The sequence below is a fragment of the Armatimonadota bacterium genome, from assembly GCA_037138755.1.
Taxonomy (GTDB): domain Bacteria; phylum Armatimonadota; class Fimbriimonadia; order Fimbriimonadales; family Fimbriimonadaceae; genus Fimbriimonas.
Genome location: JBAXHT010000001.1, coordinates 113,806 through 171,231 on the forward strand (window position 1 = coordinate 113,806; position 57,426 = coordinate 171,231).

Sequence of the window (57,426 nt, forward strand, 5' to 3'; positions counted from 1 at the left end):
AATCGGCTGGATGATAAGCTCTGCTCGTAGGAACGCCTCGACAACCTCCGGATTCCATTCCTTGCCCGCGCTGCGCTCGATTTCTTCGAGGGCGATTTCGCGCATGATCGGGTCTTTCCAGGAGGCGCCGTGAAGCATGACGTCAAAGGCTTCGCAGAGTCCGATGATTTGGGCGGCGAGGGGGATTTCTTCGGCGACGAGGCCGTCGGGGTATCCTGCGCCGTTCCACCGTTCGTGGTGGTAGCGAATTCCGGGGATGGCGGGGGTGAGCCAGTCGTAGGATTCGACGAGGCGGACAGAGAATTCGGCGTGGCGGCGAATGACGTCGAGTTCGGCGTCGGTCAGGGATCCCACTTTGGACAGGACGGTCGCGTCGAGTTTTGTCTTGCCCACATCGTGAAGGAGGGCAGAATAGCGGAGCCGCAGCAGCTCGGCCTCCGAGAGCCCCAACTCGGCCCCCGTTCCCACCGAATAAACCGCAACGCGCTCGGCGTGTTCGCGCTCTCCGGGAGCGTTGAGGTCGAGCGCCACCAGGAGAGCCCGGATTGTTTCGTTACGCTGCCGCCGTTCTTCGTTCGAAATTTCCATTGCAATTACGTTTCTGGGACGTTTGCACCCCTTCCGCAACCGGAGAGATGTTGGTACAGTAAACCTTAATCAACATGCAAACACCTCCTCCTTTCAACCGTCCGCCAGAGGGCCAATACTATCAGCAACCGATGAAGCCGAAGAAGAATCCTTTGGTGATTGTGTTTGCGATATTGGGCGTTCTCACTCTTTGCTGCGGGGCCCCACTCGGAGGATTGTTCTACTTCGGTAAGAAGGTTGTTGATGCAGGAATGGGAGCCGGGGAATGCGCTATCAACGTGAAGATGATGTCGGCCGCTTTGAAAAACTACCAAGCCGCGAACGGTGGCAAATTGCCGAAAGCGGAGACCTGGCAGACCGATATCTCAAAGTACCTCATGCCGGACAAGGACTTGAACGACATGAAAGAATCTCCGATCAAATTCAACATCTGGACTCCCGGTGGTGAGTGGAGCTGTGGCAGCAAGACGAAAACTGGCTTCGCTTTCAACGAAGCTTTCTCGGGCAAAACTCTCCCAGAGGCAATCAAGATTTCCGCAACCGATCCGGCAATCTTTGAGATTAAGTCCGTTGGGTACAACCAACACACCAAGTACAAGGCCCTTCCGGAAAGCGAAAGCCCACAGATGTTGGAGGGTATCGCCGACTCCAACCGGGGCTGGTTCCTTGTTACTCCAGATGGCGCGATCAAAGGGATGAACAGCAAGAAGAAGGGTGGCGGTTCGGTTGACTTCAATTTTGATTCTTCATCGGATGAGAAGAAGCCGAGCAAAGAATCTGCGAACTCGGAGTAGTACACTAGCGTTAAGGCAATTATGGCAAACCTCTTTCTCGCGGCTTTTGGACTCCCGGCAGGTGCGGAGCTTTGGATCATCGGTGGTGTTGTTCTGCTTCTTTTCGGCGGAGCAAAGATTCCCCAGTTGATGCGCGGGCTTGGACGCGGAGTCGGAGAGCTTAAAGTCGGGCTTGAAGAAGGCAAAAAGGCTTTCAGCGAAGCCGGCGGCGAAGAGAAGAAAGACGACGATAAGAAAGGCGAGTGATGCTGGCTGCATTTGGATTGCCTCCAGGGCCCGTCGAGATGTTCTTTCTGGCGTTCCTTGTACTCAAGATCGGCTTGATCGTTGCTTTGGTTTCCTATCTGTTTCGCAAGTTTCCGTCGATAATGCGGGGTCTGGGTCGCGGCATCGAGCAGTTCCAACGCGGAGTTGACGAAGGGCCCGGAGGTAAGTAATGCCTGGATTACCTGGTGGTTCTGAGTGGATTTTGATTGGGCTGGTTGTCCTCCTCCTTTTCGGCGGCGAGAAACTTCCTTCTTTGATGCGCGGAATTGGAAAAGGCGTCGGCGAGCTCAAGGCCGGGCTTGAAGACGGTAAGCGGAAGTTGCAGGACGCGATGGAAGAAGCGGCGGATCAGAAGGGCGACACACACTAGAGTCGCAAGAACTTAGCTCTTTTCGCTTGGTCACTGAGGGAGACTTTCCAGCGGGAAGCCCACTTTGGGGTCTCAATCTCCTCGAAGGTTGCCTTTTCGAACACGTACAGCACGCTTTCGTCGGCCCGCAGAACCCCATTTTTAATAGTGAGAGTGCGCTCTTGGTGGTTGTCCTGGGCTCGGTCTGAACCCCGACCATTGCCGCCTAGCAGCTCCTTTGCGTTTATGATTTGGTAGGGGCAGTCCGGTTCGACGTAATCGCGCTTCGGTGCTCGTTCGCCTCCCCGGTACCACTCATAAGACAGAACGCTGATCGTTTGGTCTCCAAAACTAGCGTCTGCCCAACTGCAATGCGATGTACCCCACCAAGCTAGCGCGGTACAGAATGGCGGCTTCGCAACTGCAATGTAGGCAGATGGATAATCATTGAAATTCTCGCAATAGTAGGCGAAGAGATCGCCTACTGTGCTCATCGAGAGCACACTTGCTCTTCCTGCCACAAATTGCCCGGGAACCAAACGGTCCGATCGCAAATCAAGTAGAAAAAACCTGCTGAGCCGACCCGAAAAACCGATTGAAATGACGGCCCAATGCGATCCTCGCGAACTCGCAATCGAACAAGTCCAGTTCTCAGGAGGATTCCCGGTTCGCCGAGTTAACCTTCTGGACATTGGTTCATGTTACTCCCCTTGGTTAAGAGCATATAGGGGGGTGCAAAGTGCCCACTGTGCTACCAGGTAAACTGCCTTCGAAAAGTTGTGTGCTCGCCGATGATGCCGGGCGTTTGCAATGTAATTCGGAGAAATAGATTCACCTTATGAGTAACAAGCGCGTCTGGCTGTTTCGTGAGGGTAACGCAACTCTGCGTGACCTCCTCGGTGGTAAGGGTGCAAACCTTGCCGAAATGACCAATATCGGTCTTCCTGTCCCTCCTGGCTTCACGATTACCACTGAAGTTTGCACCGAATACTACGCCACAGGGCGACAGCTTCCGGCTGGCCTGATGGAAGAGATGACGACGGCTCTCGCCGACGTTGAGAAGGACCTCGGCAAGAAGTTTGGCGATGCTTCCAATCCGCTTCTTCTCTCGGTTCGATCCGGTGCTAAGTTCTCGATGCCGGGAATGATGGACACCGTTTTGAACCTTGGTCTTACCGACGAAATCGTCGATGCGCTCTGCAAAGTCTCCGATCCTCGATTTGTTTACGACAGCTACCGCCGCCTCATCATGATGTTGTCGGACGTTGCTTACTCCGATAAGTACGAGCACATTTCCAAGCACGACTTCGAGCACCTTTTTGCTGACCTGAAGAAGGAACTCGGCGTTAAGGAAGATCTTGAAGTCGATGCAGAGGGCCTCAAGAAGCTCTGCGAGCAGTATAAGGCTCACGTCCTCAAGGTCACCGGAAAGGAGTTCCCACAGGATCCGTTCGTTCAGATGAAAGAAGCCGTTGAGGCCGTCTTCCGCTCCTGGAACAACGACCGAGCAATCGTGTACCGACGGAAGGAGAAGATTCCGGACGAGATCGGAACTGCGGTCAACATCCAGGCAATGGTCTTCGGAAACCGAGGCGACGACTGCGGAACCGGCGTTGCGTTCACTCGAAACGCTTCGACTGGCGAGAACGTTGTTTTCGGCGAGTACTTGATGAACGCACAGGGCGAAGACGTCGTTGCCGGCGTTCGCACCCCGCTCGAGATCGCTGACCTCCAGAAGGCAAACCCTGCGATCTACCAAGAGTTTGATGACACTTGTAAGAAGCTCGAAGCTCACTACAAGGACATGCAGGACATCGAGTTCACCATCGAGCACGGCAAGCTGTTCATTCTCCAGTGCCGATCCGGTAAGCGAACTGGACCAGCCGCGATCAAGATCGCGGTTGACCAGGTCAACGAAGGACTTATCACCAAGGACCAGGCTCTTCTCCGAGTCGATCCTGAGCTGTTGAACCACTGCCTTCTTCCGGTCATCGCTCCGGGAACCAAGTATGCAACCATCGCCAAGGGTCTTCCCGCAGGTCCTGGTGCGGCGACTGGTATCGCTATCTTCGACTCCGAAAAGGCTGCTGAGCTCGGAAAGGGCGGACTTGGTCAGAACGTGATCTTGGTTCGCGCTGAGACCTCGCCCGACGATCTGAAGGGAATGCTCGCGGCACAAGGCGTTCTGACCGAAAAGGGTGGAATGACCTCGCACGCCGCGCTCGTTGCTCGTGGATTTGGTATCCCAACCGTTGCTGGCTGCTCCGAAATCTCGGTTAACGCCGGTAAGAAGGAGTTCGCCTACGCTGGCGGAACCATCAAGGAAGGCGATCTGATCTCCCTGAACGGAACCCTTGGTGAAGTCATCAACGGTAGCGTTCCCGTAGAGCCTCCGATGATGACCGGCGAGTTCGGCACCTTCCTTGGCTGGGCTGACTCCGAGCGAACCCTCGGTATTCGAACCAACGCTGACACCCCAGAAGACACCGAGCTTGCAATCAAGTTTGGTGCCGAAGGAATCGGTCTCTGCCGAACCGAGCACATGTTCTTCGAAGGCGAGCGACGCCCGGTCGTTCAGCGCATGATCCTTGCTGAGAACGATGCCGAGCGAAAGGCAGCTCTCGACGAGCTTTTGGTCTTCCAACGCGAAGACTTCAAGGGCATCTTCGAAGCCCTGAAGGGGATGCCGATGACGGTCCGCCTCATCGATCCTCCTCTCCACGAGTTCCTTCCTTCCTTGGCTTCGTTGATCGAGGAAGTTGCGGTTGCAAAGGCAAGCGGCAAGCCAGACACGGCGAAAGAAGAGCTTCTTCACACCGTTGAAGGAATGCACGAAATCAACCCGATGATGGGACTCCGAGGCTGCCGACTCAGCATCGTGTTCCCTCAGATCGTCGAGATGCAGACTCGAGCAATCCTCGAAGGCGCCGCTCTCGTGATCAAGGCGGGCGGAAAGGCTAAGCCTGAGATCATGATTCCTCTCGTCGGCCACGTGAACGAGCTTCGCTTCGTTCGTGAGCGACTTGAAGCAACCGCTAAGAAGGTTGTCGAAGAGCAAGGCGTCGAGATTCCTTACGAGTTCGGCACCATGATCGAAGTTCCTCGCGGTGCTCTCACCGCCGACGAGATCGCAGCTGAGGCTTCGTTCTTCTCGTTCGGAACTAACGACCTTACACAGATGACCTTCGGCTTCTCGCGAGACGACTCGGACAAGTTCCTCAAGCCATACGTGGCCCAGAAGATCCTCCCCGGCGATCCGTTCGAGTCCATCGACCAGACCGGCGTTGGTTTGTTGATGGAGATTGCGGTTGAGAAGGGCAGAAAGGTCCGGCCAGGCCTCAAGATGGGAATCTGTGGCGAGCACGGCGGCGAGCCCCGATCGATTGCGTTCTGCAACAAGATCGGCCTCGACTACGTCAGCTGCTCCCCGTTCCGAGTGCCTATCGCTCGCCTCGCGGCGGCACAGGCTGCGATCCTTGCCAGCAAAGGCGGCGCCGAGCGCGACAAGTAAGCGGGTTCAAATAGAGCTTATGGCCCCGCGCAGATTGCGCGGGGCCCTTTTTTACACCGACGAAGCACATTGGGTCAACCTTTAGTGCTTAGAACAGCTCCATGTTATGTGGTGCCTTCGCCACCAACATTATGTTTGCTCTCTACGTTGTCACCCTTCTAGCTCAACCAACCGAACTGACCGAGACGCTCAAAGCTGAAACTCTCAACGAGTTTGCTCGGGAGTTGGATCGCTCTTATGTCCACCGTGATGTTGCCAAGCGCATCGGAGCGGAGTTTGACAAGTGGAAACTCACACCCGATTACGAGCAAGTCAGCTCTGGAGAGGAGTTCGCAAATCGCATCAACGCAATCATGAGGGGGCAGGTGACCGACGGGCATCTCTCGATCCGGTATTCAGCTGAAAAGCTCCCGCCGAGGCAGGAGCGGATGAAGCCGAGCCAAGAGGAGATTGCCCAGGATCAGAAGATGATGCGCATGACAAACGCCGGCTTTACCAAAGTCGAGCGGCTGGGAGGCAACATCGGTTACGTCAAGATCAACCAGTTCTTCCAACTTGCCGACTCTAAGCGTCCCATACAGGCGTCGATGAAGTTCCTTTCCAATACAGACGCAATGATCATCGACCTCCGCGAGCATCGCGGCGGGCACAGTGAGACTGCTGACTTCTTCACCAGCATTTTCTTTGACCCGAAGGCACCGGTCAAGTTCTGGGACGTTTACGACCGACTGCAGGATAAAAAGTTTGCGGTTTGGTCGTCGAAGAACACGATGGGACTCCGCTACACGAAACCAATCTACGTTCTCATCAGCGGAGCAACCGGTTCAGCCGGCGAGAGTGTGGCTTATAACCTTCAAGCCTACAAGCGATCCACCACAATTGGATCGAAGAGCTACGGAATCGCGAATATGGGCAACTTCTTTCGGATCAACGATCACTTCATGAGCCTTATCCCCTTCGCCCAGGGCCGAAATCCAGTGACGGGCACGAACTGGGAGAAGGTTGGCGTGGTGCCAGAGATTAAGGCTTCGATCACGGAATCGCTGGTCGAGGCTCAAAAGCTCGCGCTAGAAAACCTGATGTCCGCCACCCAAGACCCGTCAGACAAGGCGGCCCTCAGCGGCGCTCTGGCTCGGCTCAAAGCTTAATCGGTTTTCCACCCGCATCAGCTGATCGCAGAATCGCATCCATGATCCTCACGTCGCGGAGGCCCATATCGCCGCCGGTCTTGAGGGTCATTTTCGGGTCACGAATGCACTGACTCAGATGGTCCATTTGGAGTGCCCATTGGTTGGACTCTTTCGGAATGATCGGCTGGCCGTTGAGGGTGAATTGGTGGTTTTCGTAGCCGGTGGCGGGTTCGGCGTCAATGCGTCCGGCGTTGCCGTAGATGCGGACGTTGTTGGCATTCCAGCTATAGCTGGTGGCGCCTTGGCCCGTAATTCCGTTGGGGAAGACGAGGGTGAAGTGGTTGGAGTCTTCGACTTCTTTGAAGAGCTTGTTGCTGCTCTTGTCGCGAGTTCCGGTGACTTCGATCGGGTCGGCTCCGGCGAACATGCACATCGCTTGAATGGCGTAGATTCCAATCTCGCTGATCGCGCCGAAACCGCCGATGGCGCGCTTGTGGTGCCACTGGCTCCAGTCGCCTAATGTGAAGCCGTGGTCGCTGCGGATGTAACGGATGGTGCCAAGTTTGCCTTCCTTGCAAAGCCTTTGGGCTTCCAGGTTGTGAGGCTCGAAGTGACAGCGGTAGCCAACGCCGAGTCGCTTGTTTCGCTTCTTGGCTTCCTCGACCATTTCAATGGCTTGCTTCAAATCGCCGGTCATCGGCTTCTCGCAGCTGACGTGCTTGCCCGCTCTGAGGGCTCGCATGACGAACTCGTGGTGGGTGCCGGGAGGGGTGATCACGTAGACGACGTCGATATCTGGGTCGTTGGCGATCTTTTCGAGGTTCTTGTAATCGTAAATCTTGTTCTCAGGAATGCCGTACTGTGCACCGTACATCTTCCCTTTCTCAGGCGAGCCAGTGATGAGGGACACCAGCCGACTGTGCTTACAATGCTTGAAGTTCGGCATGATATTTCGGGTGGCGTATCCGCCGAGACCAAGCACTGCCCAGCCGACGGGTTTGTCTTGTCCGAGGTTGCCGAGTGCGGCGGCTCCTAGAGCAGAACTAGAGGCTGCAAGAAGTTCGCGTCGAGAGAGGTCCATGAGTCGCAGTTTACGCTTGATCCAAGAGGAATTGATTGTAGAATTTGATTGTGTTAGGCTTCCTTTTTGGTGAGGATCGGGAACCCCAACCTTCGCCCTGGCTCCGAGAATGGCAAACAAGGGACGATGCCCCGATCATTCGGCTGGTCGATGCGATCTTAGCGCAGGCGGTGAACGAAAGGTCTTCTGGAATCAGATTCGTTGTAGATCCCAACCGCATCCATATTGATGTTCCAACAGAGGAGCAATGGCAGAAGCGTGTCGAAATCGAGTCATGGATGACTGAGAACAAGATTCCAAGATCGGACCAGGGAGACACTGACCCAGAGCTGTGGGTCGACTACGAAATCGATAACCAGTGGCGCGTCGCGATGATTGTTCCGGGGAACCTGACCGACCCAACAATTTGCAGACTACGAGTTAGACTCAATTATAAGCGATTCGCGTCTCTGGAGGAACCAGAGAATCTAATCTACGTCGACGGATCATTCCTACATATCGAAAGGTTTTCGCTGACTGATTCAGTCCGTGCTCTTATCCGAATCGAACCTGACCCTGACTAGCCCTCAACGTCCGGCAGCGGCGCAAACATCGCCATCAGTTGCTCATACTGGGCCTTCCCCATCGTGTGCGGTTTCGCCAGAACTCGGGCCGTGTAGTTACCGTGCATTTTGTCGCCTTCGGAGTACATCCAGTCTGAAATCTTTGACTCTGGAACCGTCACCAGTTCGCCAAATTTTACGTTTTTAACAATTCCAGGATCGTTCCCTAGTTTTCCTCTAACCGACTCGCCTTCGATGACGGGGTTCTCGAGCCAGAAGTGCTCAACCATTGCGCCATCTTCGATGGCAGCTTTGACCATATAGTCCTCGGGGTTCAGGGCCGAGGCTCGCTTGTCCCAGAAATACGGCAGGGTCTTTCGGGCGTTGGCGACGGCTTCGACCATTTCTGGGCTATCTGGATCAACTCGGGTCAACGTCTCCGGCATGGAGCGCATTCGAACGAAGTTCATGAATACAAGAAAGAAGACGACACCTAAGGCGATCCAAACAGCTAGCATGGGCGCATTCTACTCCCCAACTAGATTCTTGACAACCCATTCAATAACACCGGGGAACTGGACGTATGCCGCACAAGTCGCTATGATGAGGAAAACGCCATGGACATGATCAACCGCATCACCATCGGAATCCGGCTTCCGGAGTCAACAGTTCAGGAACTGGAACAAGCTCTCTTGCTCATCAAACGCAAGCCGGGGATTCTGGATGTTCGGTGGAGTCAGCCCGGAGAGTGGATCGTTCCGCTGATGCCGGTCGGTGAAGTCGGGGTTTCAACGGCGGCTGCGATTAAAGACAAGCTCGGTCCATTCGTCGCTAACATTAATCACTTCCAAGCCAACTTCGCCGGATTTTCCGGGGTGCCAAACCTGATTCAGCCCCGCTATGTGTCGCTGGTCTTTGACGAAACTTATAGCGGGGCTCTGATGCGTATCGCGACGGCCATTGAACAGCAAGTCGCACCGATTATTCCCCCTAAGGACATCAAGAACTTGCAAAACTACATCACGTTAGGGCGGCTCAAAACCGAAAGCGAGCAACTCCGGGTCGCCCTAGGTCGCGCACTCAAGATTCCGGAGCAGCCCGTTCTCAGCCCCCTGCCTGTGAGTTCAATTGATCTTCTGAGTGCGTTTGCCTCCACTAGCGGAATGAGTTACAAGGTGATTGAGTCGTTTCCGATGAAGTAATCTGCGACTTAACATGACCCTCGCCGCCTTTGCCCTCGCGCTCTCATACGTTCCGCAGTCCACCGACGAAATTGTCGCCAAGATCGTCAATGAGGCGAAATCGAACTCGCAGGCGATGAAGTCGCTCCAGGACTTGACATCTAAGTTCGGCCCGCGCCTGACGTCTTCCTCTAACCTCGATCAAGCCCAACGCTGGATGGCGAATCAATTCAAAAAGGCCGGTTGCACAAATGTGCATTTAGAACCTTGGGGTTCGATTCCGGTTGGGTTTGATCGTGGCCGAAACTCCTTTGGGCGGATGAACACCCCGGTTGCTCGTCAGTTTGAGTTCACTTCGCCAAGCTGGACCGAAGGCACGAAGGGAGCCATGAAGGGGCTGGCTATCGCCTGCCCGAAGGACAAAGCAGAGCTAGACGCGATGAAAGAAAAGTTGAAAGGAGCATGGGTGGTGATGGATCGTCAGCCACGGCGCTCACGTCCAGGGGCAGATGCGCCTTCGCCAGAGGTACAGGCGCAGATCGATTTGGATGCCGCAATTGATGGACTCGGAATCGCGGGGCGCGTCTATGCCTCGCGAAGCGAGCTTGTCATCACTTCCGGAAGTTTCCGAGATAAGACCTTCGAGAAGCACCCGATGGACCGAAGCGTGACGATTCGCAAGTCGGACATGGACGCTCTGAAGGCTTCGATGGCGGAAGGCAAAGCGGTTGAACTAGAGTTCAATTTGGACCAGAAGTTCCGCAAAGGGCCAGTTGTTCAAAACAACGTAATCGCCGAAATCAAAGGCACCGAGAAGCCGGACGAGGTGGTGATCATCAGCGGGCACATTGATAGCTGGGATGGACCGGGAGCAGTTGGAGCTTCGGATAATGGCACCGGTTCTTGCACCGCTCTGGAAGCAGCTAGGCTACTCCTGAAAGCAGGAGCCAAGCCTAAACGCACAATTCGATTCATCCTTTGGGGCGGCGAAGAGCAAGGGCTTTATGGCTCACGAAGCTACGTCATCCAGCACGAAAAAGAGCTGGACAAGATCAGCGCGGTATTCGTGGATGACGGCGGAAGCAACTACATCGGCGGCTATAACGGTCATCCCGACATGAAGCCAATCCTTCAACGAGGGATGGATCAGGTCGTCGCCGCATTCCCAGATTTGCCGATGCGTTACACCGAGCGGACGAACCCCAAGACTCAGATTGGTTCCGACCAGGACAGCTTCAACGCGGTCGGCGTGCCCGGGTTCTTCACCCTCGAAACCGGTTCCGAGAAGTACGGGTCTCAGGACTACAACTTCATCCACCACACCCAGCACGACACAATGAAGTACGTGATCCCCATGTACATGGTCCAGTCGTCGGTCGCCCACGCGGTCGTCGGCCTCCAGGTCGCCAACGCCGAGACAATGCTTCCTCGCTATCCAAAGTTCGAGTACAAGCTCAATCCAGACGGCGTTCCGGGGCTTGCTGCGCTTTTGATGAAGAAGTAAGCGCGGTTGACAACGTAGGATTCAGCATGCAAGACTAGAGGGGTCTTGATGCTGAGTCTTCACCATCACCACCATATCCATCATCATTGCGCCTAAGTTGCCGCAATGATGTTTTTTGGTTTGCCGTTCCGCGCGAGCCACTTCCCCTTCTCTTCTCACAATTTGAATATGAACCTTAAACTTGCCCTCCCAACTGGGCGCATTCAGCAAAACGTGTACAAGCTTCTTGAGGAAGCGGGAATCCGCATTTCGGGCGGGCCGCGCTCCTACCGACCGACTCTCAGCGCTGAAGGGTTTGATACCAAGATTCTGAAGACGCAGAATATCGTGGAGATGCTCGCGATTGGTCGCCGAGACATCGGCTTTGCCGGGCATGACTGGGTTCGCGAGAAACGGGCGGACGTGGTTCATCTGCTGGACACCGGCTTTGACAAAGTTCGAATTGTTGCCGCGGCGCCTTCCGGATTTCCGTCGGCGGAGGCGTATCAGGGCCGAACGCTGGTGATCGCGACCGAGTATGTTCAGCTTGCTCAAGATTGGATTGACCTCAAAGGGATGGACGCGAAGGTCATTCGGAGTTACGGAACGACTGAGGTCTTTCCACCAGAAGATGCGGATTGCATCGTCGATAACACCTCAACTGGCGAGACCCTCAAGGCCTCTGGTTTGCAAATCATCGATGAGCTGATGCAGTCTTCGACCGCGCTTTTTGCCAGCCAGCAAGCAATGGCAAACCCTGATCTGCGAGGAAGGATTGAGGATTTTGTGCTTTTGATTCGATCGGTTTTGGATGCTCGTGACCGGGTGATGGTTGAAGTCAACGTGAGCCGAGAGTCGCTGGAAGCAGTGGCGGCCTGCTTGCCGTCCATGCGTCAGCCGACGGTGGCTGCGCTTCACGGAGACGCAGGATTCGTCGTGAAATCGGCGGTCAAGCGAACCGATTTGGTGACGCTGATTCCGCTGATCAAGGCGAAAGGGGGCACCGATATCGTGGTTTCAGCGATATCGAACGTCATCCCATGAGCCGCGTCGTCGGGGTGATCGATACTCGCGTGGCGAACACCGCCAGCATCTTTGCTGGGTTGCGTCGGGCTGGGTTGGAGCCGGTTGCGGTCGGTTCGGCGGCCGATTTGGAGGGGCAAGAAGCTGTGGTTCTTCCCGGCGTTGGAGCATTTGCCGCTGGCATGTCTGCTCTCGACAGAATGTGTTTGGTGGAGCCACTGCAGGACTGGATCGCGGCGGATCGGCCGTTCTTGTCGGTTTGTTTGGGAATGCAGTTGCTGTTTGAATCGAGCGAAGAATCGCCAGGAGTTGCCGGTTTAGGAGTCGTGCCAGGTGCGGTCACCCGATTCCCGGATGGAGTCGTCATCCCTCACTTCGGCTGGAATCAGATTGCTTCGTCGTCCGATTTTTTTGCTGATGGAGACGTGTACTTTGCCAATTCCTTTCGCGCTACAGAGGCGCCGGAGGGGTGGGAAACGGCCACTTGTGATCATGGCGGATCGTTCCTCGCGGGAATTCGGAAGGGCCGAGTTGCGGCGGTCCAGTTCCACCCCGAAATCTCCGGAGCCGTCGGAGCTTCGCTTCTAGATAGGTGGGCTCAATGGTAACCAAACGGATCATCCCCTGCCTGGATTGCCGCGACGGTCGTGTCGTCAAGGGCATCAACTTTCAGGGCCTGAAGGATGCAGGTTCTCCTGTCGAGCTTTCCTTGCGCTACCAGGATGAAGGCGCGGACGAGATTGTCATTCTGGACGTTGGCGCGACAGTTGAAGGGCGGCAAAACCAGCTCGACACGATTCGCGCTGTGCGGGTTGATCTCGCGATTCCGCTGACGGTTGGCGGCGGGGTTCGCGAACTTCGGGATATCGAGGCCCTGCTTGATGCGGGTGCCGATAAGGTTTCGATCAACACCGCCGGAGTGGATCGCCCTGAGTTGATTCGTGAGGCTTCGGAGGCGTTCGGGGCACAGTGTACGGTGGTCGCAATTGACACCAAGTGGATCGGCGACAGATGGAGCGTGCTTACGAGAGCAGGACGAGATGTTCGAGATATCGACACCCTCGCGTGGTGTCGCGAAGTCGCAGCACTGGGGGCAGGAGAGATTCTGTTAACTAGTTTTGATAGGGATGGGACCAAGGAGGGCTACGATCTCAAGTTGCTTCGAGCCGCTAGCGAGGCGGTTTCCATTCCGATCATCGCAAGCGGCGGCGCACGGGTTGCAGACGATCTCTTCGACGCCTTCGAAGCCGGGGCTAACGCGGCCCTCGCCGCATCGATTTTCCACTACGACAACCTGCATATCTCCGATATTAAAGCCCATCTGGCGGGCAAAGGAATCACGATAAGACAATGATCATTCCAAGCATCGACCTTCAAAGCGGCAAGGCCGTACAGCTGATCGGCGGTAAAGAGTTCGCCGTTGACGGCGGGGACCCACGCGCTTGGGCACGGGAGTTTGGGATTGCCGGAGAGATTGGAGTGATCGACCTGGATGCCGCACTCGGAACGGGCAATAATCGCGATACAATTGTCGGGATTCTGAAAGATCACCGTTGCCGAGTCGGCGGCGGAATTCGCACTCTGGAGGACGCTTTGTTCTATTTGGATGCCGGTGCACTCCAGGTGATTATCGGCACTAAGGCGACCCCTCAGTTCTGCTCTCAATTGCCGCGAGCCCGCGTGATGGCAGCGCTGGATACGGTGCATGGCGAGGTCGTGGTGGATGGCTGGCAAACCAACACCAGGAAGCCAATCGAAGAGCGAATCGCCGAACTTCGTGACCACGTTGGCGGGTTCTTGGTCACATTTGTTGAGCGCGAAGGACGAATGGTGACGATGGATATGGACCGTTGCCGTGCTCTCAAAGAGCTTTGTGGAGAAGTGCCTTTGACAGTTGCAGGTGGGCTTTCGACGGTGGATGAGGTGGCTGAATTGGACGCGATGGGGATCGATGTTCAGGTCGGAATGGCGCTCTACACACGCAAGGTCGACTACATCGACTGCGTTCTTTCGCCCCTCAAACGAAGACTTCCGGATCAGCTTTGGCCAACTGTTGTAGCAGACGAACAGGGACGGGCTTTAGGTTTGGTTTGGAGCAGTGAAGAGTCTGTGCGGCTCGCCGCGAAAGAGCGGCGTGGAATTTACTATTCGCGCTCGCGCAAGGAGATTTGGAGAAAGGGCGAGACCAGCGGGGCGGTTCAGGAGCTACTGAGGATTGATTTGGATTGCGACCGGGACGCTCTAAAGTTCACCGTCAGGCAATCTGGAAGCGGGTTCTGCCACAAGCAGACTGACTCGTGCTGGGGTGATTTGGGCGGCCTCCCTGTCCTGGAGTCAACCCTTGAATCCCGAAAGATGGACGCTCCAGCAGGTTCCTACTCGGCTCGCCTGTTCACCGAAGAAGGATTACTTGAGAGTAAGTTGACCGAAGAAGCCAAGGAACTCGCCGAGGCGACCGACCGCGAGCATATTATCGCAGAAGCAGCTGACCTTCTTTACTTCGTGACCGCGAAACTAGCCCAAAACGGCATTTCACACGCCGAAGTCGAGCGAGAACTTGACCGACGAAGTAAGAAAATCACCCGACGGGGAGGCGACCGAAAGGCATGATTCCTATATACAACTACTCAGCACTAGGTGAAGCCGACCGCAAGCGGCTGATGCGCCGAAGTCAGGCCTCGCTGACTGATATCGCGCCGACGGTTCAGCAGTGGCTTGTGCGGATCGAAGAAGAAGGTGATGGGGCAGTGCTCGACTATATCCGAACCTTCGATCAGAAGGAAGGCAAACTTGGATGGCAAGAGTCAGGTAGTTTCCGCATGGAAATCTCCGCCGAGGATATCTCCAGAGCCTACGAATCGCTTGAGCCAAGCCTGGTTGAGGCCATCCGGAAGCAAGTTTTTCTATCGCGAAAGTTCCACACCGAGTACGCCTCAACACTTCTAGGCGAATGGGAGACAGTGCAGATCGAAGGCGTTCGGGCGGGCTACCGCCGCGTGCCCATCGCTCGGGCCGGGCTTTACGTTCCCGCTGGAAAGGCACCCCTGCCGACGGTTGCTCAGATACTCACAGTCGCAGCGAAAGCTGCCGGAGTTGGAATCGCTGTCGTTACCTTTCCGCCGTGCCCGTGGGAAAGTGAGGCGGCGATCATCGTCGCCGCAAACGAGGCGGGTGCGGATCGAATCTTTCGGGTGGGCGGCATCGCCGCCATAGGGGCTCTCGCCTTCGGAACCGAGAGCGTTCCGCAGGTCGACAAGATTGCAGGACCGGGAAACCTTTACGTTCAAGCCGCCAAACTGTTCGTTTCCGACCGAGTCGGGATCGACATGTTTGCTGGACCAAGTGAGGCGATGTTCATCGCTGACGAGACAGCGAATCCTGCGTTCATTGCCGCCGATGTTCTAGGTCAATGCGAGCATGGTCCAGACTCTGCAGGGGTGCTAGTTACAACATCCCACCATGTAGCGCTGGAAATCCGATCCCATATTGACCTTCAGCTTCAAGAAATGGACAGGCAAGCCTACGCCGAAAAGGCGCTTGATCGCTACTCGGCAATCCTTGTATTTGAAACGGAACAAGAACTGCTCAACTACGTTGACGAATACGCCCCCGAGCACCTCGAAATCCAAACCGGAAACCCCTCTGAAACTCTGTCAAAGCTCAGGAACGTCGGTTCGGTTTTCCTCGGCCAATTCTCTCCGGTCGCAGCGGGCGACTATGCCACGGGAACTAACCACACCCTTCCTACGGGCGGTGCAGCGCGATACGCCTCGGCGGTTAGCCCTGAGACGTTTATGCGGACGATCCAATTTCAGGAAGTCACCCGGACGGGATTGAAACAGCTCGAGCCAATTGTCTCAGAGATCGCCAACGCGGAGGGATTAACAGCCCACAGAGACTCAGTTCAAATCAGGTTCAAGTAAAGTAGTTCTATGCGAACATCGCTACTTATCGGGCTCGCCGCCGTCACCATGTGGAGTTGCGGAGGATCGGGTTCGTCCGCCGTCGCGCCAACTCTAGGCAAGCAACTCCTCGCCTCCGGACTCAACCAGCCGATGCAGTATCAAGCCGTTCCCGGCCAGCCGGGCCTGGCGTACGTTCTGGAGCGTGGCGGCGTGATCAGAGTTCTCAGCGCAGACGTCCTTCAAGCCGCGCCGTTGATGAACATCAGTACTCTGCTGAGTTCGGTCGGCGAAGGCGGTCTTTTCGGAATCGCGTTTGACCCGAATTTTGCGACCAACCGTTACATCTACCTCCACTTCTCAACAGGCACTGATGTCGACACCCAAATCACGCGATTTACCGTAAATCCAAGTTTCCTGACAGCCAACTTCTCAAGCGCATTTTCCATCCTAAGAGTCAGCCAAGCCCCTTACACAAACCACAAAGGTGGCTCGATCAACTTCGGGGGAGATGGACTACTGTACGTCGCACTCGGAGACGGCGGAAGTGGAAATGACCCTCTGAACCGGTCTCAGGACAAGACGACACTTCTCGGAAAGATGCTTCGGATTGACCCAACCAGCGACGCGTATCCGGTGGACGCCGATAACAATTATTCGATTCCCACAGGGAATCCATTTCTTGCGGATTCTGCTGTTCGGCCCGAGATCTGGGCGTTCGGCCTCCGGAATCCGTTCCGCTGGAACTACGACTCCACACTAGGCGGGTTCTTCATCGCCGACGTTGGACAGGATTCCTACGAGGAGGTCAACTTCGTCGCTCAGACAAATGGAGGTCGAAATTTCGGCTGGAGAGTTCGTGAGGGCAAACATTCCATCACAAACCCCGGTCCTACGTTTGGGACAGTTTTCACCGACCCCTTCATCGAATACCCCCGTTCCGCGGGCCGTTCGATCACGGGTGGCTTCCTCTATCGAGGAAACGACATCCCCAACTTCGGCGGAAACTATATCATGGGCGACTATGTCACCAACCGCATCTGGGGCGTCGTGCCCATCTTCGCGGGAGGCGAAGCAACGAGCATGGACTTCTCCGCCGCCAAGCAGCTTGACATCACCGGAGGCCTGAACGGTGTGGTCTCCATTGACGAAGACCACTTCCAAGAGCCGATCATCACGGAACTTAACGCGGGAACCGTCTCACGATTGATCCCGCTCGTGGTCAATTAGCCTCAAAGCCTGTTGACGAACTAGCGTGGTAACTTGTATTCAAGTGGCACAGAAGAAGTCAAAACCTATTTCGGCCCGATTTAAGCGGTACGTTGTTCCTGTACAAACGACTCTGCAGACGATGGGTGGGGTCGGAACTCCTGCGGAGGTAACCGCGAAGGTGATCGAAAGCCTCGGTATTACCGAGCAAGAGCAAGGCGAACGTTCTGGAACTGGGGTCGCAATCGTTCAAAACGACATCGCTTGGGCAAGAAATCTTTTGCGAGAGAATGGAATCATCAGCAATGAGCAACGGGGTCTTTGGAAACTAACAGCCCTGGGATACAGCACTGTAATCGACGAGCCTGTACTCGATGAATGGATACGCGAATCGAGAGCCAGCAAGGCCATTAACAAAAAATCTAAAGCAGCATCAAGTGCATCAGACGACGCTACAGATTTCGCAGAAGTAGAAGTAGAAGAGCCGGAGGAGATGCTCGATGAACGAGTTTTGGCAATACTCAAATCATTGTCCAGCACCGGATTCGAGCGTTTTTGTCAAGCCCTTTTGCACCAGTGCGGTCTGCGCAATATCGAACTAACAAAGCAATCGGGAGACGGCGGCGTCGACGGAATAGGGGAACTCGAGGTCGCCCATTTGGTGCGGTTCAAAGTGATCTTTCAATGCAAAAGATATGATACGAACCAGGTAACTTCTCCCGATATCCGCAACTTCAGAGGTGCAATGGATGGTCGAACAGATAAGGGCATCTTCCTAACGACCAGCACGTTCACTGCCGATGCCCGGAAAGAGGCGGTTAGAGATGGTGCGAAGCCTATCGAACTGGTCGACGGCCAAAGACTAGTCGAATTCCTCAAAGAGTTCAGACTGGGGCTCGTCCCGGTAACCGCCTATGAGATCGACCACGCCTTCTTCAGGAACTTTCAATAAGTCCTTAATTAGCCCCGAATAATCTCCAGTAGCTCTTCAGTCTTCGCAACCATCATCGTATGATCACCTCGCGTCTCGACGTTGAGGCGGATGACCGGCTCGGTGTTCGACCCGCGAAGGTTGAAGCGCCAGTCTGGATATTCGATGGAGAGGCCGTCGATTCGGGTGATAGTTCCGCCCGGTGCGTACTTTTCTTCCACTGCAGCCAGGATCGTCTGAACGTCCGACACCTTTGAGTTCACCTCGCCCGAGCAGGGATAGTTGGCAACCATCTCGGAAACCAGATCGCCGAGCGAACGACCTGTTGAAGAAACCAAGCGAGCAATCAGCAGGAACGGGATCATGCCGCTATCGCAGTACCAGTGATCCTTGAAGTAGTGGTGAGCGGACATTTCGCCACCATAAGTGGCATCCTCGGCTCGCATCTTCTCCTTGATGAAGGCGTGGCCGGACTTGCACATCACCGCACGTCCGCCGAGCTTCTCGACAATGTCGAGGGTATTCCAAGTGAGTCGCGGGTCGTAGACGATGGTCGCCGACGGGTCCTTCTGCAGAACCGCTTGGGCAAGCAGTCCGACGATGTAGTAGCCCTCGATGAAGTTGGCGTGCTCGTCGAAGAAGAAGCAGCGGTCGTAGTCGCCGTCCCAGGCAACGCCGAAGTCGTACGAACCAGCCTTCATATCGGCGATGGCACCAGCTCGGGCTTCCTCCAGAATCGGGTTTGGAACGCCGTTCGGGAAGTTGCCGTCGGGGGTGAATAGTCGGTTGGTTGACTCAAGCGGCAGGTGGGGTAGAAGCTGTTCGAGCGCGACTCCTGCAGCACCGTTTCCGACATCACAGAGAACCTTTAGCGGCTTCAGTGAGGAAGGCGAGACAATCTTGAGCAGGTGATCAATGAAGTCCTTGTAAACGTCCTGCTCGATTCGCTTTCCTTCTCCGGTGCGCTGCCAGTTTTGCTCATGGGCTCGACGCTCAATCTCGTTCAGTCCAGTATCGGAAGACACCGGGCGGCTCTCTTGGCGGACCATTTTGAGACCGTTGTACTCTGGCGGGTTGTGGCTGGCGGTGATCATGCAACCGCCATCGTAGCCATAGAACGCGGTGGCGAAGTAGACCATCTCGGTTCCGACCAAACCAAGGTGGACAACATCGACTCCAGCATCATTCAAGCCCCGCGCAAACGCATCATAAAGCTCAGGACCCGAAAGTCGGATATCGTAGCCGACGCACACGGTTTTAGGCTGAAGCTCGTCGGCAAACGCCCGTCCAACTCGGTACGCCACGTCAGGGTTCAGCTCAGTCGGAACGATGCCCCGGATGTCGTACGCCTTGAATGCTGGAAAGTATTTGCCCATGAGACCCTTAGTTCTTACCTCATGGTTGGCAAATTGTGCTGTCTCTTAACCATCATAGATGAATGCCAGCACAACTTCTAGGTGCCCACACCCCAATCAAAAACGGCCTCGGAGGGGCTCTGCGCGAAGGTCACCGCATTGGTTGTACGGCGGTGCAGGTGTTCACCAAGAGTCCGCAGCTTTGGAAGGCGAAGGAGATTTCGGTGGAGATGGTGGCGGATTTTAAGGCGGCTCAAGCGGAGACGGGGATCACGGAGGTTGTCGTGCACGACTCGTACCTGATTAACATGGCTTCGGCGGCAGAAGAAGGACGGGAGAAGTCGATTCAGGGGTTGACGGATGAACTGAATCGATGCGCCCGGTACGGGATTCGCTTTTGCAATTCGCACATGGGCGCGCACGTTGGGCAAGGGGTTGAGGAAGGTCTTCGGCTGTTGGTGGCAGGTGCCAAACGGGTTTTGGCGGATTCCGATCCCTCTGTCATGCTTCTGATGGAAACCACGGCGGGCTCAGGGTCCTCCTTGGGTTCTACATTTGAGGAGTTACAGGCGGTCTTGGACGGTCTTCACGGCGATGCGCGGGTTGGGGTTTGTGTGGATACTTGCCACATCTTCGCAGCTGGTTATGATTTGCGAACGGCAGAGACCTATGAGGCGACTTGGGTGAAGTTCGCGGATGTGATCGGTTTTGATCGGCTGAAAGCAGTCCACTGCAATGATTCACTAAAGCCGTTCGGCTCGCGAAAGGATCGCCACGCACAGCTCTCAGAAGGCGAAATCGGCGAAACGCCGTTTCGCATGATGGTCAACGACGAGCGTTTCCGCCGAATTCCGATCTTGTTAGAAACTCCGATCGAGAACGACGGGCACGAGCGGGATTTGGCGAAGCTGAAGAGCTATATCACCTGATGGAAAACAAGGGTCAAGTGACCGTCTTTCTTGCTCACGGATATTCAGGGAAACTGGTAGACGAAGCGAGACTTCCATGGGCTCAATCTGCCAAAATTGAACCTGAATTCCCTTGACCACCTCCGCACCAACCTATTACGATATCCTGGGTGTGGGGCCTGTTGCCGATTCCGAAACGATTCGTCGTGCGTATCGACGGCTTGCCCAGAAGCACCACCCGGACGTGAGCGACTCTCCAGACGCTCACGAAAACATGGCGCGGATCAACGAGGCGTTTGAGACCCTCACGGACAAGATACGGCGGGAAGAGTACGACGCGCTCCTTGCGGGTGGAAGCCAAGAACCCGAGCATGCTACGCCGCAGACGCCGGTCATGGTGCGCCTGATCAAGCGGCTCCACGGCCACAAAACGCCGGTCTACGCCTTGGCATTTGCGCCGGACAGCGGACAGCTGATGTCAGTCGGCTTCGACAACGAACTGATTTGGTGGGCGGAAGAAGGCGAGACCACGCGACAAACAAAACTAGAGAGCGGTGCAGTTTCGACTTTGCGCGCTTTCTCAGGCGGACGGGTCATGGCGGCGGGTTCTACCGAGAGCCACGTCAACGTGTGGCGGCTCGACGGCGAAGAAGTGAAGAACTGGAAGGGCGTTCAAGAAGAGTGGGTAAGTTGCGTAGCCATCTCGGGAGATGGCTCGTCGATTGCCGCCGGTTCGGTTCACGCTCAGCTTCGTGTGTGCGACTCCGCCACCGGGGCGGCGATGTACACCCTCCGAAGCGCGGATGCCAGCGTGACGGCAGTTGCCTTTAGTTCCGACGGTCGGCTACTTGCCGGAGGAACGGCAGATGCCCGAGTCACGATTCGAGAAGCCAAAACAGGGCGGTGGGTTCGGACGATTGAGCGGCTCCGGTCGATGGTCACCGCAATTGCCTTCAGTGCCGACAGCGAGTACCTCGCCGTCGCCGGAGTTGACCTCAGCATTCGCGTCTTTGAACTTTCGACAGGGAATTTGCTAAAGATGGTCTACGGGCACTCGAAACCCATAGAAGCCCTAGCATTTCACCCGAACGGCTGGCTCTTTGCTTCGGGCTCGCGGGACGGAACGATTGGGCTTTGGAATGCAGCAAAGGGGATCGGGAGTGTACGGATCGAGGCTTCTTCGAGGCCGATTTCTTGCGTTGCGTTTAACTCCGATGGTTCGCGCCTAGCAGCAAGTGGACAAGACAAGCTCGTCCGCCTGTTCGAGATTACGGCGAAAAGCTGAGCGAGCAGCCGACGGGTTTTGTCTCTTTGGGGTTTGGTTCTTTGCCACTCAAGGCAGCTTTGATTGCGTTGCGCAAGTCCGGAGATTTGGAGGTTCGCCACTTATAATCCGAGCCGTACGCATCATCAATTCGACCCCGATAAACCAACTTGGAACCAGAATAAACGACTGCGGTTGGCACCACCTTCGCCCCGGCTCGCCTCGCCTCAATCCCTTTCGGATCGAGCAAAAATGGAGCCAGCATCTTGAATTCCTTCTGGTGCTTCTTCACCACCGCTACCGTGATCCCCGGCTCCGAGTAAACCATCCGAAACTTCGCCGCCGGAAAGTCCCGCACAATCCGATTCATCTCCGGCGAGTAGCGCCGGCAAATCGGGCAGTCAGAGGTGATGAAGAAATCAACCTTGATAGCAGGGGCAAAGTATGGAAGCATTTAAAGGTTGAACGCCGGAGGTCATCCGGCGTTCTCAGATATTATTCACTCGCTAGGAACGGATAGCGGTAGTCGGTCGGAGGAACGAAAGTTTCCTTAATCGTTCGAGCCGAGAGCCAGCGGTAGAGGTTGAGTGCCGAACCCGCCTTATCGTTTGTTCCGCTCGCCCGGGCTCCGCCGAAGGGCTGTTGACCAACGACAGCGCCGGTCGGCTTGTCGTTGATGTAGAAGTTTCCAGCGGCATTTCGAAGCATCTTGGTTGCCGTTTCGACCGCATAGCGATCTTGGGAGATCACCGCACCGGTGAGGGCGTAAGGTGAGGTCTCATCGACCAGTTTGAGAGTCTCTTCCCACCTCTCTTCGTCGTAAACGTACATCGTTAAAACTGGCCCGAAGATCTCTTCGCACATCGTGCGGTACTTCGGATCAGTGACTTCGATGACGGTCGGCTCGACAAAGTAGCCCACAGACTTATCGTAACTACCGCCCACCAAAATGTTCTGACCATCCGCCCTAGCTTTGTCGATGTAGGCCGCGATGTTGTCAAAGCTCTTCTCATCAATCACCGCATTCACAAAGCAGCCGAAGTCCTCGACCGAACCTTGCTTGAATGACTTCGCACCTTCAATCAATAGTTCGCGAACGCGAGGAGCGATGTTCGAGGGAACGTAGCATCGCGAAGCCGCAGAGCACTTCTGCCCTTGATACTCAAAAGCCCCGCGCAAGAGTGCAGTTGCGACGACAGCCGGATCTGCCGACTTGTGGGCGACAACAAAGTCCTTTCCACCCGTCTCACCGACGATTCGAGGATACGACTTGTAGATGTTGGTTGCAAGCCCTTCGCCGATCTGCTTCCACATCGTGTTGAAGACTCCGGTTGAGCCAGTGAAGTGGACTCCAGCGAAGTCGCGGTGGTTGAAGCAAACCCGTCCGATGGTCGGTCCATCCACGTAAATGAGGTTAATAACGCCATCCGGAAGTCCGGCTTCCTTCAGGACTCGCATGAACATCTGCGCGCTGTAGACCTGAGTGCTCGCGGGCTTCCAGACGACCACGTTTCCGCACATCGCCGCCGAGGTAGGCAGGTTTCCGCCGATGGCGGTGAAGTTGAACGGAGTGACGGCGAGAACAAAACCCTCGAGCGGTCGGTATTCCAAGCGGTTGTGCATTCCGGGTCCGCTAATCGGCTGTTGGGCATAGATTTCGCTGAGGAAGTGGACGTTGAAGCGGAGGAAGTCGATGATCTCGCAAGCGGCATCAATCTCAGCCTGGAAGGCGTTCTTCGACTGTGCCAGCATCGTGGTGCCGTTCATGTAGGGACGGTACTTGGTGGCAATCAGGTCGGCGGCTCGGAGGAAGATGTTCGCCCGGCTTTCCCAGCTCATGTTGCTCCAAGCCTCGCGAGCGGCAAGTGCGGCTTCGATGGCTTCCTCAACATGGGATGAATCTCCAGCGTGGAAAACACCTAGCGTGTGAGCTCGCTCGTGCGGTGGGTGCATGGTCACCGTTTTCCCGGTTCGGACTTCTTCGCCGCCGATGTACATAGGAACATCCACTTGCTCCGCCTTCAGCTCTGCCAGAGCTTCCTTCAGTCGCGCCCGCTCTGGGGTGCCCGGAGCGTAGCTCAAAACGGGTTCATTGACGGGCAGAGCGTAGTGAAAGTCACCATAATTCATTCCGAGAGTTTACCGGGGCATTATGGAGTGCGGTGGCACGGCACCGCTTTGAATGTGCCGAGCTTGCTCGGCTCTCGATAGTAGTTTTCAGAAAACCACCGCGACAAGTCGCCAGAAACCAAAGCGGTGCCGTGCCACCGCACTCCAACCTAACTTCGCAAAATTTTCGCCATCGGACGACCCTTCGCTAGCTCATCAACAAGCTTGTCCATGTACCGAAGTTCCTTCATCAGCGGATCCTCGATCTCTTCGATCCGAACCCCACAGATCAATCCAGTGATCAAAGCCCGATTCGGATTCAACGCAGGAGCTTGGGCAAACATGTCCTCAAAGTTCGTCCGAGCCTCGATTAGCCCCTCTAACTGCTCCTGCGAATAGCCCGTCAGCCACCGAATCACCTCATCCAGCTCCGATTTGGTCCGCCCCTTTTTCTCGACCTTCACAAGGTAATGCGGATACACACCCGCAAAGGCCATCGTGTAGATTCGGTGCTTTTCCATAGGTTTACTCCTTCAAAAACAGCGTTACCGCTTTAGATCGCGACAAGTCGCTGATAGTCTAAAGCGGTAACAAGTGAAACGCTGTCCCAAACGGCGTCAGACTTTAACTGAGAACCCTGGTCGGAAGTCTGGTTTGATTAGAGAATCAAACTCAGACGTTCCCTTCACCTTCATGTTCTTCGCGTCCCACTCCAGGCGAGGGCCGTCGGCCCAGATCGCGAGGTTTCCAAGTAGAACGGCTTCCGTCAATGGCCCAGAGTAACCAGGGAAGTTGGAGACGGCTTGGGTGCCGGTCATGCAGGCGTTGACCCACTCCTTCATGTGCCCTGGCGAGACCACGACTTCGGTGTCCGGAATCGGATTTCCGCTGACCAAGCTGAAACGAGTGTTGCTCTCATCTGCTCCGAAAACGGTGTCCTTTTCGCAAACGACGATCACACCGTTTCCGCCATAAGTGAACAGCTCAGCCAACTCTTGCGGTGGCTTTTTGCCGCCGTCATACCAGTGGAGCGTGAACGGGTCCATTTTGCCTTTGGCTCCGTACTCGTAAGTGACGTGCGCCCAGGTCGGGAAAGACTCCTTGTTGTGTCCGCTCGTCTTCGCCTGAACGGCGAGCGGCGCGTCTAGCCCGAGAGCCATGTGCGGCATGTTAAAGATGTGGCATCCCATGTCGCCAAGGGCCCCGGTGCCGAAATCCCAGAATCCGCGCCATGAGAAGTGGTGGTAGCCGTCTGCGTAGTCTCGCATCGGTCGAGGTCCGACCCACATGTCCCAATCCAGACCCTTGGGAACCGGCTTTGAAGCTGGTCGGGGAATTCCTTGCTCCCAATAAACCTTGGCCCGGTCGGTCCAAAGGTGAATCTCCTTCACTTTGCCCCAGGTGCCTTCACGAATCAGTTTCGCGACCTTTCGCATCTGCGTGCTCTGGGTCGAGTTGTTGCCCATCTGAGTAATCGCTTTCTTCTTCTTGGCCAGAATGGCAAGCTGACGGGCTTCCCATATCGTTCGGCAAAGCGGCTTTTCGGTGTAAGTGTGCATTCCGGCGTGAAGAGCCAGGACCGTTGCCGGAGCGTGGTGGTGATCCGGAGTGCTGATGATCACCGCGTCCATCTTGCCCTTCATCATCGCAATCATCTCTCGGTAGTCATCGAATGCCGCCGCCTTCATGTGCTCGCGCTGCGCCTTGATTCGGTCTTCCAGATCAACATCGCAAAGGGCAACGACCTCAACGCCCGCCTCTACCGCCTGCTCGCGGCCGCTCCAACCTTTGCCTCCGCAACCGATGATTCCGACCCGAAGCTTTTGCCCGGGAGCCATTGGCTTCTGGGTCTCACCCAGTGCCGAAGCACCTAATCCCAATCCAACCGTAGCGGCAACACCGCCCCGCAATACGTCCCTTCGTGAATAATTTCCGCTCATAACCAGACCTCCCCGATGTTACTTCTTAGCCTTCACTTTCAGTGGACGAATCTTGATATTTTTGAATGAAACGAGTCCATGGTCGCCTTGGATCGCAATGTGGCCGATCCCTGCTTTCGCAAACTCGGGGTACACGTGAAACTTGCTCTTTTGCACCCGCTCCAAAAAGTCAGGACTGCCTAATACGAAGTCGAAGTAACGGACTCCGTTCACCTCAACAAAGCACTTCTTCGGATCGATCATGATTCGGAATCGATTCCACTCGCCTATTGGCTTGACGGCATCTTTGTCGGAGCGATACAACTCGTAAAGGAAGCCCGCAAGCTGACCCTTCGGGTCAACTGCCTTATCCATAATCTGGATTTCCGGACCGCTAAACCAAGGTGCTCCACCTGAGTCCAGGACGTGGAACATCACTCCGCTGTTTTGCATGGCTGGCATCTTCCAGTCGAGTTGAAGCTCAAACCAGTCGTACTTCTCGTCAGTCAGGATATCCCCCGCGTTATGCGGATCCTTGCACTGCAGCTCGCCATTCTCGATCACCCAGCCAGGCTTGACTCCGGTGCCCTTAAAGTTGTGCCACCCCTTAGTCGATTGACCATCGAAAAGCAGCTTCCATCCCTGCCGCGCTTCCTTGGCGGAGAGGACGTTGTCAGGACCAAACAAAAAAAGGGCGCACAGTGCAGAAGCAACCATGCGCCAATTCTACTTCAATGAACCTATTTACTTAGGCATTGCTGCGCGAGACTCAATTTCCTCTTTGGAGTAGCCTCTGTCTTGCATCACCTGACTCTGAGATTTTGTTGGTGGCGGTGCGAACTGGGAGCCATCGCTTCCAGTCGGTTCGCCACAGCCAGCCGAAGCAACGTAGCCCACCAGCAACGCCGCGGCAACGTATCTCAGTCGTTCGACCAAGCTCGCCCCCAGAACTTGTGGATGTCCTTTGTTTGCATCACATTGCAGTACTGAGCGGTTGTTCCCGCCTCAGTCAATGCCGGGTTGATCGAACTGTAGCCGACGAACTTCTCCCGACCAAACTTTGCTGCGTGGCCATCGGCATATCCTCCAACCAACTTGTTGTTCGGATAGAACCGCCGCGCATCCCAAACCAGGTTGTCCCAGCTAAATCCATCGATGTATTGATCGATGTACGGCCACGAGGCATTGCGACCAAAGAATCGCATCCAACCGTAGTCGAGCCTGCCGTATTGAACCGGAGCGAGTGCCAGCCTCGAAGCTGAATCTTCGAACGATGTGAGCGAGCGTGATGCTTCGACCGACCAGTTCACTGACGTACAGGTTCCGCTGTAAACCTTTGAGTAACCGTCGGTGTTAAGCGAAAGATTCACGGCCCACTGCCACGCGTACGAGTATCCCGGATAGTACGGGTCGGGGAAGTTGGTGCCGAGTCGCTCAGCGCGGGTCTTGTCCCAGAAGATCGAACGATTCTTGACATATGGATCGATTCGTCCCACCCAAGTGTCGGTCGAGGTGTAAGGTGCGGAACCGTACTCAGGCACTGCCATGTCGTCAGCGTCAGTGCTGTACATAGGCAATGCAATCGCCAGTTGCTTCACACCAGACAGCGTTGAAGCGATCTTCGCCGAAGTCTTCGCCTGAGCAAAAACTGGGAAGAGGATTGCGGCGAGAATGGCAATGATGGCAATGACTACAAGTAGCTCGATGAGTGTAAACGCTCTTCGCATAGCCTATTGTCGCGGGGGAAGATTAGGGCCTGGTTAAGTATATGTTTAGGTTTCGTTATTAACTCAAGCTATCGCTTCTTGCTCCAGAGTCTCAGACTCAAGCTAATCAACTCAACTTCCATGTCTCAATCTTGCGATCGGCTGAGATTTGCTGACAGTCAAATGGCAAGCTACATAATGTACAGCGCATGGACGAAGTGAACTCAAACAGTGTCGCCACTTTCGCCGTCGCTCCAAGGGCGGGCGTAGGCATCGTGTGCGTGCGCTACAACTCAAATCTGAGCCGAGTTTTTTATTGGAACTTGCAAGACGACTCCTTTGAACCCGGTCAAATGATCAAGGCAAGCGCATTTGTCACCACAATCTCTTCGGATGGCAAGTATTTCGGCTACTGGGCGGATGATTGGGGAGAACTGGTTGAGTGTTACTTGTGCTTGGCCCATGTCGGCTACTTCTCAGCTCTAGCTTGGTTTCCAACGTACGTCAACACGGTGAGAAACATTCAGTTTCTGCCTAACGGCAATGTCGAATACGTTTCGAATCGAGCGTATGCCGTCCGGACAGGCGAAGTATGCCCGCCAGATATCATCACTCCAGGATGCCCTTTTGAAATTCACCCTGCCTCGTGGGACTCAATCGGTCACAGCGACGGACTTCGCGAGTGGCACGATCCTCGTCGAGACCGAAGATATTGGACCGAACGCAACCAACTGCTTTACCGCGTAGGCGAGAGTGAGGAAGTCCATATCCTCCGTACCTTCGAGCGCGAACGGTTTCGAGCCATTCCGCCGCCCGGCTGGGCTCAAGCGTGGTAAGACTTGATTCCTTGCATTAACTCGTAAATTGTTTCAGCCCGTTTTACGGCCTGAAACCCATGGAAATCGCCGTGGCGATGAGCGATGTTGAGCCACTGCTTCAGCCGAGCCAGAGTCCGCCGATCCGTCCCCGGATGAAACTGCTCACACCAGTAAATGAGCCGCTGCAGCCGCTCAACCCAATCCAAAGGCTCCATGCCCGTCCCTAACCCCAACTCCAACCCGATTCGCGATGCGAGCCCCGGAGTCGCCAGCCCACCGCGACCGATCATAAAGTGCTCGCATCCTGTCACCTCGCGACACTTCAAAAAATCCTCAAACGAAAAAATATCCCCATTCGCCACCACCGGAACCCCGACGAGTTCCCGAACTCGTCCCAAGTGCGGCCAAAACACCGGCGGCTCGTATCGCTGGGTCCGGGTTCGTGCATGCAGAGTTAACCAACTCGCCCCACCTTCGACCGCCATCGGAGCATTCTCGAAAACATCGTCAATCGATTCCCAACCCAGCCTGAGCTTCGCTGAAACTGGAACTTCGGCGGGAAGGGCATCTCGTACGGCGCGGACGACTTCACGAATCCGACAAGGAGTCCTCAGCAACGAGGCGCCACCGTCGTTCCCGTTCACCGTGGGTGATGGGCAGCCGAAGTTGATGTCGATCGACTTCGCCCCCGCCCGGACTGCCGCCATCGCAGACTGCGCCATGCGCTCCGGATGCCCTCCCAGGATCTGAACCTGAACCGGCAACCCGGTCACCGTCCGACCCTCGTTTTCCAACTCAGGCACTTCGCGTCGAAAGACCTTCGCGGGCAACGCCTCTCCGCTCACGCGAACAAACTCGGTAACACAATAACTGAAGCAACCCCACTCTCCCACCAGTGCCCGCATCGGGGCATCGGTGATGCCATCCATCGGAGCAAAAACCAGAGCAGGGGTACCAGCGCGGATCAAGATGAAACCAGTAAACCCGGTACCCTCAGGCGGATGGGCTTTCCGACTTCAATGCCGGACATACTGAACTTGGCACACGAGCTGGTCCCTTACTCAAAAGTCGTGTCTTCGACTCCGCTCAAGGGCGGAATTTCGGCGCAGATGTTCCTGCTTACGCTCGAAGGCCCGGATGGTGCGGTCGAAGCATTTACCCTCCGAAAGCCAGGAGACTGGGGCGATGAAGAGTATTCGACGAAGGCCAAGCGGGAGTTCCTGAAGTACCAGTTTGCGTTCGAGGCAGGGCTTCTCGGGCCAGAACCTGTCAAGTGTTTTGATGCCTTCTTCGTGCTACGATACATTGACGGCGCGCCGGACTTGTCCGTTGAGCAGGCGAGCGCGTTTGCAAGTCAGCTCCCCGGACACTTGGCGAAAATACACCGAACCGAGATTTCGGACCCCGCTGCCTCAATGTTGCCAAAGACCAACCCCTCCCCTACGGGAACGGACTGGCAACCACGCGTTCGAGAAATATTGCTTGAGCATGGTCCTCCTAGAGATGAGCCAGTGGCACTCTGTCATGGAGACTGTTGGCCTGGGAATGTGCTGTGGAATGGAGCGCAAATAGTCGGCCTGATCGATTGGGCGGAGATTCACGTCGGGCCACCGCTTGTCGATTTGGCGATCTCGCGGTTCGACCTCTTCCTTGCATTCGGCTGGGAGACGGTACACGAATTCACTCGGCAATACTTCGAATACAACCCTATCGATTCAGAGTATCTCGCCTACTGGGACCTCCGGTGCTCGCAGAGGATCGGCGACAAATACGAGGACTGGGCCGCGAGCTTTGTTCCGCTGGGAAGACCGGACGTTACCGCTGACTTCATGCGACACCGCCAAACGGAATTCATCGAAGACGCCATCGCCAGGCTGTAAACTCCTATTCGATGCGAATTTTGGTCACGGGGGCGACGGGCAATATCGGGACGGGGATCATTCCCCTCCTGCACAGCAAGGGGTATGAACTAGTCCTGTCGGACCTCGGGAAGCTTCCCGAGTCTCTTCAGCCATTCACCGAGAGCTACCACCAACTCGATATTCAAACCGGATTCGGCCTCGACCGTGCCGCTGAAGGCTGCGATCTCATTCTGCACCTTCCGGCTTGGCACGGCATCCACTGGAACGTCAAAACCGAAGTTGATTTTTGGAGGCTGAACGTTGATGGCACGTTCTACGCCTTCCAAGCCGCCCGGGCCAACGGCATCAAGAAGTTCGTCTTCCTCAGCAGCCAGGCATGGCATGGCCACTATGACAAATACGGCTTCACGAAGCGCGTCGGCGAGGAGCTTTGCGAGTATCACAAACACCAGAACGACATCAGCTACGTTGCAATTCGTCCGGCAGACCTCACGCCCTGGAGAGACTGGGTTTCGCATTACGGACCGAGGCTGCTGTACGGTGGTGTTGATCGGCGAGACGTTCTCGAAGCCATCTTTTGCTCGGTCAATCACTTGCTTCAGAACGACGAGTTGCAAGGCTTCCCGGTCGACGCGATGCGCCCCAATGCCTTCACCGCGGAGCAGATCGAAAACTGGGAAACCGACCCACTCGTAACCTGCGAAGCCATTTTTCCGGGCTATCGCGACTTGGTCGAGAAGTACGGACTGGAGATTTCTAGGAAACCGGGACTCACTCCACCCCTTCTCGGTGCCGAGACAGTCGGCTTCAAACCCGCGATTAACTTCGGAACGTTTCTCACGGAATTGCGAAAGTTGGACTCTGAAATTGGCGAAGAAGCCGTGCGGGCGATCACCTGCGATTACCGTTGAGACGGTGCAAAACTTTTTGTAGACACCTCTTGCAATATAGTAGATTCTTGTCTATACTTCTTTCCGAGGCAGAAGGATGGTCGCGGAGCGGAAATTGATGGATGGGTTGAGCGAAACCCTCAAACGGATCTGGGGATTCGAGTCTTTGCGGCCGTTGCAGCAGGAAGTTGTAGAGTCATCGCTGGCAAACCGGGATGCGGTTGTGGTGATGCCGACCGGCGGAGGAAAGAGTCTCTGCTTTCAACTTCCTGCTTTGCTTTCGTCGTCGCTTACAGTGGTGATTTCGCCGCTGATTGCGCTGATGAAGGATCAAGTCGATGCGCTTCGGGTTGTGGGAGTTGAAGCGGCGGCACTCAACTCTTCGATGGAGGAGGAAGAAGAGGCCGATACTCGGCGTAAGGTTTTGCGCGGGGAAATGCGGTTGCTGTACGTCAGCCCCGAGCGGTTGCTTTTGTCTTCTACGTTGGATTTATTGCGGCAAGCAAAGGTTGCCCGGTTCGCTGTGGACGAGGCGCACTGCATCAGCGCGTGGGGACACGATTTTCGGCCCGAGTTCCGCCAGTTGGGGCGGCTCAAAGAGCTGTTTCCAGAGATTCCGGTTCAGGCGTTTACGGCGACTGCGACTCCGCAGGTTCAGCGCGACATTGCAATTCAACTGCGGATGGAAAAACCGCGTCGGTTTGTCGGGGTCTTTGATCGTCCCAATCTGACTTACCGGATCGTTGCGAAAGACGACGCGGTTCGGCGGACTGTCGAGGCCGTGCAGCGCTACCCTGATGAGGGAGTGATTGTTTACTGCCTGTCGCGAAAGGACACCGAGACGATCGCGGGAGCCTTGATCCAGCACGGCATTGAGGCCGTGGCGTACCACGCAGGGCTTCCAAACGGAACGAGGAAACGGATCAGTGAGGATTTCGCCCAAGAGCGGGCGAACATCATTGTCGCAACCGTGGCATTCGGAATGGGGATCGACCGCGCCAACGTCCGGTGCGTGATCCACGAGTGCTTGCCGAAGAGCATGGAAGGTTACCAGCAAGAAACCGGTCGAGCCGGACGAGATGGGTTGCCCAGCGAGTGTGTGTTGCTGTACAACCACGGCGACATTCTTCGGCTGAAGAGGCTATTGGAGGGCGGTGAAGCCGACCTCATGGCTCATCAGCTAAAGCTGTTAGAAGAAGTTCGGAAGTTTGCGACGAGCCACCAGTGCCGGCACAAATCTTTGAGCGAATACTTCGGCCAAGACTATGCGATTGACTCGGAAGGGTGCGGGGCGTGTGACGTGTGCTTAGGTGGAATGCAGCCGCTCGAAGGGGCAACCGACAAGGCCCATCAGATTCTGCGAACGGTACTCAGTTTGCGGTCCAAAGCCGGAGTTGCGTTTATCGCGGGAGTTCTCACCGGGTCTCGAGCCAAGAAAATCTCCGATCGGAGCGGGCACCTTGCGGCGGGGTTTGGCGCATTTGCTTCCGAAGGTGCGGACCGAGTCACTGCATGGGTTCATCAACTACTGGACCTGGGATTGCTCGTAAGCGAAGAGGGCCCATATCCAACGATCTCGGTGACGCAAGAGGGACGGAATGTTCTTGACAGCGGAGTGGAAGTCGAAATGATCGAAAACTCTGCTCTCGTTCAACCGGCGAAAGCCCGGGCGGCAAAGGGAGCCATCGAGGTTCCCGGAATGGATCACTCCCTGTTCGAAGTGCTTCGCGCCTGGCGAAAGGAGACGGCGCAACGACTTGCGGTCCCGGCCTACGTGATTCTGCACGATGCAACCCTAATGCGGCTGTCGGCGGTTCGACCGTCAACGATTCAAAGGTTAAAGTCGTTGCCTGGGATCGGAGAAAAGCAAGCGACCAGCTATGGAGACGAGCTTTTGGAACTGATCGCGGCAAGCGGGTTAGCGATGGATCAAGAACTGGTGGTTGTTCCAAAAGAGAAAGTATCCAACCTGCCGGACAGCACCAAGAAATACGCCGCGAGTTTCCGAGAGGGCAAGGACCCCGCAGAAGTGGCAAGACTGCACGGGATATCGGAGCGGACGGCTTGGAATCATCTCGCAACCTGGATTGAGTACGAGAAGCCTGAGACCGTTCGATGGGTATCTGAAGAAGTATTCGCGAAGGTGAAGACGGCGTTGGAAGTGACTAAAGCAGACCTACTCAAGCCGGTTTTCGAGCACCTCAACGGTGAGGTGCCCTACGAACACATTCAGGTTGTGAGAGCAAGCCTACGGTAAAACGTTGCCTGCGGCGCGGTAGATCTCGTACCAGTGTGGTCGGGACAAGGTGATCTTGCACGCTTCGGCGACTTGACGAACACGGTCTGGTGTCGTGGTGCCAAGAACCGTCTGCATCTTCGCCGGATGCCGCTGGAGCCAGGCGATCGCGAGTCCGGTCGAAGTCACGCCGTATTCCGCTGCCAATGTCGACAAGACCTTGTTCAATTCAGGGAACTTGGGGTTGTCAACGAAGACGCCTTCGAAGAACCCAAATTGAAATGGCGACCAAGGCTGAATCGTGATTTTTTTGAGACGGCAATAGTCCAAGATCCCGCCGTCCCGGTCAACCGAAGTCTCCCACTTCATGTTCGCCGCGATTCCTTGATCGATCATGCCGGTGTGCATGATGCTCATCTGCAACTGGTTAGCGTGGAGGTGCATAGGAAGAGCCGACTGCAGCAGCTCGATCTGGTTAGGAGTTTGGTTACTCACCCCAAAGTGCCGAACCTTACCAGAAGTCACGAGAGTATCGAACGCAGAAGCAACCTCGTCCGGTTCGACCAGAGTGTCCGGACGGTGAAGGAGCAGGAAGTCCAAATAGTCAGTGTCGAGCCGAGACAGGATTGCATCAACCGACGACAAAATGTGTTCCTTGGAAAAGTCGAAGAACCCTTTTCGAATCCCGCACTTGCTCTGGATAACCAACTGAGAACGGGACAACCCGAGACGCTTCACAGAAGCCGCAAAAACCTCCTCGCACTTCCCACCGCCATAGATGTCGGCATGATCGAAGAAGTCAATTCCGAGGTCAAGCGAAGAGGAAATCAGCTTGTCCAGATCCCCGTTCGCCATCCCTCCGATGCGCATACAGCCAATGGAAACCTCCGAAGCCATCACCCCCGAAGTGCCGATCTCAATTCGATTCATCGCGGCGAGTCTACTAGAATCTGACCAACCTTCTCCAAAATCGCAGAATGTTCGGGATGGATTCGCCCGTCGGGCGTCGGTCCGATTCCGAGTAAGAAGTTGCCGCCTCGTTCGTTAGTAAATCGAATCTCGTCTACGACTGTCTCGGCGGATTTGGCTGTCTGACCTTCGACGTATTTCCAATCAGGACAGAGTGGCAAGCAGGCTTCCCAGGTAGAAGGCAGGGCTTCGGCAGGTATCTCACGCTCGGGCGTCACGAAGTCCTCGAATTCGTCGCCGACGGCGCGGTTCGCGACGATCAGCCCCGGCTGCAACGTGCGAGCCATGGTGACCAGCTCCGCCATGCGAATGTCTTCTTTGGCTCGGACCCAACCACCGTCTAGCCAGAGGATATCGACGGGGCCGTAGTTGGCCATCAGCTCTCGAATCTGCTCGTGGGTGAAAGATACGAACTTCTCCCATTTTTCGGGGTCGTCAACTGTATTCGCACGTTGCGAAGTAGGATTCAAGGCCGGGTCCCAATAGTGCTTGCAGTGCCAATCTGGCTTCGAAAAGTACACCGAAATCGCTATGCCAGCCCTGCGGCAGGCATCGAACAGTTCACGGGTTACGTCTCGGTCGAACGGGCAGACTGAGCCAGTGATTTTGTAATCCGTCGTGGCCGTATCCCACATGCAAAAGCCGTCGTGGTGCTTCGTGGTGAAGCAGACGTACTTCGCTCCAGCAGCGACGAACGCCGCTACCCACTCGTTAGCATCGAACTTAGTCGGGTTAAACGTTCCGGGCAACGCCCAATAGTCGGCTTGGTAGCGGGCTAAATCGCGATCCCGTTCGACCCAAGACTTGATCTCGTCGCGCCGCGACCACTCGCAGTCCTGCACCAGAGTCCAACTCTCGCAGCAGTCCCACTGCGAATACGGCCCCCAATGAACAATGATCCCGAACTTCAGCGACCGAAACCACTCAAGCCGACCCTCCAACCACTCCGGCTTCTCGTACTTCTGGTCCTTCGTGTAGCTAACGACGTCTTCTCTCATTATTATCCCGTGTGCGTATTCCCTGGCGCATAAGGGTGGGAGATGGATTTGTAGTATTCGAGCGAGTGCTCTGGAGCATCGAAGCCTTTTGGCAAAGGCAAGCCATTCAAGCTCTGCCAGTAGGCAATCGAAGCATCTCGCCACCACTTGGCTTCCTTGTGCTGAATCTTGAGGAACTCTGTGACTTGGCCATGGCGAGCGGGGTCGATTTTGGACTTCAGTTTCGCCCATTCATCTTGCATAGAGGCGACTTCGGACACGCCAGAGGTGTATCGCGAGACGAGCTCCTCCCAGACGGTTTTTCCCGAGCCGAGGCAGTGGGTCCAGGGGACGTGGTGGAACCAGAGGAGCAAGTTGTCGGGGGTGGTTGAGGGCTTGCCCCAGATCTCCTGCCAGCCTGGCGCATACTGCTTCAAAGTCCCCGCCGCCACCCGATCAAACCCGATTCCATTCTGATTTGCGCGGTGGAAGTACACCGGGTTCCAGTCGGCTCGGCCCAGGTTGTTCACCCAAGGACCGGGGCCGTAGTGATGCCCGGTCGCCATAAGGTGAGTCAGGCCGAGCGGGCCGGTGTAGTTCACAACCGCCTCTCGTGAGCGCATCATCATCCGGCCAATCGGCTTGGCCACCGCTGGACCAAAGGTCATCCGAGCCCACTCATCAGCGACTCTTTCGGCACCCAGGGTTGGGTCCCAAGCGAGTCGTCCGAGTGCGTACCAGTTGGCCTGATCGAAGTGAGAACCACACCAGTTTCGATCCGAGCCGATGTTGGAAACCCCGGCGATGCCGGTCAAGGTGTCTAAAACCTTCTGTTTGCCAACAAGTCGGGTCGGAGAAGCTAGGGCCTCCTGCCACATGGTTCCAAGATACGCTAGGTGGGTCGCGAAGCCTAGATATTCCTTTGTCACCTGAACCTCCATAAGCGACGGAGTCTTTTGCAGAGCGCCGAACAAAGGGCTGAATGGCTCGCGAGGTTGGAAGTCGATAGGACCGTTCTTCACCTGGACGATCACGTTTGGAAGGAACTTTCCGTCCAAAGGCTTGAATTCGTTGTAAGCCTGAGCAGCGCGGTCTACCGGAGTTTTGTCGTCATACACAAACGCCCGCCACATGAGGATTCCGCCGTGAAGCCCAAGAGCCTCCGCGATCATGTTTGCCCCGTCGGCGTGTGATCGTCCGTAGTTCTGGGGTCCCGGTTGGCCTTCAGAGTTGGCTTTGACGACGAATCCGCCAAAGTCATGAATCTCCCCGTAGATCTCGGCGACTTTTTCTTTCCACCACTGCCTGACTTGGGGATCCTGAGGGTCAGCTGTTTTCAGTCCGCCAAGCTCAATAGGAGCCGAGAAGCGTGCGGTGAGATAGACCTTGATTCCATAGGGTCGGAGAGTATCGGCGATCGCTTTGGTTTTGAGGATGTAGTCCGCGCGAAGCACCATGGCGTTTGCGTTGACATTCGTCAAGACCGTCCCATTAATACCAATCGAGGCATTTGCCCGGGCGTAGTCGGTGATACGCGGATCAACGTATTCAGGCAGTTTGTGCCAATCCCAAATGGACTGCCCTGCGTAGCCGCGCTCCACTGAACGGTTCAAGTTATCCCAGTGGTTGAGCAAGCGCAAATTGTAGCGGGGCGCCGAGTAGTACCGCTTTGTTGGAAGCGGCTTTCCGCTTTGCAACTGGCGAAGGAACCAAAACGAGCCGTACATGACTCCGAGCATCTCGTGTCCCGTAATCACGTGGACTCGCTTACCGTTTATCACCGCTGGCAAATACACGAATGCCTCATCGTGCAACGGTCCAAGATCGACATTCAGCTCTCCGATCAGCTGGTTCGACAATGGTGTGCCAATGACAACGGCATCTTGCTTTGTCAACTTAGTACCAAGCGGAACCGAGCGTCCAAGCATCGCTTTTAACCCCAATTTGAGTTCAGTGTGCGCCTGTTTCAGGTATTGGCTGGTGGGTAGCTGACACACGATTTGGCTAACCTCCACTCGGTTCGGGACTGACAACAACCCATACCGCATCCAAAGCTCGTACCCATCTTCGGCGAGCAGGGACGACGAGGCGACGGCAGTTAGCATGAGAATCAAAAGGCGGCGGAGAAACACCACGGACGGCGTGATTTTACGAGAAATCTGATAAGATTTGGCGAATCGTGGCAACAAAGGCCTCCGCTACCCCCACTCGAGTCCGCTGGACAGTCTGCGCACTGCTGTTTTTTGCGACCACGATCAACTACCTCGACCGGCAGCTTTTCTCGAATCTGGTTCCTTATCTCGAAGATGATCTACGACTCGGACCCGTCGATCTTTCGCTCATCAACGTCAGCTTTCTGATGTCGTACGGACTCGGAATGCTCTTTGTGGGAAGGCTGATTGATACGTTTGGCACCAAGAAGGGCCTCGGGATTTCGTTCCTTCTGTGGAACGTCTCGGCGATGCTCCACGGGCTGGTGGGCGGGTTCGGCGCACTCGCGGTTGTCAGAGCTTATCTGGGAATCACTGAAGCCGCAAACTACCCGGCTTGCGTCAAGACGGTCGGGGAGTGGTTTCCGAAACAGGAGCGCGCGACGGCAAATGGTTGGTTCAATGCAGGCTCAAACATCGGGGCCGTACTTGCTCCGATCCTAGCGATCTCACTCGCCGAGGCGGTCGGCTGGAAGGCGTGTTTCTTCATCCTCGGCGGAGCCGGGCTCACATGGATTTTCTTCTGGCGGCGCTTGTATCACGCGCCGTCTGAACACCCTTCGGTTTCTAACGAAGAACTCGCGTACATACGGCAGGATGGCGAGAACGAGTCGGAAAAGATGTCGTACTCAATCCTTTTGGGTCTGAGACCTGTATATGCCGTCGCGATTGCCAAGTGCATCAGCGAGTCGCCTTGGTGGTTCTATCTCACTTGGCTGCCAAAGTTTCTCTCCGACGAGTTTCATCTCAACGCGACTTTCATGCGGATCGCGATACCGGTTGTGTATCTCATCGCAGACTTTGGCGCGGTCGGTGGTGGCTGGTTCTCTTCACGTTTGATCCAGAACGGCGTCGAAGTTGGGTTTGCGAGGAAACGGGCAATGCTGATTTGCGCGCTTTGTGCTCTGCCTGTCATGTCAGTCGGCTGGCTGATTCAAGCTAAGGAAGTCATGGGTATCCCAGCGGTCGCGATTGTGATTCTACTCGTTGCCATCGCTGCCTCGGCTCACCAAGGGTGGAGTTCGAACCTGTACACAATCATTTCGGACACGGTTCCGAAGTCGGGAGTCGCGATGACGGTCGGCGTTGCGACCTGTGCCGGAGTTACGGGAGCTTCGATCTTTCAAGTCTTTGTTGGCAAGGCGGTGGAGCTAACGGGTTCCTACTCGGTGTGCTTCATCATCGCCGGGACCCTTTATTTGTTTGCTCTCTTAGCGCTGCATCTTTTGCTCCCGAAAGTGGAAATGAGCAAGCCTTCCGTCCGAGTTTCTCCGGTGATGGTTGGCGGGATTGCTCTGGCGCTAGTAGGAGTGTTGGTCGTGCTCCAGACTCAGCTAACAAAACCTCCTTTCCAAACCCAGGGCGACTATGAGGCAAAGATCATTAGCAAAGGCGGGACGTCCCGTCCGCTGGTAGATGCCAAAGTCGGCTGGATGCGAGCGACCTGGTTCAGACTCAGCGAACCAGGAAAGCCGGACCGGTTCGAACTCGTGAAGTTTGACGACGCCAGTAGGCCGGTGATTGAAAAGAAGCCAATCAAAGACCTCAAGAAGTATCAGGGCCCGACGATGGCTGAGATCGAGAAACTATAGCGCGCCAAAAACTTCCCACTTTCAACTTCTTCCCTCCAACTCGTTGCGAGGTACCTTCTAACCACCGAGGCTCATATGTCCACAACACCGTCGTTGAGTTCCGCCCGCACCGTTCGCGCCCCCCGTGGAACCGAGTTGTCCTGCAAAAGCTGGCTCACCGAAGCTGCCTACCGCATGATCCAGAACAACTTGGACCCTGACGTCGCCGAGCGACCGGAGGACCTGGTTGTTTACGGTGGCATCGGCAAAGCCGCTCGGAACTGGGCCTGTTTCGATGCGATTCTTGCCGCTTTGCAAGAGCTTAACGACGACGAGACTCTCCTTGTACAAAGTGGCAAGCCTGTCGGGGTGGTTCGGACTCACCCAGATGCACCTCGTGTCCTAATTGCAAACTCCAACCTCGTGCCGAAATGGGCGACGTGGGAGCATTTCAACGAACTCGACCGGAAGGGCCTCATGATGTATGGGCAGATGACGGCTGGGTCATGGATCTACATTGGAACCCAGGGCATCGTGCAAGGGACCTACGAGACATTCATGGAGCTTGGTCGCCAGCACTACGGCGGTGATTGGTCGAACAAATGGATTCTAACCGCTGGACTCGGCGGAATGGGCGGTGCTCAACCCCTGGCTGCGGTGATGGCGGGTGCACACTGCATCGTCATCGAGTGTCAGGAGTCGCGCATCGACTTCCGGCTACGCACACGATATGTTGATCATAAGGCAACTTCAATTGAACAAGCACTGGCGATCATCCAAACTGCGATCGAACCGACTTCGGTTGGGCTGCTCGGAAACGCCGCCGAGATGATGCCAAAATTTGTTATGCTCGCCAGAAACGGCGGGCCAAAACCCCATGCCGTTACTGATCAGACTTCGGCGCATGACCTCTTTAATGGCTATCTCCCGGCTGGTTGGACGGTCGATCAGTGGGAAGCACATCGAAAAGGTACCGACGCTGACCGGCTTCTCTTGGTCAAAGACGCCGCCAGGGGGTGCGCGACTCATGTACGCGCAATGCTCGATTTTCATGAGATGGGAGTTCCGACCATCGACTACGGGAATAACATTCGGCAAGTCGCCTTGGACGAAGGTGTGTCAAACGCATTCGACTTCCCTGGATTCGTCCCGGCTTGTATCCGACCACTATTCTGCGAAGGCAAGGGTCCCTTCCGTTGGGTTGCACTGAGCGGCGATCCAGAAGATATCTACAAGACGGACGCAAAGATTCGGTCTCTCTTCCCCCATAACGTACATCTTCACCGCTGGTTAGACCAAGCCCGGGAGCGAATATCCTTCCAGGGACTTCCCGCACGCATCTGCTGGCTGGGTCTTGGTGAGCGTCACTTAGCGGGTCTTGCGTTGAACGAAATGGTTCGCACTGGCGAGCTCAAGGCTCCGATCGTCATCGGCCGGGATCATCTGGACTGCGGCTCTGTAGCCAGCCCGAACCGCGAGACCGAAGCGATGATGGACGGCTCCGATGCGGTTTCCGACTGGCCGCTTCTGAACGCCATGACTGCGGTAAGCGGGGGTGCGACCTGGGTCAGCCTTCATCACGGAGGCGGGGTCGGGATGGGGTATTCCCAACACAGCGGGGTCGTCATCGTCGCAGACGGCTCTGTTGAAGCGGACGAAAGGATCAAGCGGGTGCTTTGGAATGACCCAGCTATGGGCGTCTTCCGGCACTCGGACGCTGGTTATCACATCGCGAAAGAGACTGCCCTCAAACAGGAAGTGAAGATTCCCGAGGTGAACCGTTGATCAAACCTGGCGAAATGCCACTTGGTGATCTGCGCCAACTGGCAAACCATTTTGCGCCCGTTAAACTTGATCATAGTTGCTGGGCTGCCGTCGAAGCTTCATCCCAAACGGTACAAGAAATCGTCAGAAAGGGCGATCCTGCCTACGGAATCAATACTGGTTTTGGAAAACTAGCGAAGGTACAGATCCCGAACGACCAGCTCTCTCAGTTGCAGCTCAACCTTGTTCGCTCCCACGCCGTCGGAGTTGGAGAATTGTTGGACAACCAGACGGTCCGGCTGATCCTTGTCCTCAAGATTGCGTCGCTTGCGCGAGGCTTCAGTGGGATTCGACGTGAGGTAATCGAAGCTCTGATCGAGATGCACAACTCCGAGGTCTGGCCCTGCATCCCTTGCCAAGGATCTGTCGGTGCATCCGGCGATCTGGCTCCGCTTGCGCACCTCGTGTTGCCATTGCTAGGCGAAGGAGAAGCGATTTATCAAGGTGAGCGGCTACCCGCTTCTGCGGCTCTTCAGAAGGCGGGGCTTAAACCGATTAACCTTGGTCCGAAGGAGGGTCTCGCACTGCTCAATGGAACCCAAGTCTCCACAGCGATCGCCCTGAAAGGGCTCTTTTTGACCGAGCAAGCGTTCGCGGCGGCAATCGTTTCGGGAGCAATGAGTGTGGATGCCGCAAAGGGTTCAGACGAGCCGTTTGATTCTCGAATCCATGAGGTGCGAGGGCACCCAACTCAGGTGACTGTCGCTCGGTTGTACCGAGACCTCCTCTCCGGAAGCGAGATTAGAGAGTCTCACCGAGAAGGAGACGATCGAGTTCAGGATCCGTATTCCCTTCGATGCCAACCCCAGGTAATGGGAGCTTGCCTTGAAATCATCCAGAATGCTGCCAGAACTCTGACGATCGAGGCTAATGCGGTGAGCGATAACCCGCTTGTCTTCTCGGACACGATCGAAGTACTGAGCGGTGGAAACTTCCACGCGGAGCCGGTGGCCTTTGCTGCCGACACGCTGGCTCTGGCGTGCGCCGAGATTGGATCACTTGCAGAAAGAAGGATAGCTCTCCTGATCGATTCGGCGATATCCGGCCTCCCGGCTTTCTTGGTAGCAAAGCCCGGTCTTAACAGCGGATTTATGATCGCCCACGTCACTGCGGCAGCTCTGGTCAGCGAGAATAAGACGCTCTGTCACCCTGCCAGCATTGACTCAATCCCAACAAGTGCCAACCAAGAAGACCACGTTTCCATGGCAACATTTGCTGCCCGCAAACTCGCGACCATTGCCCAAAATGTGCGCCACGTGATCGCGATTGAACTACTTGCCGCCGCCCAAGGCATCGAATTTCATCGTCCGCTCAAAACTTCTTCGGCTTTAGAGGCCGTCCACCAACTCATCAGAGACCGCGTCGCCCCGTACGATGAAGATCGCTTCTTCGGCGGTGACTTTGCCGCGATCGAGAAGATGATTCACGACGATCTGCTCACCTCATTCAGCCAAGGAGTGCTGCCTTCGTTCCAGGAGGCAGATTGCTAGTCCCTGGCTGGTCTGGAAGGGACGACGAACCCGGCGAACGCTGGCATCAAGTGGTTCGGCAATGGGCACAATCAACTAGAGGGGGCGTCGCATTTTCAGGATTTGCGGGCGACGAAGGAGTTCGGCGGAATCAAGGACGCCTGGGTGCGTCAGAGGGGCCTGCTGCTTTGCGGGCAATGATGTCTAACCTTGCGACTGTCCGGTCAGACCTGTTCGACTGTGGTGACGTCACTGTTAAGAGCCATGAGTTTGAAGTCGCTCAGCTCATCTATGCCGACAGAATCGCTCAGAGCATCAATACCGAGAACCTCGCTATCGGCCTCGGCGGTGGACATGAGATCGCATTCGGTTCGTACCTAGGGCTGACTAAATCCGAACTGGTGGGCAAAGGCGACCGGATCGGAATCATTAACCTGGATTCTCACTTCGACCTGAGACCCGGCGAGCCCTCTTCGGGAACCCCATTCGCCCAGGCACTTGAACTAGGGGGCGGCAACACCCACTACCTCGCGCTCGGAATCAGCGAGGCCGCCAACGGTAGATCGCTTTTTGAGCGAGCCGACGCGATGGGTGCACATTATGTCCTCGACCGTGATCTTGATCAGGCTCCGGTCGCGCAAGTACGGGTCGCTCTCGACAAGGTTGATCACTTATACGTTTCGCTCGATTTAGATGTGTTACCAGCCTCAGTCGCCCCCGGCGTTTCGGCTCCGGCGGCGCGAGGTGTGCCCTTTGATGTCATCAATCAGATTCTCCAAATCACAGCGGCGAGCGGAAAACTGAGAGTCTTCGACGTTGCTGAACTAAACCCTAGATACGACATCGATAACCGCACCGCCCGAACCGCAGCTCGCTTAATCTGGGAAGTAGTGAGAGCATGGAAGCCGTCATGAATCCATTTATGCCAATTCATAATGTCAACGTTGCCACAATGGTCGGCGAAGACTACGGGATTCTCTATAACCATGACATTGACTGCAAAGATGGTCTAATCAACTCCGTCACCCCGACTAGGAATCCTATCCCCACCACTACGTGGCTTACCCCCGGCTTGATTGACTGCCACACCCACCTCGTCTATGCTGGAGATCGCTCCAACGAGTTCGAAGCCCGACTCTCTGGCGACACCTACGCACAGATCGCTCATCGAGGCGGAGGCATTCTGAGCACTGTCGCGGCAACCAGAGACGCAAGCGAAGGTGAGCTTCGAATATTTGCCCAAAAGAGACTCAATAGGCTCACTTCAGAGGGAGTCACTACTGTCGAAGTCAAATCAGGATACGGACTGGATCTTGAGTCCGAAGCCAAGATCCTCAAGGTTGCTTCAATGCTACTTGGGGCAAACATCCGCCGAACACTTCTGGCTGCCCACACTGTCCCACCAGAGTTCAAGTCAAATACGGACAGTTACGTTGATGAAGTGTGCAACGTCATCATTCCCGCCCTCGCCAACAATTGCGAAGCGGTCGATGCGTTCTGCGAAGGCGTAGCGTTTTCACCTTCCCAAACCCAACGCGTCTTCGATGCCGCAAAGAAGTTTGGACTTCCTGTTAAGCTACATGCGGATCAACTATCGGACCTCGGCGGGGCGGGTCTCGCAGCCCAAAATCGAGCACTTTCAGCGGATCACGTTGAATACACTTCGGAAGAATCTGTGCGTCAAATGAAAGAGAGCGGAACCGTCGCGGTTCTTCTCCCCGGAGCTTTCTATTATCTCCGTGAAACTCAAAAGCCACCCATCAATGCCTTTCGAGAACATGGAGTTCCAATGGCGGTAGCGACCGACCACAATCCCGGGACCAGCCCATGCCTTTCGCTACTTCTGTGCATGAACATGGCGTGCGTCCTCTTCGGCCTGAGCCCTCTAGAAGCCCTTCAGGGAGTAACAAAAAACGCGGCCAAGGCTCTGGGAATGCAAGACCAAATCGGCACAATTGAACTAGGAAAGCGGGCTGATTTCGCTCTCTTTAACGTTGACCATCCTCGGGCAATAGCATCGAGTTTCGGTGTCAATCCCTGCCTCGGAACCTACATTGGTGGGTTCCTGCCTAACGACTAAGCTCTTCAAACCCATCCAAGATCAACCCGAGCCAGGGAGCAAAATCCTCGGGCCGAGTGGCGAGCTCTGACCGCAGATCGGCCAGAGAGACCCAGCGGATCGCAGAAACTTCCTCTTCTGAAAACGGTACTTCCGCATCCCAGCGGCCAACGAAGACGCTGTCCAGCTCCTTCTCGGTCAATCCGGAAACCGGATCGGAAGCGGAGTAGCGAAACTCCCCGAGTTTTTTCAGTTCGACTTCGATTCCGAGTTCACGCTCTGCAGTCCTGACCGACGCAGACATTGTGCTTTCACCGGGCCAAGGATGCGAACAACAACTGTTCGCCCACTTTCCGGCAAAGTGGTACTTCGAAAGCGCGCGTTGCTGAATCAACAGTTGGCCCGCTGCGTTGAACAGAAACACAGAAATCGCCCGGTGCCAAGTCCCACCGTTTTGATGAGCAGCGAGCTTACCAATGGAGCCAATCGTCTCGCCTCGGTCGTTCACGACCTGCAGAAGCTCATCGACCATGCGCCACCAAATGGATCAGCACACGCTCATCGTCGGCAACCACCCTGGCGGCGCAGAAGAGTTTCTGCCGCTTTGACGTCCGAGCCCGTTTGGTGAACACGTTGTAACGATTAGCCTCAATGCGCCCCAAAATTTCGGAGTACAGGATTCGAGCAACGAGGACGGCCTTTCGCATCCTCCGCGGTAAGCGGTAAGTGCCAGTATCGGAGAATCGGTAGAGCTCGCGGGCGCGATCAATCTCAAATTTCATGAGAGCTTCGATCTCTGGCGTCACAACCCCTCGTTCGAGATCTGCTCGTGAGACACCGAACCGTTCCATGTCCTCGCGCGGCAGGTACACCCGTTTCCGATCACGAAGGTCTTCTCCTACATCGCGGAGGAAGTTTGTAAGCTGCATCGCTTCACCCAGTGCTTTCGCTCGAAGCATTGTGTCTTCGTCTGTTGGAGCGTCCATTGCGTAGCACATCATCACCCCAATCGCACACGCGGAACCCCGCATGTAGCCTCGCAAGTCTTCGTACCTTTCGTACTCAGCCTGATCAATGTCTTGGATCATGGCGTCGATGAAGCAGTGCGCCTCTTCGACGGGAATCCCACATTCGGCAACTGCGTCGCAAAAGGCTCTCATCGCCCAATGTTCCGGACGCTCACCAGCCAAACCACGAACCATTTGATTACGCCAATCCTCAAGATTTGCGCGCTGTTGCTCTAACGTAAGTCCGCCGGGGTTATCTACCCACTCGTCGGCGATGCGTACAAAGCCATAGATCGCATGAACTCGTCGTCTGATCTTAGCTGGGAACCGCAAAGTGGCGTAGTAATATGTCGTCCCAAACTTCTTGTGGACCCTTCTGCACAGCTCGATATCATTGCGGCTTGCGTAACTCATTTCTTGGCAAACCTCTTCATGCTCATTCGCTCATTCACGTCGCCGGTTCCCTTCGCGAGTACCGAAAAATCTTCGCCGGTCGCGACGCGTTCCTTCAGATTGGCCAACTCGGTTGATAACCGATCATGACAATTTTCCAGAGAAGAAAACGAATGCGCCGTGCCCAAACTGACCCAGGCTTCCGGGCGCTCGTGGATCGAATGCTCGTAATAAATGGCGGTGGGCACTAACGTTACCCCTTTCACCTTTTCCGCAACGAGTTGGAGTGCCTTGCCGAGAGGCCAAATATGTGGTGGACGGTGCAAAATGCCCTCTGCAAAGAGCATCAAAGACTGTTGCTCAGAGTTCATCAGGCGAATCGTCTTTTTGATTGTCCCCGCGCGTCCAGTCGTATCGCCGGCGGCGTACCGCATCCCTCCGACCTTAGAAAACAGCGGAAAGGCGTCAAACTCCTCGATCCAGTCAAGTGCTTTGAGTTTGAGTTTCTCGACGACATGAAACATGATGTAGCCATCGAGCCAACCGTGATGGTTGCAGTAGAAAATCACGGGCGCCTGAAGAGTCTCTTTTGGCGCAGACCAGTACAGGTTCCGAAGGCGTGTTCGAACCGAGCGGCGAATCATGCCACCCACTAGCCCACCTACAAAACCCTCGGTCTGCGTGCTCATCCGGCAATCACTCCTTCATGGATCAGACGCTCTTCGATGAGTTCGGCTGAAATCAATACCATCGGCAGTCCGTTGCCAGGAACAGTACTAGCTCCGACGAAGTAGAGATCGGGGTTCGACTTACTCCGATTCTGTGGTCGCATGAATGCGCTCTGAAAGAGATCATGACTAATCCCAAACGCGGCTCCTCGCTCAAGATTCAGTTCGCTCTTCCATTCGTTCGGACCGCGCCGCTTGATCTCTCGAACTTTGGATCGATCAAATCCACCCTCCCTTGCCAACCGATCAAAAACCGTGCCTTCGAGCTGGTCGATCATTCCTTGATCCATTGGGTAATCCAGGTTCGGACACGGCACGAGAACGAACAAGTTAATTCTCCCGTCCGGCGCAGCGTTGGGGTCGCTGCGCTTGGAGATGCAGACATAGAACGCCGGATCTTCTGGAAGCCGGAGGTTGTGGAATATCGAGTCGAGATTGCCATCAAAGTCGGCACCGAACACCACGTTGTGGTGCTCGAAACCCTCCAGATCGCCTTCGTAGTCGATGTACATCAGGTGCGCGGAGCAGGAGTAACGCAGGTTACGCTTTGATGGCGCCGCTGATAGCTCCCGCTGGGCGTAGGGCATATCGGCGTTCGCAACAACTGCATCAGCATCGATGATTTCTCCGCCAACCAGATGGACGCGCTTGCCTTCGATGCGGTCTACCGGACAGTTCAGTCGAATCTGTACACCTTTCTCATGAGCAATCTCCGCCATCGTATCGGAGATCGAACCGAGGCCTCCTTCCGGGTAGAAGATGCCTTCGCCGTACTCCATATAAGCCAACGTGGCATAAACCCAGGGCGCATCGTTTGGCGAGAGACCGAGATACATCGTTTGGAAGCTGAAGATCATCTGGAGCCGCTTGTCGTCAAACCGTTGTTTGACGCGCTTCGCCAGGTTTCCAAGCATGTTGTGCTGCAGCACCCGCTTGAGCTGCGAAGGACTCGCGAAATCCCACACCGAGCGGTAGTTCTTGCGAACGAAGTTCGGAATCGACTCTTCGTAGAGGTCCTTGAGTTCCGAAAGGAATCCTGGATACTTAGCAGCCTCTTTGTCGCCGCTCATCTCGCGAATTCGTTCGGTCATCACCGGAACATTCGTAGTTCCATCAAACCGAGTTCCATCGGCAAAAAACACTCGGTAGCTCGGATCACAAAGCCGATTCGGAACTCTCACGTCAAAGTCTTCACCGACATCTTTGAACAGCTTCTTGAACGGATCAAGCATCATCAGCAGCGTGGGGCCACCATCGAATCGGCACTCTCCAACTTGCTCTCGGCGATTTCGACCACCAACGGCATCGGTCTTCTCGACCACTGTGACGCGGTGCCCGCGATGAGCGAGTCGCATTGCGACTCCTAACCCACCAACTCCGGCGCCCACCACGACAAAGTGCTTCGACATATCAGCCTTCTACGGCAAGATCATCAGATCATTCGCCAATGATGTTTTGTTTTTGTGGCAATCCGAGCCAAACCGAGAACGCAAGAAGCGATAACCAAGCGGGGTCAAACCCCGTGATGAATCCGTTCCAGGCAACGAAACCGCAAAAAAAGGGCAGAACCAATCGAGAGGATCCCGACACCGCCGCAACTTGGCGAAGCCCGATTGCGGCCAATCCACCCACAAAAACCCAACCGACCGTGTTCAAAATTGGGGCCCCGTAAAGCGGACCTGGCGGGATCCACTTCCAATAGCCCAGTACATCGGTCATCGCGCGCTCCATCGGAATGTCTATCGCAGCAGCTAGAATCGCAGTTCCCAAGACCAGTCGCCAATCCTTCCAAAATCGAGAAACGAACAGGAAGCTCCCGCCGACCATCATCAACCAAGCCAGGGGAAGCAGTAGCGGGAAGCGGTGTCCCATTCCTAGCGGTACGGTCGGAACCCAGCGATCTGTATACTCATAACGCCCAAACGGAAATGCGGTAAACAATCCGACGATCTCGGCAATGGCTCCTATGGCAATCACCCAACCCACAGACCGCCAAGACCTCATGGAAATTGCAATAGAACCTGCCCCGGTGAGCATGATCAGCGCGCTCATGATTGGAGCTATCGGACCTGGGTCGGTCCTCAGGAACTTCTGGGCCGCGACTCCGAAGCAGGAGAACAGCACGCAGGCGATATACACCTTTGTTAACCTCGCTTGCCAAAGTTCCAATTTCACGCTCATCTACTGTACCAAGGAGGCTCGTTGATGGCGCTTGTCTTGTTTGGTATGTACGGCTTCCTCGTTGCAGTGGCGGCTGGAAACCTGCTCTTCATGCGCCGGCCGAAGGTGCCCTCGCGCGTTTGTTTCGAGGTGATGATTCCTGCTCGCAACGAAGAAGACAACTTGCCTATGGTGCTTCCTCCACTATTGGCAAGCGGAGTCAAGGTGACTGTCCTCAACGACGACAGCTCCGACGAAACTGGGGCGGTGGCGGCTCGGCTCGGGGCTACGGTGATTTCGTCAGAAGGACCGCTTCCGACGGGCTGGACGGGAAAAAACAATGCCTGTCACCACCTTGCTCAGCAGGCTAAGGCCGATTGGGTCGTGTTTCTCGATGCGGACACTCGCCCTCTGGAGGGTTTTGCCGAGCAGCTTTCCGGCCATCTTCTCACGACCGATGCCGAGGTGGTATCTGGATTCCCTCGGATGCTGCCCGGGGCTGGACTCGAACCTGCGTATCTCGGCTGGGTGACCTGGATCTTGCTCGCCACTAACCCGTTTGGGTTAGTGGCGATGACCGGCAAAGGGCACAACCGCTTCACAAATGGCCAATTTGTCGCCTGGCGAAGATCGACTCTCTTCGAATTGCAGCCGTTTGAACAGGTGAAAGGAGAGATTCTGGAAGACGTGAAGATCGGTCGGCTCCTTGCCAAGCGCGGGCGAAAGGTTGATGTTTTAAACCTCTCCAGAATTCTCGAAGTGCAGATGTACCGGACGTTGCCCGAGGCGTTTCGGGGGATGTGTAAGAACTCGGCAGACATTGCCGGGCACCCCTTAGCATCGCTTTTCCTAGCTCTCTTTTTGCTCTTCATCGCTTGGGGCTGGGTGCTCGGAGGAGTTGGCTGCTATGCCCTCCTCGTGCTCAGCAAGGCACTCGCCGACCGAATCACCAGGTTCACGCCGTGGACCGCGTTGTTGATACCGCTGACGATCACCGGCGCGGCGGTGACGATTCTGGTTTCCCTGGTGCAAAAGAAGAAAGGACTTCGAACCTGGAAAGGACGAACCTACACTTAGAGTAGCTCAGCCCGCCTGCCGGTTCCGAAAGTCCGGTTTGGCAGCCGGAGTTACTTTTGGAATTTCATTTGAATGTCGTCAAACAGCGAGTAGACAACGGGGACAATAAGCAGCGTCAGCGCAGTCGAAGTGATCAACCCACCGATGACAACCGTCGCCAGCGGGACATACATTTCTGAGCCTGAACCGATTCCGGTTGCAAGCGGGAGCATCCCGAAAACTGCGCAGAGCGTGGTCATCAGAATCGGCCGCAACCGAGTTTGACCTGCAGTGAGCAGAGCTTCTTTGCGGTCAAGACCGCTCGCCCTAAGCTGATTCGTATAGTCCACCAGCAAAATTCCATTCTTGACGACAATCCCGACAAGCATCAGTAACCCGATGAAGCCGGTGAGACCGAACGATCGGTCCGTGAAGAACAGGCCCAAAACCAGCCCGATTCCGCATAGCGGAACCGAAACCAGAACAACGAGCGGATAAATAAACGATTCAAACTGCGATGCAAGCAGCATATAGATCAGCGCGACCGCCAGGAAAATAGAGAGTCCGAGACCGGCGTACTCGGCCTGCTGAGTCTGCTGCTGGAAGCCGAGCTCCCAACTCGTGGTCGGCGGAAGTTGAACCTTAGCGAGTGCTGCTTTAACTTCATCCTGAACTTCACCCAAGGGGCGGTCCAGCACCGAGCCCGAAACTGTAATGATTCTCTGCCCTCTCTGCCGCGCAATCTGGTTCGGGGCGACCCCAAAGACCGGAGTCGCCACTTGCCCAAGGGTTACCCCGGCGCGGTCACCTGCCCTAGGAAGAACGATGAGTTGCTTGATCTCCTCCGTTGTGTTGCGGAGAACCTGAGGGACTTGCACGAAGATTGGATACTGGAAACCGTTCTCTTGGTAAAAGGTCGCTTGGCGCCCGTTGGTTGCGGCTGCGATCACATCCGCTACTGTGCTGAACGAGATTCCGAGGCTTTGTGCCTTGTCGCGATCTATCTGCCACTGCACCTCCGGAAGCGCGTCCTGGACGTTCATGTCCACGTTTTGCAAACCTGGAACCTCTGACATCGCCGCCATAATCGTCCTCGCACTGTCCGTCAGCTCGTCAAGATTCTGCCCGTAAACATCGATGGAGACTCCGCTGTTGTTGCCCAGAATCCGCTGAACTACGTCGAGGACGTTCATCTGAACACGGGCGCCAGGAATGCTAGCGAATTGCTTTTGGAGCCGCTTGATCACATCAGCTGTCTTCTCTTTCCGGTCATCTTTCAGCTTGATCGTGGCAGAACCCTCTTGGGGTGCTCCGCCGCCCGCGCCCCGTAACCCGACGTTCGCCCCGGCCCCCGAGATGACGGTTTCGACGACCTTGTCCTCCCTCAACGTCTTCTCGATCTTGAGCATCACCTCATTTGTTTTTTCGACCTGGGTTCCAATCGGGAGTTTGAGTCGAAGATCGATGTTTCCGGAGTCAGACGGTGGAAGCAGTTCGCGAGGAACTAACGGCCAAAGAAGGACCGCTAGCAAAGTTGAGACTACACCGATACCGACGACTCTCAGCCGGCGAGAAAGTGCCCACTCCAGAGTCGCACGGTACTTGTGATCGAGGTGCTCGAGACGTTGCCCTGACCAGTCAAAAAGCTTGATCATCATGGACCGCTTCTTGCTTGGATCACGAAGTTCGGGATGAGATTCCTCCAGCACCTCTTGCGTTGAAATCATGCGCGAAGCGAGCATCGGAACGACCGTCGTCGCATCCAACAGCGAAATCCCAATCGAGAAGATGACGACTAAAGCAAACTGTGTGAAAACCTGTCCGGTCTGCCCGCTAAGCAAAATCAGCGGGAGAAACACAATCATGACCGTAAAGGTCGAGGCCAAAACAGCAGTCAATATCTCATTCGTTCCGGTCTCCGCTGCCTCACGGGCGGTGGACCGGTTCCGTTCAATGTGCCGGTAGATGTTTTCCAACACCACGATGGCGTCATCGACGATCAGTCCGGAAGCCAGGGCCAAGCCGCTGAGCGAAATCGTGTTAAGAGTGAAGCCGCAGAAGTAAAGCAGCGAGAACGTCGAGATCATGCTGATCGGAATCGACAGCGCGACAACGAAAGTGCTCTTCAGGTTTCGCAAGAAGAACGTGATAATCAGGATCGCGAGGACGGCTCCGATGATGGCGGTCTCCTGCAGATCCAGAATTGACTTCTCAATGAACGACGACTGGTCGTACACCAATTGAATCTTGAGATCGGGAAACCGGGTTTCGATCTTGGTGATCGCCTCTTTGACCTTCCGGGCAACTTCGACCGTGTTCGCGCTGTTCTGGCGCGTGATCCCAATGCTCATAGCCGGATCGCCATTCGCGCGGATGAAATTGGTGATGTCCTGGCTTGCGTCGCGCACATTGGCGACTTCGCTAAGTCGGACGAGTTGGCCGTTTGCGTTGGTGAGCGGTAGGTTGCGAAGCTCATCAACAGAACGAAAATAGCCCACACTCCGCAAGTTGTATTGAGACTTGCCTTCTTTTACAATTCCCGCGGGTTGCGAGACGTTTTCCTGCTCGATCCGTTGGGCGACTTGCGGGATCGTGAGCCCACGTGCATCCAGCTTTGCCGGATCGACATCGATCATGATTGCGCGATCCTGACCACCGCCTATGGAAACCGATGCAACGCCACCCGCTGATTCGATCAGCGGCGAAATCTCGTTGATGAGCCGCCTCCGCAAGGTGACAAGATCGGACTTCTCGGACGAGACTCCGAACACCAGAATCGGAGTTGTCGAAGGGTCGAACTTGAAGATGTTCGCCGACGAGATGTTCGGATCGCGCGGGAACGAGCGTTGCGCTCGTTGAACCTGCTGAAAGACATCCACCGCAGCCGTGTCGATGTTCACGCCGTAGTCAAACTGGCACCGGATGCTCGTGAACCCGAGACCCGAGTTGGAACTGACCATTGTCAGTCCTTTGATGGTATTCACTGCCTGCTCTACTGGCCGAGCAATCTGGACCTCCATCACCTCCGGGCTCGTGTTCGGCCAGCTGATGTTGACGTTGACGATCGGAATATCGACCTTTGGCAACAGGTCAATCGGGATGCGAAGGAAGAGGATGAAGCCGAGCAGAACGAGCGCTGCGATCCGCATCGTGACCGCAACCGGACGGGTGACTGCCAGCCGCCCGATGTTCATCTCTTTTCGCCCTTACTCTTCTTATCGTCCTGCTTCGAGCCTTTCGCGCCAGGCACCTTTACTTCTTGACCGTCTTTGAGGCGGCTATAGGTCATCGTCACCACCTTCTCACCCGGCTTGACGCCTGCCAGAATCTGAACTCGTTTCCCGTCAGTTTCGCCGACTTCGACTGGACGCAGGGCAACCTTATTGTCTTCACCCAGCACTGCAACAGATCCCTCAACAATGGCTTCCTTCGGGACGATACACTCCGCCGAGACGCGCTTGAATACAAACGAAGCTTCGCCAAAAGCACCAGGTTTGAGGTTTCGTGCATTGTTAGTGACTCGAACGAGCACGTTCACCCGGCGATTTGTTGGGTCGGCAACGCCGGCGATCGTTGCGACTTTGCCGTTGAGCTTCTCGCCGCTCGCTAGCGTCAGCTCAACCGGAAAGCCGACCGAGATGCGCCCTGATTGCTCGACCGCAAGCGATGCCCGGAAGAACAGCCAGCCATCCGACTGGATCACCAAGACCGCCGTTCCCGGAGACGCCAACGCTCCAGGATCAGCACTCCGCAACGAGACCACACCATCTACTGGTGAACGCAACGACGTTTCTCTCACTGCGACTTGAGCGGTAGAAACTTGAGCTTCCGCTGCCGCAACCGTCGCGGCCAAAGCGCGAATATTCTCGGCAAAAGCGGGAGTCTGTGCACGGTTTCCTTGGGCCACCTTGACCGATCCCCTGGCCTGGTTCAGCCTCGCTTCGGCGTTCGAGATCGCGGTCTGCCCCGTTCGACTCACTTGGCCCAAAGACGCTTTCGCCGAACCCAAGTCGGCATCCGCAGATTTCACTTGCTGTCGAGCCGAATCCGCTCCTGCAACCGCTACTTCAACCTGTCGTTTCTGCACTTCTAGTTGGGTTGTCGCGTTGTTCAAATCCTGCTCCGACACGTACCCTTTTTCAAACAGCGACTGCTGTCGCTCAACAAGGCTCTTCTGGTTTGCGAGTGACGCTTGCTCGCGCGCGACCGTTGCTTCGGCTGATTTCTGAGCCGCCTTTGCGGTCGCAACTCGAGATTCCGCGACCTTGACCGCCGCCTCGGCGACCTCAACCTGACTCCTCAAGTTTTGAGTCGCCAGGTTCAAATCGTTCTTGGCTGCGATCATCACGGCGTTCTGCTGATCGAGGTTTCCGGCGACGCCTGAGTCAGTCGCACTCTTTTGGATCTTGGCTTGGGCCAGCCTCGACTTCGCTTCTGCCAAGCCCGCTTTTGCATTCGCCAGGGTCGCGAGCGCTGTTCCCTGGTCCAACTTGACCAGCACCTGACCAGCGGAGACTCGGTCGCCTTCCCGGACGGAAATTGATGCAATCTGACCAGAAGTACGGGGAGCAAGTTCGACTCGGTTGGGTGACTCCAATGCTCCGGATGCTGTCAGCTTGAGAACAATTTCCCCCGCAACCGCCTCAGCCACTTCTACAACCGGAGTCCTCGCACCCTTTGGAGGTCCACTCTTAGCGGCACCCTCAGCGGCACTCTTGGTCTTGTACTTCCAGCCAACCGCTCCGCCCAGCAGAACAACCAACCCCCAACCTAAGACAGTACCGCGTCGCATTTCACTCCAGCTTATTCAAACGAAGGATGGTGAGAGGAGTTCTCGCGCTAGATTTTCATAACTTAACGGAAATCCTCAGCTCAAAGCTTGGAGTGTTTCTTCATAAACTCAAGCAAGATTGGAAACCCGGGGGTTGGCATTCCTCCATGGTCGTAACCCTGAAACTCAAGGAGTTCGACTGACGGGTGGCCGACTTCTTTGAACATCCGCCAGAAGTAAGCAGATTCTTCATAGCGGCCGTACAACTCCTTGTTCCTATCCGCTGACAGCAGCAGAATTGGCGGCGCATCCTTTCGCACATGATATTGCGGAGCAAGATCGTCGACAACCGGCTGGCGCTCCGGAATCCCCCGCTCTTGCCGGATCGTGTAGTGAGTGATCGACTGACCACTGAATGGAATCAGCCCGGCAAAGGAATCCGGATCGACACCGTAAGGCTTGAGCCAGCGCTTATCGAGAGTGACCATACTCGCCAGATATCCGCCCGCTGAGTGTCCGCTCAGGAAGATCTTCGTTCGCGAGCCGCCGTACTTCTCGATGTTTTGAACCGTCCAGGCGACCGCCGCCGCTGCGTCTTCGATATAGGCAGGAGCCTTTGCCTTTGGGCTCAACCGATAGCCTGCAGCAACGACCGCGATCCCCTGATTCCGTAGGGCCTCCGGCACCCACTTCGAACCGCCCGTCAGCCCGCCACCGTGAAACCAAACGACGGTCGCGAAATCTATCTTCCCTTTGGGCACGTAAAGGTCAAGTTTGCATTTCTCGTTGACGTAATCATCGCTCGACTTGACCCGATACGCAACGTCCTTGTTGAGATCGTAGCCAATTGTCTCTTGGGCGATTACAGCAAACGAGAGCAAGGCGGTTAGCATGACTTCGAAAGTTTAGCCCTTCAGTTGGGCTTCTTGGTTCCACTTTTCCCGGTGGTCGCGCCAGGGATTGTCTACGGCCCGCCGAATCTACCAATCTTGCGCGACAGCGAGGGTTCAGCGGAGTACCCAGGGTTATGTCTGGTATCAACTGGAGAACCGCGAACCGCGCCCAAGCAACCCTTAGCCTACGAAGCACCCCTGTGACTTCGGAAGAGTTATGAGACCAAGTGAGTACGAGGTGCTACTCCATCGGCACCCCAAAAACCCGATCCTGACCGCCGCAGACTGGCCTTATCCTATCCACTCAGTGTTCAACCCCGGAGCCACAACTCTGCAAGATGGCACCACGCTGTTGCTCTGCCGAGTCGAAGATCGTCGAGGGATGTCGCACTTATGTGCTGCGAGGTCTCAAAACGGTGTAGACGGCTGGGTGATTGACTCCGAACCGACATTCGAGCCAGATCCAGAAAACTATCCTGAAGAGCTCTGGGGGGTCGAAGACCCGAGGATCACCTACATGTACGACCTCGAAGAATTCATGATCGCGTACACGGCGTTCGGAAAATCCGGCCCAGGTGTCGCCATCGCCTCCACCAAGGACTTCAAGAAATTCGAGCGATTCGGCCTCATTATGCAAGCCGACGACAAAGATGCGGCCCTCTTCCCCCGCATGTTCAACGGCGAATTTGGACTTATCCACCGTCCCTCCAACGAAAGCGGATCACACATGTGGCTTTCGTTTTCGCCCGACCTCCGAAACTGGGGCGGACACGTGATCCTACTTCCTGCCCACCGAGGATCATGGTGGGATGCCAACAAAATCGGCCTTTCACCCCCTCCAATCGAAACGGACCGAGGATGGCTTGTGATGTATCACGGCGTCAGACACCACGCCTCCGGTTCGCTCTATCGGGTGGGACTTGCTCTCTTTGACAAGGCCAATCCCGAGATCTGCCTCCTTCGAGGTCAACCATGGATTTTTGGCCCGGAAGCGCAGTATGAAGTCACCGGCGATGTCAGTCACGTCGTCTTCCCGACCGGGTACACCGTCGGCGCTGATGGCGATACCATCAACGTCTATTACGGTGCTTCCGACACCAGCGTCTGCCTCGCCACGGGAAGTATCAAGCAAATGCTGAACTGGCTCGATCGTAATGGAACCGAAGGGATCAGTACGACTGAACCCGTGCAACCGGTTTAGGTGCTACTTCAACTTAAATTCGTAACGACCCGAGCCGAGTGCAAACTCGGCCCGCCCATTTGAAACCTGCTTGATACCTTCGACTGGCTTACCGGTTCCGCCCAACGAAATAGGATCATCGGAACCCAAAGGCAAAACCACCTGCGCTGAACAGTTGGGGGGAATCACAATCTCAAACCGAATCGATTCCCCAACCCGCCTCCAGTTACTCACAATCTTCCCTCGCACCGATCGGTAGCTCGATTTCACCCAATCCACGCCTTCGGGAACCTGCGGGCGAATCACAATCTTGTCGAACCCCACGGCGTCCGGGGCCGGCTGAATGCCGCCCAGCCAGTTCATCATCCACTGGCTCACGGAGCCGAACATCGGGTGATTGTGGGAAAACGTATTGTCGCTAAACTCCCAGTGCTCCCAAAGGGTCGAAGCTCCGTTTTTGAGCATCCATCCCCAGCCCGGGAAGTCGGGTTGAGTTGCGATCTTGTACGCCAGCTCCGTGTGCCCAGCGTCCGAAAGAACCTGAAACATGTACTTCGTCCCCAGAATCCCCGTCGTAAGGTGATCCTTCGCCTTATGGATCTCGTTGATAAGATAAGCAATGACTCGTTCTCGGTCAGATTCCGGGATGATCCCCGTGTAGAGGCCGATGGCCTGGCTCGTCTGAGTTCCTGTCCCAACCTTTCCAGTAGTTGCGTCGAAGAACTGTTCCAGAAATGCTCGCTGGATCTTCTTTGCCAAGGCTAGGAAGTGCCGCCGATCTTCGGCTTTTCCGATTCGGGCCGCCGTCTTTGCCATGAGGCTTGCTGTTTGATAGTAGTGCGGCGTGACGAAGGGTCCAGGAGGGGTATCAGTTAAACCTTCGTGGTCGCTGAGACCATCCGTCACAATGCCGCTCGGATACCTTGCCTCCACTAGGTCCATCCACTTCTTTGCCGCCGAATACTCCATTTCGCCGATCTCGCGATCGCCGTAGTACTGATAAAGCTGATCCGCCAGCAGAACTGGAGCCATCGCCCAGACGAGACCGCAGTACTGAATCCCCATGGAGGGGGCAGTGTCCGTGAACATTCCATCGGGCTG

53 protein-coding genes (2 of these 53 cut by a window edge) are annotated in these 57,426 nt (G+C 55.6%); 29 read left to right on the plus strand and 24 right to left on the minus strand.

Features of this window, described 5'->3' with window-relative positions:
- Positions 1 to 588 carry the 5' portion of an HD domain-containing phosphohydrolase gene (locus tag WCK51_00490; GenBank protein ID MEI7575343.1) on the minus strand. 12 nt of this gene lie to the left of the window's left edge, so the window shows 588 of its 600 coding nt (coding positions 1–588); the start codon lies at positions 586 to 588; its stop codon lies off the left edge, out of view.
- 74 nt (positions 589 to 662) lie between these two features.
- Between WCK51_00490 and WCK51_00495 the strand changes: the two genes are divergently transcribed.
- From WCK51_00495 to WCK51_00510, 4 genes are read left to right on the plus strand one after another with little or no spacing between them, the layout of a single operon-like run.
- Positions 663 to 1,382: a hypothetical protein gene (locus tag WCK51_00495; protein MEI7575344.1), complete on the plus strand. Its 720-nt coding sequence runs from the start codon at positions 663 to 665 to the stop codon at positions 1,380 to 1,382.
- Positions 1,383 to 1,403: 21 nt separating this feature from the next.
- Positions 1,404 to 1,628, plus strand: coding sequence for a twin-arginine translocase TatA/TatE family subunit (locus WCK51_00500; GenBank protein ID MEI7575345.1), 225 nt, complete (start codon positions 1,404 to 1,406; stop codon positions 1,626 to 1,628).
- Positions 1,628 to 1,819 carry a twin-arginine translocase TatA/TatE family subunit gene (locus WCK51_00505; GenBank protein ID MEI7575346.1) on the plus strand — a complete coding sequence of 64 codons (192 nt, stop codon included), beginning with the start codon at positions 1,628 to 1,630 and terminating at the stop codon, positions 1,817 to 1,819. Before WCK51_00500 ends, WCK51_00505 begins: the two co-directional genes overlap by 1 nt.
- Positions 1,819 to 2,019: a twin-arginine translocase TatA/TatE family subunit gene (locus WCK51_00510; protein MEI7575347.1), complete on the plus strand. Its 201-nt coding sequence runs from the start codon at positions 1,819 to 1,821 to the stop codon at positions 2,017 to 2,019. Before WCK51_00505 ends, WCK51_00510 begins: the two co-directional genes overlap by 1 nt.
- Here the strand turns inward: WCK51_00510 and WCK51_00515 are convergent.
- Complete coding sequence (locus WCK51_00515) at positions 2,016 to 2,492, minus strand: hypothetical protein (protein ID MEI7575348.1); 477 nt, start codon at positions 2,490 to 2,492, stop codon at positions 2,016 to 2,018. The two genes, WCK51_00510 and WCK51_00515, sit on opposite strands and share 4 nt — an antisense overlap.
- A 344-nt stretch (positions 2,493 to 2,836) precedes the next feature.
- Between WCK51_00515 and ppdK the strand changes: the two genes are divergently transcribed.
- Positions 2,837 to 5,509: a pyruvate, phosphate dikinase gene (ppdK, locus tag WCK51_00520; protein ID MEI7575349.1), complete on the plus strand. Its 2,673-nt coding sequence runs from the start codon at positions 2,837 to 2,839 to the stop codon at positions 5,507 to 5,509.
- Positions 5,510 to 5,610: 101 nt separating this feature from the next.
- Entirely contained in the window at positions 5,611 to 6,657 is a 1,047-nt protein-coding gene (locus WCK51_00525; GenBank protein MEI7575350.1) for a S41 family peptidase, read from the plus strand.
- On the opposite strand, the gene WCK51_00530 is transcribed toward WCK51_00525, so the two are convergent.
- Positions 6,647 to 7,720: a Gfo/Idh/MocA family oxidoreductase gene (locus WCK51_00530; GenBank protein ID MEI7575351.1), complete on the minus strand. Its 1,074-nt coding sequence runs from the start codon at positions 7,718 to 7,720 to the stop codon at positions 6,647 to 6,649. The genes WCK51_00525 and WCK51_00530 overlap by 11 nt on opposite strands.
- A 50-nt stretch (positions 7,721 to 7,770) precedes the next feature.
- On the opposite strand from WCK51_00530, the gene WCK51_00535 reads away from it, so the two are divergent.
- A complete protein-coding gene (locus WCK51_00535) occupies positions 7,771 to 8,283 on the plus strand; it encodes a hypothetical protein (GenBank protein ID MEI7575352.1) in 513 nt (170 codons plus the stop codon).
- Here WCK51_00535 and WCK51_00540 read toward each other — a convergent pair.
- Positions 8,280 to 8,780 carry a DUF2314 domain-containing protein gene (locus WCK51_00540; protein MEI7575353.1) on the minus strand — a complete coding sequence of 167 codons (501 nt, stop codon included), beginning with the start codon at positions 8,778 to 8,780 and terminating at the stop codon, positions 8,280 to 8,282. The two genes, WCK51_00535 and WCK51_00540, sit on opposite strands and share 4 nt — an antisense overlap.
- A gap of 105 nt (positions 8,781 to 8,885) precedes the next feature.
- Between WCK51_00540 and WCK51_00545 the strand changes: the two genes are divergently transcribed.
- From WCK51_00545 to WCK51_00585, 9 genes are all read left to right on the plus strand, one after another.
- Entirely contained in the window at positions 8,886 to 9,464 is a 579-nt protein-coding gene (locus WCK51_00545) for a hypothetical protein (protein ID MEI7575354.1), read from the plus strand.
- 13 nt (positions 9,465 to 9,477) lie between these two features.
- Positions 9,478 to 10,947: a M20/M25/M40 family metallo-hydrolase gene (locus tag WCK51_00550; GenBank protein ID MEI7575355.1), complete on the plus strand. Its 1,470-nt coding sequence runs from the start codon at positions 9,478 to 9,480 to the stop codon at positions 10,945 to 10,947.
- Positions 10,948 to 11,115: 168 nt separating this feature from the next.
- Positions 11,116 to 11,970 carry an ATP phosphoribosyltransferase gene (hisG, locus tag WCK51_00555; GenBank protein ID MEI7575356.1) on the plus strand — a complete coding sequence of 285 codons (855 nt, stop codon included), beginning with the start codon at positions 11,116 to 11,118 and terminating at the stop codon, positions 11,968 to 11,970.
- A complete protein-coding gene (gene hisH, locus WCK51_00560) occupies positions 11,967 to 12,557 on the plus strand; it encodes an imidazole glycerol phosphate synthase subunit HisH (protein MEI7575357.1) in 591 nt (196 codons plus the stop codon). The genes hisG and hisH overlap by 4 nt, the downstream gene beginning before the upstream one ends.
- On the plus strand, positions 12,551 to 13,303 hold the full coding sequence (gene hisF, locus WCK51_00565; GenBank protein MEI7575358.1) for an imidazole glycerol phosphate synthase subunit HisF: 753 nt from the start codon (positions 12,551 to 12,553) through the stop codon (positions 13,301 to 13,303). Before hisH ends, hisF begins: the two co-directional genes overlap by 7 nt.
- The gene (hisE, locus tag WCK51_00570; protein ID MEI7575359.1) at positions 13,300 to 14,559 is read left to right on the plus strand and encodes a phosphoribosyl-ATP diphosphatase; all 1,260 of its coding nucleotides are present in this window, start codon (positions 13,300 to 13,302) and stop codon (positions 14,557 to 14,559) included. The genes hisF and hisE overlap by 4 nt, the downstream gene beginning before the upstream one ends.
- Positions 14,556 to 15,872: a histidinol dehydrogenase gene (gene hisD / locus WCK51_00575; GenBank protein ID MEI7575360.1), complete on the plus strand. Its 1,317-nt coding sequence runs from the start codon at positions 14,556 to 14,558 to the stop codon at positions 15,870 to 15,872. Before hisE ends, hisD begins: the two co-directional genes overlap by 4 nt.
- Positions 15,873 to 15,881: 9 nt before the next feature.
- On the plus strand, positions 15,882 to 17,081 hold the full coding sequence (locus WCK51_00580; protein MEI7575361.1) for a PQQ-dependent sugar dehydrogenase: 1,200 nt from the start codon (positions 15,882 to 15,884) through the stop codon (positions 17,079 to 17,081).
- 43 nt (positions 17,082 to 17,124) lie between these two features.
- Positions 17,125 to 18,012: a restriction endonuclease gene (locus WCK51_00585; GenBank protein ID MEI7575362.1), complete on the plus strand. Its 888-nt coding sequence runs from the start codon at positions 17,125 to 17,127 to the stop codon at positions 18,010 to 18,012.
- An 8-nt stretch (positions 18,013 to 18,020) separates the two neighbouring features.
- Here the strand turns inward: WCK51_00585 and WCK51_00590 are convergent, their stop codons facing one another.
- Positions 18,021 to 19,367, minus strand: coding sequence for a phosphomannomutase (locus WCK51_00590; GenBank protein ID MEI7575363.1), 1,347 nt, complete (start codon positions 19,365 to 19,367; stop codon positions 18,021 to 18,023).
- A 62-nt stretch (positions 19,368 to 19,429) separates the two neighbouring features.
- On the opposite strand from WCK51_00590, the gene WCK51_00595 reads away from it, so the two are divergent.
- Both WCK51_00595 and WCK51_00600 read left to right on the plus strand, forming a co-directional pair.
- Complete coding sequence (locus WCK51_00595) at positions 19,430 to 20,275, plus strand: deoxyribonuclease IV (GenBank protein ID MEI7575364.1); 846 nt, start codon at positions 19,430 to 19,432, stop codon at positions 20,273 to 20,275.
- Between the two features lie 112 nt (positions 20,276 to 20,387).
- The gene (locus WCK51_00600; GenBank protein MEI7575365.1) at positions 20,388 to 21,539 is read left to right on the plus strand and encodes a DnaJ domain-containing protein; all 1,152 of its coding nucleotides are present in this window, start codon (positions 20,388 to 20,390) and stop codon (positions 21,537 to 21,539) included.
- Here WCK51_00600 and WCK51_00605 read toward each other — a convergent pair.
- From WCK51_00605 to WCK51_00630, 6 genes are all read right to left on the minus strand, one after another.
- On the minus strand, positions 21,523 to 21,972 hold the full coding sequence (locus tag WCK51_00605; protein MEI7575366.1) for a hypothetical protein: 450 nt from the start codon (positions 21,970 to 21,972) through the stop codon (positions 21,523 to 21,525). The two genes, WCK51_00600 and WCK51_00605, sit on opposite strands and share 17 nt — an antisense overlap.
- Before the next feature lie 41 nt (positions 21,973 to 22,013).
- Positions 22,014 to 23,648 carry an L-glutamate gamma-semialdehyde dehydrogenase gene (gene pruA / locus WCK51_00610; GenBank protein ID MEI7575367.1) on the minus strand — a complete coding sequence of 545 codons (1,635 nt, stop codon included), beginning with the start codon at positions 23,646 to 23,648 and terminating at the stop codon, positions 22,014 to 22,016.
- A gap of 149 nt (positions 23,649 to 23,797) precedes the next feature.
- The gene (locus WCK51_00615) at positions 23,798 to 24,148 is read right to left on the minus strand and encodes a DUF2200 domain-containing protein (protein MEI7575368.1); all 351 of its coding nucleotides are present in this window, start codon (positions 24,146 to 24,148) and stop codon (positions 23,798 to 23,800) included.
- A 96-nt stretch (positions 24,149 to 24,244) separates the two neighbouring features.
- The gene (locus WCK51_00620; GenBank protein MEI7575369.1) at positions 24,245 to 25,567 is read right to left on the minus strand and encodes a Gfo/Idh/MocA family oxidoreductase; all 1,323 of its coding nucleotides are present in this window, start codon (positions 25,565 to 25,567) and stop codon (positions 24,245 to 24,247) included.
- A gap of 18 nt (positions 25,568 to 25,585) precedes the next feature.
- The gene (locus WCK51_00625; GenBank protein MEI7575370.1) at positions 25,586 to 26,263 is read right to left on the minus strand and encodes a DUF1080 domain-containing protein; all 678 of its coding nucleotides are present in this window, start codon (positions 26,261 to 26,263) and stop codon (positions 25,586 to 25,588) included.
- A gap of 203 nt (positions 26,264 to 26,466) precedes the next feature.
- A complete protein-coding gene (locus tag WCK51_00630) occupies positions 26,467 to 27,273 on the minus strand; it encodes a prepilin-type N-terminal cleavage/methylation domain-containing protein (GenBank protein MEI7575371.1) in 807 nt (268 codons plus the stop codon).
- 188 nt (positions 27,274 to 27,461) lie between these two features.
- Here WCK51_00630 and WCK51_00635 point away from each other — a divergent pair, with 188 nt between their 5' ends.
- Entirely contained in the window at positions 27,462 to 28,088 is a 627-nt protein-coding gene (locus WCK51_00635; protein MEI7575372.1) for a hypothetical protein, read from the plus strand.
- On the opposite strand, the gene WCK51_00640 is transcribed toward WCK51_00635, so the two are convergent.
- On the minus strand, positions 28,076 to 29,038 hold the full coding sequence (locus tag WCK51_00640) for a tRNA-dihydrouridine synthase family protein (GenBank protein MEI7575373.1): 963 nt from the start codon (positions 29,036 to 29,038) through the stop codon (positions 28,076 to 28,078). The two genes, WCK51_00635 and WCK51_00640, sit on opposite strands and share 13 nt — an antisense overlap.
- A gap of 33 nt (positions 29,039 to 29,071) precedes the next feature.
- Between WCK51_00640 and WCK51_00645 the strand changes: the two genes are divergently transcribed.
- The 3 genes from WCK51_00645 to WCK51_00655 all read left to right on the plus strand — a co-directional run bounded on the left by WCK51_00645 (position 29,072) and on the right by WCK51_00655 (position 33,079).
- A complete protein-coding gene (locus WCK51_00645; GenBank protein ID MEI7575374.1) occupies positions 29,072 to 29,950 on the plus strand; it encodes a phosphotransferase in 879 nt (292 codons plus the stop codon).
- A gap of 11 nt (positions 29,951 to 29,961) precedes the next feature.
- Positions 29,962 to 30,843 carry an NAD-dependent epimerase/dehydratase family protein gene (locus tag WCK51_00650; GenBank protein ID MEI7575375.1) on the plus strand — a complete coding sequence of 294 codons (882 nt, stop codon included), beginning with the start codon at positions 29,962 to 29,964 and terminating at the stop codon, positions 30,841 to 30,843.
- A gap of 106 nt (positions 30,844 to 30,949) precedes the next feature.
- Positions 30,950 to 33,079: a RecQ family ATP-dependent DNA helicase gene (locus WCK51_00655; GenBank protein MEI7575376.1), complete on the plus strand. Its 2,130-nt coding sequence runs from the start codon at positions 30,950 to 30,952 to the stop codon at positions 33,077 to 33,079.
- Here the strand turns inward: WCK51_00655 and WCK51_00660 are convergent.
- Genes WCK51_00660 through WCK51_00670 form a run of 3 tightly spaced genes read right to left on the minus strand, consistent with a single transcriptional unit; the run spans position 33,071 to position 37,139 of the window.
- Complete coding sequence (locus WCK51_00660; GenBank protein MEI7575377.1) at positions 33,071 to 33,988, minus strand: aldo/keto reductase; 918 nt, start codon at positions 33,986 to 33,988, stop codon at positions 33,071 to 33,073. The two genes, WCK51_00655 and WCK51_00660, sit on opposite strands and share 9 nt — an antisense overlap.
- The gene (locus WCK51_00665) at positions 33,985 to 35,025 is read right to left on the minus strand and encodes an alpha-L-fucosidase (protein MEI7575378.1); all 1,041 of its coding nucleotides are present in this window, start codon (positions 35,023 to 35,025) and stop codon (positions 33,985 to 33,987) included. Before WCK51_00665 ends, WCK51_00660 begins: the two co-directional genes overlap by 4 nt.
- 2 nt (positions 35,026 to 35,027) lie before the next feature.
- Complete coding sequence (locus tag WCK51_00670; GenBank protein ID MEI7575379.1) at positions 35,028 to 37,139, minus strand: alpha-glucuronidase family glycosyl hydrolase; 2,112 nt, start codon at positions 37,137 to 37,139, stop codon at positions 35,028 to 35,030.
- 44 nt (positions 37,140 to 37,183) lie between these two features.
- Between WCK51_00670 and WCK51_00675 the strand changes: the two genes are divergently transcribed.
- The 5 genes from WCK51_00675 to hutI all read left to right on the plus strand — a co-directional run bounded on the left by WCK51_00675 (position 37,184) and on the right by hutI (position 44,158).
- On the plus strand, positions 37,184 to 38,806 hold the full coding sequence (locus WCK51_00675; protein MEI7575380.1) for an MFS transporter: 1,623 nt from the start codon (positions 37,184 to 37,186) through the stop codon (positions 38,804 to 38,806).
- A 75-nt stretch (positions 38,807 to 38,881) separates the two neighbouring features.
- The gene (hutU, locus tag WCK51_00680) at positions 38,882 to 40,570 is read left to right on the plus strand and encodes a urocanate hydratase (GenBank protein ID MEI7575381.1); all 1,689 of its coding nucleotides are present in this window, start codon (positions 38,882 to 38,884) and stop codon (positions 40,568 to 40,570) included.
- Positions 40,567 to 42,099, plus strand: a complete 1,533-nt coding sequence (gene hutH / locus WCK51_00685) for a histidine ammonia-lyase (protein MEI7575382.1) — start codon at positions 40,567 to 40,569, stop codon at positions 42,097 to 42,099. The genes hutU and hutH overlap by 4 nt, the downstream gene beginning before the upstream one ends.
- Positions 42,093 to 42,992: a formimidoylglutamase gene (gene hutG, locus WCK51_00690; protein ID MEI7575383.1), complete on the plus strand. Its 900-nt coding sequence runs from the start codon at positions 42,093 to 42,095 to the stop codon at positions 42,990 to 42,992. The genes hutH and hutG overlap by 7 nt, the downstream gene beginning before the upstream one ends.
- The gene (hutI, locus tag WCK51_00695) at positions 42,977 to 44,158 is read left to right on the plus strand and encodes an imidazolonepropionase (GenBank protein ID MEI7575384.1); all 1,182 of its coding nucleotides are present in this window, start codon (positions 42,977 to 42,979) and stop codon (positions 44,156 to 44,158) included. Before hutG ends, hutI begins: the two co-directional genes overlap by 16 nt.
- On the opposite strand, the gene idi is transcribed toward hutI, so the two are convergent.
- The 5 genes from idi to WCK51_00720 are packed head-to-tail and all read right to left on the minus strand — an operon-like array spanning position 44,148 to position 48,446.
- Entirely contained in the window at positions 44,148 to 44,669 is a 522-nt protein-coding gene (gene idi, locus WCK51_00700) for an isopentenyl-diphosphate Delta-isomerase (protein ID MEI7575385.1), read from the minus strand. The genes hutI and idi overlap by 11 nt on opposite strands.
- Complete coding sequence (locus tag WCK51_00705) at positions 44,659 to 45,558, minus strand: phytoene/squalene synthase family protein (GenBank protein ID MEI7575386.1); 900 nt, start codon at positions 45,556 to 45,558, stop codon at positions 44,659 to 44,661. The genes idi and WCK51_00705 overlap by 11 nt, the downstream gene beginning before the upstream one ends.
- Positions 45,555 to 46,226, minus strand: a complete 672-nt coding sequence (locus WCK51_00710) for a 1-acyl-sn-glycerol-3-phosphate acyltransferase (GenBank protein MEI7575387.1) — start codon at positions 46,224 to 46,226, stop codon at positions 45,555 to 45,557. Before WCK51_00710 ends, WCK51_00705 begins: the two co-directional genes overlap by 4 nt.
- Entirely contained in the window at positions 46,223 to 47,674 is a 1,452-nt protein-coding gene (gene crtI, locus WCK51_00715; protein MEI7575388.1) for a phytoene desaturase family protein, read from the minus strand. The genes WCK51_00710 and crtI overlap by 4 nt, the downstream gene beginning before the upstream one ends.
- 28 nt (positions 47,675 to 47,702) lie before the next feature.
- Positions 47,703 to 48,446 carry a carotenoid biosynthesis protein gene (locus WCK51_00720; GenBank protein ID MEI7575389.1) on the minus strand — a complete coding sequence of 248 codons (744 nt, stop codon included), beginning with the start codon at positions 48,444 to 48,446 and terminating at the stop codon, positions 47,703 to 47,705.
- Between the two features lie 24 nt (positions 48,447 to 48,470).
- Between WCK51_00720 and WCK51_00725 the strand changes: the two genes are divergently transcribed.
- Entirely contained in the window at positions 48,471 to 49,502 is a 1,032-nt protein-coding gene (locus WCK51_00725) for a glycosyltransferase (protein MEI7575390.1), read from the plus strand.
- Between the two features lie 50 nt (positions 49,503 to 49,552).
- Here WCK51_00725 and WCK51_00730 read toward each other — a convergent pair whose 3' ends face one another.
- From WCK51_00730 to WCK51_00740, 3 genes are all read right to left on the minus strand, one after another.
- Entirely contained in the window at positions 49,553 to 52,675 is a 3,123-nt protein-coding gene (locus tag WCK51_00730; GenBank protein ID MEI7575391.1) for an efflux RND transporter permease subunit, read from the minus strand.
- Entirely contained in the window at positions 52,672 to 54,273 is a 1,602-nt protein-coding gene (locus WCK51_00735; protein MEI7575392.1) for an efflux RND transporter periplasmic adaptor subunit, read from the minus strand. The genes WCK51_00730 and WCK51_00735 overlap by 4 nt, the downstream gene beginning before the upstream one ends.
- Before the next feature lie 80 nt (positions 54,274 to 54,353).
- On the minus strand, positions 54,354 to 55,145 hold the full coding sequence (locus tag WCK51_00740; GenBank protein ID MEI7575393.1) for an alpha/beta hydrolase: 792 nt from the start codon (positions 55,143 to 55,145) through the stop codon (positions 54,354 to 54,356).
- 217 nt (positions 55,146 to 55,362) lie between these two features.
- Here WCK51_00740 and WCK51_00745 point away from each other — a divergent pair, with 217 nt between their 5' ends.
- A complete protein-coding gene (locus WCK51_00745; protein ID MEI7575394.1) occupies positions 55,363 to 56,346 on the plus strand; it encodes a glycosidase in 984 nt (327 codons plus the stop codon).
- Positions 56,347 to 56,349: 3 nt separating this feature from the next.
- Here WCK51_00745 and WCK51_00750 read toward each other — a convergent pair whose 3' ends face one another.
- On the minus strand, positions 56,350 to 57,426 hold the 3' end of the coding sequence (locus WCK51_00750; GenBank protein ID MEI7575395.1) for a family 78 glycoside hydrolase catalytic domain. 1,668 nt of this gene lie beyond the right edge of the window; 1,077 of the gene's 2,745 nt are visible here — the last part of the coding sequence; its start codon lies beyond the right edge, outside the window — the gene reads right to left on this strand; its stop codon occupies positions 56,350 to 56,352.

Bases quoted from the DNA above. Each gene is read 5' to 3' on its own strand.
- WCK51_00495 (MEI7575344.1), top strand. From the start codon at position 663: ATGCAAACACCTCCTCCTTTCAACCGTCCGCCAGAGGGCCAATACTAT.
- WCK51_00500 (MEI7575345.1), top strand. From the start codon at position 1,404: ATGGCAAACCTCTTTCTCGCGGCTTTTGGACTCCCGGCAGGTGCGGAG.
- WCK51_00505 (MEI7575346.1), top strand. From the start codon at position 1,628: ATGCTGGCTGCATTTGGATTGCCTCCAGGGCCCGTCGAGATGTTCTTT.
- WCK51_00510 (MEI7575347.1), top strand. From the start codon at position 1,819: ATGCCTGGATTACCTGGTGGTTCTGAGTGGATTTTGATTGGGCTGGTT.
- WCK51_00515 (MEI7575348.1), bottom strand. From the start codon at position 2,492: ATGAGCACAGTAGGCGATCTCTTCGCCTACTATTGCGAGAATTTCAAT.
- ppdK (MEI7575349.1), top strand. From the start codon at position 2,837: ATGAGTAACAAGCGCGTCTGGCTGTTTCGTGAGGGTAACGCAACTCTG.
- WCK51_00525 (MEI7575350.1), top strand. From the start codon at position 5,611: ATGTTATGTGGTGCCTTCGCCACCAACATTATGTTTGCTCTCTACGTT.
- WCK51_00530 (MEI7575351.1), bottom strand. From the start codon at position 7,720: ATGGACCTCTCTCGACGCGAACTTCTTGCAGCCTCTAGTTCTGCTCTA.
- WCK51_00540 (MEI7575353.1), bottom strand. From the start codon at position 8,780: ATGCTAGCTGTTTGGATCGCCTTAGGTGTCGTCTTCTTTCTTGTATTC.
- WCK51_00545 (MEI7575354.1), top strand. From the start codon at position 8,886: ATGATCAACCGCATCACCATCGGAATCCGGCTTCCGGAGTCAACAGTT.
- WCK51_00550 (MEI7575355.1), top strand. From the start codon at position 9,478: ATGACCCTCGCCGCCTTTGCCCTCGCGCTCTCATACGTTCCGCAGTCC.
- hisG (MEI7575356.1), top strand. From the start codon at position 11,116: ATGAACCTTAAACTTGCCCTCCCAACTGGGCGCATTCAGCAAAACGTG.
- hisH (MEI7575357.1), top strand. From the start codon at position 11,967: ATGAGCCGCGTCGTCGGGGTGATCGATACTCGCGTGGCGAACACCGCC.
- hisF (MEI7575358.1), top strand. From the start codon at position 12,551: ATGGTAACCAAACGGATCATCCCCTGCCTGGATTGCCGCGACGGTCGT.
- hisE (MEI7575359.1), top strand. From the start codon at position 13,300: ATGATCATTCCAAGCATCGACCTTCAAAGCGGCAAGGCCGTACAGCTG.
- hisD (MEI7575360.1), top strand. From the start codon at position 14,556: ATGATTCCTATATACAACTACTCAGCACTAGGTGAAGCCGACCGCAAG.
- WCK51_00580 (MEI7575361.1), top strand. From the start codon at position 15,882: ATGCGAACATCGCTACTTATCGGGCTCGCCGCCGTCACCATGTGGAGT.
- WCK51_00590 (MEI7575363.1), bottom strand. From the start codon at position 19,367: ATGGGCAAATACTTTCCAGCATTCAAGGCGTACGACATCCGGGGCATC.
- WCK51_00595 (MEI7575364.1), top strand. From the start codon at position 19,430: ATGCCAGCACAACTTCTAGGTGCCCACACCCCAATCAAAAACGGCCTC.
- WCK51_00605 (MEI7575366.1), bottom strand. From the start codon at position 21,972: ATGCTTCCATACTTTGCCCCTGCTATCAAGGTTGATTTCTTCATCACC.
- pruA (MEI7575367.1), bottom strand. From the start codon at position 23,648: ATGAATTATGGTGACTTTCACTACGCTCTGCCCGTCAATGAACCCGTT.
- WCK51_00615 (MEI7575368.1), bottom strand. From the start codon at position 24,148: ATGGAAAAGCACCGAATCTACACGATGGCCTTTGCGGGTGTGTATCCG.
- WCK51_00620 (MEI7575369.1), bottom strand. From the start codon at position 25,567: ATGAGCGGAAATTATTCACGAAGGGACGTATTGCGGGGCGGTGTTGCC.
- WCK51_00625 (MEI7575370.1), bottom strand. From the start codon at position 26,263: ATGGTTGCTTCTGCACTGTGCGCCCTTTTTTTGTTTGGTCCTGACAAC.
- WCK51_00630 (MEI7575371.1), bottom strand. From the start codon at position 27,273: ATGCGAAGAGCGTTTACACTCATCGAGCTACTTGTAGTCATTGCCATC.
- WCK51_00635 (MEI7575372.1), top strand. From the start codon at position 27,462: ATGGACGAAGTGAACTCAAACAGTGTCGCCACTTTCGCCGTCGCTCCA.
- WCK51_00645 (MEI7575374.1), top strand. From the start codon at position 29,072: ATGGGCTTTCCGACTTCAATGCCGGACATACTGAACTTGGCACACGAG.
- WCK51_00650 (MEI7575375.1), top strand. From the start codon at position 29,962: ATGCGAATTTTGGTCACGGGGGCGACGGGCAATATCGGGACGGGGATC.
- WCK51_00660 (MEI7575377.1), bottom strand. From the start codon at position 33,988: ATGAATCGAATTGAGATCGGCACTTCGGGGGTGATGGCTTCGGAGGTT.
- WCK51_00665 (MEI7575378.1), bottom strand. From the start codon at position 35,025: ATGAGAGAAGACGTCGTTAGCTACACGAAGGACCAGAAGTACGAGAAG.
- hutU (MEI7575381.1), top strand. From the start codon at position 38,882: ATGTCCACAACACCGTCGTTGAGTTCCGCCCGCACCGTTCGCGCCCCC.
- hutI (MEI7575384.1), top strand. From the start codon at position 42,977: ATGGAAGCCGTCATGAATCCATTTATGCCAATTCATAATGTCAACGTT.
- idi (MEI7575385.1), bottom strand. From the start codon at position 44,669: ATGGTCGATGAGCTTCTGCAGGTCGTGAACGACCGAGGCGAGACGATT.
- WCK51_00705 (MEI7575386.1), bottom strand. From the start codon at position 45,558: ATGAGTTACGCAAGCCGCAATGATATCGAGCTGTGCAGAAGGGTCCAC.
- WCK51_00710 (MEI7575387.1), bottom strand. From the start codon at position 46,226: ATGAGCACGCAGACCGAGGGTTTTGTAGGTGGGCTAGTGGGTGGCATG.
- crtI (MEI7575388.1), bottom strand. From the start codon at position 47,674: ATGTCGAAGCACTTTGTCGTGGTGGGCGCCGGAGTTGGTGGGTTAGGA.
- WCK51_00720 (MEI7575389.1), bottom strand. From the start codon at position 48,446: ATGAGCGTGAAATTGGAACTTTGGCAAGCGAGGTTAACAAAGGTGTAT.
- WCK51_00725 (MEI7575390.1), top strand. From the start codon at position 48,471: ATGGCGCTTGTCTTGTTTGGTATGTACGGCTTCCTCGTTGCAGTGGCG.
- WCK51_00730 (MEI7575391.1), bottom strand. From the start codon at position 52,675: ATGAACATCGGGCGGCTGGCAGTCACCCGTCCGGTTGCGGTCACGATG.
- WCK51_00735 (MEI7575392.1), bottom strand. From the start codon at position 54,273: ATGCGACGCGGTACTGTCTTAGGTTGGGGGTTGGTTGTTCTGCTGGGC.
- WCK51_00740 (MEI7575393.1), bottom strand. From the start codon at position 55,145: ATGCTAACCGCCTTGCTCTCGTTTGCTGTAATCGCCCAAGAGACAATT.
- WCK51_00745 (MEI7575394.1), top strand. From the start codon at position 55,363: ATGAGACCAAGTGAGTACGAGGTGCTACTCCATCGGCACCCCAAAAAC.